The organism is Paenibacillus xerothermodurans (genome assembly GCF_002220865.2).
In the GTDB taxonomy this organism is placed as follows: domain Bacteria; phylum Bacillota; class Bacilli; order Paenibacillales; family NBRC-103111; genus Paenibacillus_S; species Paenibacillus_S xerothermodurans.
In genome coordinates this window covers 1-56731 of sequence record NZ_NHRJ02000008.1, presented here as the reverse complement: position 1 = coordinate 56731, position 56731 = coordinate 1, and the positions used below count along the sequence as shown (strand labels likewise).

The 56731-nt window shown below is 51.4% G+C and carries 58 protein-coding genes, 1 rRNA gene, 2 pseudogenes and 1 riboswitch (1 of these 62 cut by a window edge); of the genes and pseudogenes, 18 read left to right on the top strand and 43 right to left on the bottom strand.

All coding sequences use genetic code 11. The features are described from left to right. The 4 genes from CBW46_RS14010 to ku all read right to left on the bottom strand — a co-directional run. Positions 1-1079 carry the 5' portion of an MFS transporter gene (locus tag CBW46_RS14010; protein ID WP_243633321.1) on the bottom strand. The gene continues 154 nt to the left of window position 1, outside the view, so the window shows 1079 of its 1233 coding nt (coding positions 1-1079); it begins with the start codon at positions 1077-1079; its stop codon lies beyond the left edge, outside the window. Positions 1080-1399: 320 nt separating this feature from the next. Further along, positions 1400-2203, bottom strand: coding sequence for an IclR family transcriptional regulator (locus CBW46_RS14005; RefSeq protein ID WP_089200628.1), 804 nt, complete (start codon positions 2201-2203; stop codon positions 1400-1402). 165 nt (positions 2204-2368) lie between these two features. Then, on the bottom strand, positions 2369-3229 hold the full coding sequence (locus CBW46_RS14000; RefSeq protein ID WP_089200627.1) for an ATP-dependent DNA ligase: 861 nt from the start codon (positions 3227-3229) through the stop codon (positions 2369-2371). A gap of 94 nt (positions 3230-3323) precedes the next feature. Then, positions 3324-4154, bottom strand: coding sequence for a non-homologous end joining protein Ku (gene ku, locus CBW46_RS13995; protein WP_089200626.1), 831 nt, complete (start codon positions 4152-4154; stop codon positions 3324-3326). 214 nt (positions 4155-4368) lie between these two features. Between ku and CBW46_RS13990 the strand changes: the two genes are divergently transcribed. Then, the gene (locus CBW46_RS13990) at positions 4369-4626 is read left to right on the top strand and encodes a GlsB/YeaQ/YmgE family stress response membrane protein (protein WP_089200625.1); all 258 of its coding nucleotides are present in this window, start codon (positions 4369-4371) and stop codon (positions 4624-4626) included. Positions 4627-4895: 269 nt separating this feature from the next. On the opposite strand, the gene CBW46_RS13985 is transcribed toward CBW46_RS13990, so the two are convergent. The 7 genes and pseudogenes from CBW46_RS13985 to CBW46_RS13960 form a co-directional block, all read right to left on the bottom strand. Next, positions 4896-5396, bottom strand: coding sequence for a hypothetical protein (locus tag CBW46_RS13985; RefSeq protein WP_089200624.1), 501 nt, complete (start codon positions 5394-5396; stop codon positions 4896-4898). A gap of 71 nt (positions 5397-5467) precedes the next feature. Next, complete coding sequence (locus tag CBW46_RS21865; RefSeq protein WP_243633320.1) at positions 5468-5575, bottom strand: DUF2332 domain-containing protein; 108 nt, start codon at positions 5573-5575, stop codon at positions 5468-5470. Between the two features lie 31 nt (positions 5576-5606). Next, a pseudogene (locus CBW46_RS21860) lies at positions 5607-5972 on the bottom strand (DUF2332 family protein). A 640-nt stretch (positions 5973-6612) separates the two neighbouring features. Then, a pseudogene (locus CBW46_RS22330) lies at positions 6613-6873 on the bottom strand (recombinase family protein); the annotation flags it as partial. A 281-nt stretch (positions 6874-7154) separates the two neighbouring features. Beyond that, positions 7155-7619: a PIN domain-containing protein gene (locus CBW46_RS13970; RefSeq protein WP_165842313.1), complete on the bottom strand. Its 465-nt coding sequence runs from the start codon at positions 7617-7619 to the stop codon at positions 7155-7157. Continuing rightward, positions 7591-7992 carry an AbrB/MazE/SpoVT family DNA-binding domain-containing protein gene (locus tag CBW46_RS13965; protein WP_089200622.1) on the bottom strand — a complete coding sequence of 134 codons (402 nt, stop codon included), beginning with the start codon at positions 7990-7992 and terminating at the stop codon, positions 7591-7593. The genes CBW46_RS13970 and CBW46_RS13965 overlap by 29 nt, the downstream gene beginning before the upstream one ends. Positions 7993-8514: 522 nt before the next feature. After that, positions 8515-9705 carry a macrolide family glycosyltransferase gene (locus CBW46_RS13960; protein WP_089200621.1) on the bottom strand — a complete coding sequence of 397 codons (1191 nt, stop codon included), beginning with the start codon at positions 9703-9705 and terminating at the stop codon, positions 8515-8517. Positions 9706-9901: 196 nt separating this feature from the next. Here CBW46_RS13960 and CBW46_RS13955 point away from each other — a divergent pair, with 196 nt between their 5' ends. The 6 genes from CBW46_RS13955 to CBW46_RS13930 all read left to right on the top strand — a co-directional run bounded on the left by CBW46_RS13955 (position 9902) and on the right by CBW46_RS13930 (position 15565). After that, positions 9902-10309, top strand: a complete 408-nt coding sequence (locus CBW46_RS13955) for a hypothetical protein (RefSeq protein WP_089200620.1) — start codon at positions 9902-9904, stop codon at positions 10307-10309. 145 nt (positions 10310-10454) lie between these two features. Then, positions 10455-10868 carry a phosphate-starvation-inducible protein PsiE gene (gene psiE, locus CBW46_RS13950; protein ID WP_089200619.1) on the top strand — a complete coding sequence of 138 codons (414 nt, stop codon included), beginning with the start codon at positions 10455-10457 and terminating at the stop codon, positions 10866-10868. 312 nt (positions 10869-11180) lie between these two features. Next, a complete protein-coding gene (locus CBW46_RS13945) occupies positions 11181-13235 on the top strand; it encodes a peptidoglycan D,D-transpeptidase FtsI family protein (protein ID WP_089200618.1) in 2055 nt (684 codons plus the stop codon). Between the two features lie 150 nt (positions 13236-13385). Continuing rightward, complete coding sequence (locus CBW46_RS13940; protein WP_089200617.1) at positions 13386-13646, top strand: GlsB/YeaQ/YmgE family stress response membrane protein; 261 nt, start codon at positions 13386-13388, stop codon at positions 13644-13646. A gap of 34 nt (positions 13647-13680) precedes the next feature. Continuing rightward, positions 13681-14106: a YtxH domain-containing protein gene (locus CBW46_RS13935; protein WP_089200616.1), complete on the top strand. Its 426-nt coding sequence runs from the start codon at positions 13681-13683 to the stop codon at positions 14104-14106. Between the two features lie 265 nt (positions 14107-14371). Next, positions 14372-15565 carry an FtsW/RodA/SpoVE family cell cycle protein gene (locus CBW46_RS13930; RefSeq protein ID WP_089200615.1) on the top strand — a complete coding sequence of 398 codons (1194 nt, stop codon included), beginning with the start codon at positions 14372-14374 and terminating at the stop codon, positions 15563-15565. A 93-nt stretch (positions 15566-15658) separates the two neighbouring features. Here the strand turns inward: CBW46_RS13930 and CBW46_RS13925 are convergent, their stop codons facing one another. The 5 genes from CBW46_RS13925 to CBW46_RS13905 form a co-directional block, all read right to left on the bottom strand. After that, positions 15659-15979: a hypothetical protein gene (locus CBW46_RS13925; protein WP_089200614.1), complete on the bottom strand. Its 321-nt coding sequence runs from the start codon at positions 15977-15979 to the stop codon at positions 15659-15661. Between the two features lie 48 nt (positions 15980-16027). Then, complete coding sequence (locus CBW46_RS13920) at positions 16028-16822, bottom strand: sigma-70 family RNA polymerase sigma factor (RefSeq protein WP_089200613.1); 795 nt, start codon at positions 16820-16822, stop codon at positions 16028-16030. Next, complete coding sequence (gene rsbW, locus CBW46_RS13915; RefSeq protein WP_089200612.1) at positions 16819-17268, bottom strand: anti-sigma B factor RsbW; 450 nt, start codon at positions 17266-17268, stop codon at positions 16819-16821. The genes CBW46_RS13920 and rsbW overlap by 4 nt, the downstream gene beginning before the upstream one ends. A gap of 19 nt (positions 17269-17287) precedes the next feature. Then, positions 17288-17623, bottom strand: coding sequence for an STAS domain-containing protein (locus CBW46_RS13910; RefSeq protein WP_089200611.1), 336 nt, complete (start codon positions 17621-17623; stop codon positions 17288-17290). 88 nt (positions 17624-17711) lie between these two features. Further along, positions 17712-18167: a DUF948 domain-containing protein gene (locus tag CBW46_RS13905; protein WP_089200610.1), complete on the bottom strand. Its 456-nt coding sequence runs from the start codon at positions 18165-18167 to the stop codon at positions 17712-17714. A gap of 268 nt (positions 18168-18435) precedes the next feature. On the opposite strand from CBW46_RS13905, the gene CBW46_RS21345 reads away from it, so the two are divergent. Continuing rightward, a complete protein-coding gene (locus tag CBW46_RS21345) occupies positions 18436-18597 on the top strand; it encodes a hypothetical protein (RefSeq protein ID WP_165842312.1) in 162 nt (53 codons plus the stop codon). A gap of 462 nt (positions 18598-19059) precedes the next feature. Here the strand turns inward: CBW46_RS21345 and CBW46_RS13900 are convergent, their stop codons facing one another. The 6 genes from CBW46_RS13900 to CBW46_RS13880 all read right to left on the bottom strand — a co-directional run bounded on the left by CBW46_RS13900 (position 19060) and on the right by CBW46_RS13880 (position 26439). Continuing rightward, positions 19060-19917 (bottom strand): hypothetical protein, encoded by an 858-nt coding sequence (locus tag CBW46_RS13900; RefSeq protein ID WP_089200609.1) that lies wholly within the window; start codon positions 19915-19917, stop codon positions 19060-19062. A gap of 139 nt (positions 19918-20056) precedes the next feature. Continuing rightward, a complete protein-coding gene (locus CBW46_RS22325; RefSeq protein ID WP_111361074.1) occupies positions 20057-20146 on the bottom strand; it encodes a sugar phosphate nucleotidyltransferase in 90 nt (29 codons plus the stop codon). Positions 20147-20308: 162 nt separating this feature from the next. Then, positions 20309-21484, bottom strand: a complete 1176-nt coding sequence (locus tag CBW46_RS13890; protein WP_089200608.1) for an ATP-binding protein — start codon at positions 21482-21484, stop codon at positions 20309-20311. 83 nt (positions 21485-21567) lie between these two features. Continuing rightward, a complete protein-coding gene (locus CBW46_RS13885; RefSeq protein WP_243633314.1) occupies positions 21568-24105 on the bottom strand; it encodes a hybrid sensor histidine kinase/response regulator in 2538 nt (845 codons plus the stop codon). Then, positions 24039-25265 (bottom strand): HAMP domain-containing methyl-accepting chemotaxis protein, encoded by a 1227-nt coding sequence (locus tag CBW46_RS21855; RefSeq protein ID WP_243633313.1) that lies wholly within the window; start codon positions 25263-25265, stop codon positions 24039-24041. Before CBW46_RS21855 ends, CBW46_RS13885 begins: the two co-directional genes overlap by 67 nt. A 37-nt stretch (positions 25266-25302) precedes the next feature. Further along, on the bottom strand, positions 25303-26439 hold the full coding sequence (locus tag CBW46_RS13880) for a PP2C family protein-serine/threonine phosphatase (RefSeq protein WP_089200607.1): 1137 nt from the start codon (positions 26437-26439) through the stop codon (positions 25303-25305). Positions 26440-26726: 287 nt separating this feature from the next. Here CBW46_RS13880 and CBW46_RS13875 point away from each other — a divergent pair, with 287 nt between their 5' ends. The 4 genes from CBW46_RS13875 to CBW46_RS13860 all read left to right on the top strand — a co-directional run bounded on the left by CBW46_RS13875 (position 26727) and on the right by CBW46_RS13860 (position 29775). Next, a complete protein-coding gene (locus tag CBW46_RS13875; RefSeq protein WP_089200606.1) occupies positions 26727-27161 on the top strand; it encodes a YflT domain-containing protein in 435 nt (144 codons plus the stop codon). A 59-nt stretch (positions 27162-27220) separates the two neighbouring features. After that, positions 27221-27388 carry a DUF1328 domain-containing protein gene (locus CBW46_RS13870; RefSeq protein ID WP_089200605.1) on the top strand — a complete coding sequence of 56 codons (168 nt, stop codon included), beginning with the start codon at positions 27221-27223 and terminating at the stop codon, positions 27386-27388. 294 nt (positions 27389-27682) lie between these two features. Beyond that, the gene (locus CBW46_RS13865; protein WP_089200604.1) at positions 27683-28396 is read left to right on the top strand and encodes a response regulator transcription factor; all 714 of its coding nucleotides are present in this window, start codon (positions 27683-27685) and stop codon (positions 28394-28396) included. After that, positions 28393-29775 carry a sensor histidine kinase gene (locus CBW46_RS13860; protein WP_089200603.1) on the top strand — a complete coding sequence of 461 codons (1383 nt, stop codon included), beginning with the start codon at positions 28393-28395 and terminating at the stop codon, positions 29773-29775. Before CBW46_RS13865 ends, CBW46_RS13860 begins: the two co-directional genes overlap by 4 nt. A 58-nt stretch (positions 29776-29833) precedes the next feature. Here the strand turns inward: CBW46_RS13860 and CBW46_RS13855 are convergent, their stop codons facing one another. From CBW46_RS13855 to CBW46_RS13845, 3 genes are all read right to left on the bottom strand, one after another. Beyond that, positions 29834-30916, bottom strand: coding sequence for a DUF3048 domain-containing protein (locus CBW46_RS13855; RefSeq protein ID WP_165842311.1), 1083 nt, complete (start codon positions 30914-30916; stop codon positions 29834-29836). A 127-nt stretch (positions 30917-31043) separates the two neighbouring features. Continuing rightward, the gene (locus CBW46_RS13850) at positions 31044-31265 is read right to left on the bottom strand and encodes a DUF2905 domain-containing protein (protein WP_089200601.1); all 222 of its coding nucleotides are present in this window, start codon (positions 31263-31265) and stop codon (positions 31044-31046) included. A gap of 98 nt (positions 31266-31363) precedes the next feature. Beyond that, positions 31364-32755, bottom strand: coding sequence for a family 4 glycosyl hydrolase (locus CBW46_RS13845; RefSeq protein WP_089200600.1), 1392 nt, complete (start codon positions 32753-32755; stop codon positions 31364-31366). Between the two features lie 182 nt (positions 32756-32937). On the opposite strand from CBW46_RS13845, the gene CBW46_RS13840 reads away from it, so the two are divergent. Continuing rightward, a complete protein-coding gene (locus tag CBW46_RS13840; RefSeq protein WP_089200599.1) occupies positions 32938-33774 on the top strand; it encodes a helix-turn-helix transcriptional regulator in 837 nt (278 codons plus the stop codon). Between the two features lie 329 nt (positions 33775-34103). Here CBW46_RS13840 and CBW46_RS13835 read toward each other — a convergent pair whose 3' ends face one another. Further along, on the bottom strand, positions 34104-34487 hold the full coding sequence (locus CBW46_RS13835; protein ID WP_089200598.1) for a hypothetical protein: 384 nt from the start codon (positions 34485-34487) through the stop codon (positions 34104-34106). Between the two features lie 227 nt (positions 34488-34714). Continuing rightward, positions 34715-35146 (bottom strand): RrF2 family transcriptional regulator, encoded by a 432-nt coding sequence (locus CBW46_RS13830; protein ID WP_089200597.1) that lies wholly within the window; start codon positions 35144-35146, stop codon positions 34715-34717. Between the two features lie 247 nt (positions 35147-35393). Here CBW46_RS13830 and CBW46_RS22080 point away from each other — a divergent pair, with 247 nt between their 5' ends. After that, on the top strand, positions 35394-35525 hold the full coding sequence (locus CBW46_RS22080) for a hypothetical protein (protein ID WP_279386468.1): 132 nt from the start codon (positions 35394-35396) through the stop codon (positions 35523-35525). A 189-nt stretch (positions 35526-35714) separates the two neighbouring features. Here the strand turns inward: CBW46_RS22080 and purD are convergent, their stop codons facing one another. From purD to CBW46_RS13755, 15 genes are all read right to left on the bottom strand, one after another. Next, entirely contained in the window at positions 35715-36974 is a 1260-nt protein-coding gene (gene purD / locus CBW46_RS13825) for a phosphoribosylamine--glycine ligase (protein WP_089200596.1), read from the bottom strand. A 12-nt stretch (positions 36975-36986) separates the two neighbouring features. Next, positions 36987-37718: an IMP cyclohydrolase gene (locus tag CBW46_RS13820; RefSeq protein WP_089200595.1), complete on the bottom strand. Its 732-nt coding sequence runs from the start codon at positions 37716-37718 to the stop codon at positions 36987-36989. 24 nt (positions 37719-37742) lie between these two features. After that, a complete protein-coding gene (locus tag CBW46_RS13815; RefSeq protein ID WP_089200594.1) occupies positions 37743-38921 on the bottom strand; it encodes a phosphoribosylaminoimidazolecarboxamide formyltransferase in 1179 nt (392 codons plus the stop codon). Continuing rightward, a complete protein-coding gene (gene purN, locus CBW46_RS13810; protein ID WP_089200593.1) occupies positions 38918-39550 on the bottom strand; it encodes a phosphoribosylglycinamide formyltransferase in 633 nt (210 codons plus the stop codon). Before purN ends, CBW46_RS13815 begins: the two co-directional genes overlap by 4 nt. Before the next feature lie 117 nt (positions 39551-39667). Then, positions 39668-40708 carry a phosphoribosylformylglycinamidine cyclo-ligase gene (gene purM / locus CBW46_RS13805; RefSeq protein ID WP_089200592.1) on the bottom strand — a complete coding sequence of 347 codons (1041 nt, stop codon included), beginning with the start codon at positions 40706-40708 and terminating at the stop codon, positions 39668-39670. A 753-nt stretch (positions 40709-41461) separates the two neighbouring features. Then, complete coding sequence (purF, locus tag CBW46_RS13800; RefSeq protein WP_424446483.1) at positions 41462-42964, bottom strand: amidophosphoribosyltransferase; 1503 nt, start codon at positions 42962-42964, stop codon at positions 41462-41464. A 2-nt stretch (positions 42965-42966) separates the two neighbouring features. Continuing rightward, positions 42967-45210: a phosphoribosylformylglycinamidine synthase subunit PurL gene (gene purL / locus CBW46_RS13795; RefSeq protein WP_089200590.1), complete on the bottom strand. Its 2244-nt coding sequence runs from the start codon at positions 45208-45210 to the stop codon at positions 42967-42969. Next, positions 45188-45883 carry a phosphoribosylformylglycinamidine synthase subunit PurQ gene (gene purQ, locus CBW46_RS13790; protein ID WP_089200589.1) on the bottom strand — a complete coding sequence of 232 codons (696 nt, stop codon included), beginning with the start codon at positions 45881-45883 and terminating at the stop codon, positions 45188-45190. Before purQ ends, purL begins: the two co-directional genes overlap by 23 nt. Positions 45884-46062: 179 nt before the next feature. Next, the gene (purS, locus tag CBW46_RS13785; protein WP_089200588.1) at positions 46063-46305 is read right to left on the bottom strand and encodes a phosphoribosylformylglycinamidine synthase subunit PurS; all 243 of its coding nucleotides are present in this window, start codon (positions 46303-46305) and stop codon (positions 46063-46065) included. A gap of 121 nt (positions 46306-46426) precedes the next feature. Beyond that, entirely contained in the window at positions 46427-47308 is an 882-nt protein-coding gene (locus CBW46_RS13780; RefSeq protein ID WP_089200587.1) for a phosphoribosylaminoimidazolesuccinocarboxamide synthase, read from the bottom strand. 213 nt (positions 47309-47521) lie between these two features. Further along, positions 47522-48817, bottom strand: coding sequence for an adenylosuccinate lyase (gene purB / locus CBW46_RS13775; protein ID WP_089200586.1), 1296 nt, complete (start codon positions 48815-48817; stop codon positions 47522-47524). 25 nt (positions 48818-48842) lie between these two features. Further along, complete coding sequence (gene purK, locus CBW46_RS13770) at positions 48843-50033, bottom strand: 5-(carboxyamino)imidazole ribonucleotide synthase (protein WP_089200585.1); 1191 nt, start codon at positions 50031-50033, stop codon at positions 48843-48845. Positions 50034-50074: 41 nt separating this feature from the next. After that, positions 50075-50560: a 5-(carboxyamino)imidazole ribonucleotide mutase gene (gene purE, locus CBW46_RS13765; RefSeq protein WP_089200584.1), complete on the bottom strand. Its 486-nt coding sequence runs from the start codon at positions 50558-50560 to the stop codon at positions 50075-50077. A 183-nt stretch (positions 50561-50743) separates the two neighbouring features. After that, positions 50744-50845, bottom strand: a riboswitch (purine riboswitch). 137 nt (positions 50846-50982) lie between these two features. After that, entirely contained in the window at positions 50983-51654 is a 672-nt protein-coding gene (locus CBW46_RS13760; protein WP_089200583.1) for a DUF6483 family protein, read from the bottom strand. An 85-nt stretch (positions 51655-51739) separates the two neighbouring features. Next, a complete protein-coding gene (locus tag CBW46_RS13755; protein WP_089200582.1) occupies positions 51740-51928 on the bottom strand; it encodes a hypothetical protein in 189 nt (62 codons plus the stop codon). A 495-nt stretch (positions 51929-52423) separates the two neighbouring features. Here CBW46_RS13755 and CBW46_RS13750 point away from each other — a divergent pair, with 495 nt between their 5' ends. From CBW46_RS13750 to CBW46_RS13735, 4 genes are all read left to right on the top strand, one after another. Then, on the top strand, positions 52424-53269 hold the full coding sequence (locus CBW46_RS13750) for a MurR/RpiR family transcriptional regulator (RefSeq protein WP_089200581.1): 846 nt from the start codon (positions 52424-52426) through the stop codon (positions 53267-53269). A gap of 27 nt (positions 53270-53296) precedes the next feature. Next, on the top strand, positions 53297-54025 hold the full coding sequence (gene nagB / locus CBW46_RS13745) for a glucosamine-6-phosphate deaminase (RefSeq protein ID WP_089200580.1): 729 nt from the start codon (positions 53297-53299) through the stop codon (positions 54023-54025). Positions 54026-54591: 566 nt separating this feature from the next. Continuing rightward, complete coding sequence (nagA, locus tag CBW46_RS13740; RefSeq protein ID WP_089200579.1) at positions 54592-55668, top strand: N-acetylglucosamine-6-phosphate deacetylase; 1077 nt, start codon at positions 54592-54594, stop codon at positions 55666-55668. Positions 55669-55874: 206 nt separating this feature from the next. Then, the gene (locus CBW46_RS13735) at positions 55875-56111 is read left to right on the top strand and encodes a hypothetical protein (protein WP_089200578.1); all 237 of its coding nucleotides are present in this window, start codon (positions 55875-55877) and stop codon (positions 56109-56111) included. 471 nt (positions 56112-56582) lie between these two features. On the opposite strand, the gene rrf is transcribed toward CBW46_RS13735, so the two are convergent. Further along, a 5S ribosomal RNA gene (gene rrf / locus CBW46_RS13730) occupies positions 56583-56699 on the bottom strand. Between the last annotated feature and the right edge of the window lie 32 nt (positions 56700-56731).

Sequence of the window (56731 nt, the reverse complement as noted above, 5' to 3'; positions counted from 1 at the left end):
GCAGCGCCCAACTGGTTGCCGACGGATATGCCTGTGTAACGTATATTCGTGCTGAAAACCTCCGAGAACATCGTACCCATCACGGCCTCCAGAGGAGCCCAGATAATGCCTATAGCAATCACAGTGGCCACGGTCAGCCAAAATGCAGATTGCAGGGACAACAGATAGAAATATGGAAAAGCGAACAGGATCATCGCTACTGTGCCGCCTATGTATAAAGGCTTGCGGCCTACTTTATCGGACAGCTTGCCCATGCAGGGGATCATGATGATCGTCACCAGATTCGCGATTGCCACGGCATTCAGTACAGTAGATGTCTCATAGCCCAGGTAACCCGTCGCGTAGGCGATTACAAAAGTGGCGAAAATATAATAAGGTCCGGTTTCTGCAAACTTGGCGCCCGCCGTGATCAAAACAGCCTTCCAGTGGTAGCGCAGAGTCTGGAACAACGGGACTCTCGCTATATTGCCGCTCTTTTTGGCTTCTTGAAACGCCGGTGTTTCATCTATGCCTTTGCGAATCCATAGCCCGATGAAGATCAGCACCGCACTTAACAGAAACGGTATCCGCCATCCCCAGGACAGAAACTGATCGTCCGGCATGCCGCTTAACAGGGAAATGCACACGGTGCCGAGCAGCATACCTACGGGGACCCCTAGCTGAGGAATACTTCCGAAGAACCCCCGATTGCTTTTATTGGCATATTCAACTGCCAGTAGTACCGAGCCGCCCCATTCCCCGCCGATGCCAAGACCTTGGCACAGGCGCAGCATGATCAGAAGTATAGGCGCCCACACGCCGATAGCGTGGTAATCCGGCAATACACCGATCAAAAACGTAGCACCGCCCATTAACAGCAGTGTTAATATCAACGTTTTCTTTCTGCCTATCTTGTCGCCGATATGGCTGAAAATAATTCCGCCCAACGGACGAATGAAAAACGACAGCCCGAACGACAAGTAAGAAAGCAGTAAACTCACCACGGGATCATTGCTCAGAAAAAACAATTTGTTAAACACCAGCGCCGCCAACGAGCCATACAAAAAGAAATCAAACCATTCAATCGAGCTGCCGATCATGCTTGCCAATAATGCTCTGTTTGTTTTTTTCTTGGAAAGCTCGTGCGCCAGTGTGTGCGAAGCTTCGTGCGGTACTGGATTCCCTGCCACTTGAGACATAGTACCCCTCCTTCTACTGCGGGTAGTCGACGGCGTGGTTAAGCGCTTACAATAATGAGACGACGCTGCTCAGTTACTGCATTTTCTCAATGAAGGCTAGTGTATTTCTCGTGGGTTGTGGTTGTGGTAAACTAACTACGGAGGATGCATCTTTTCTAATGGGAGTTTGGTCGCTTGCCATTGTTACGAAAGGGTGCCCTCTTTTTTGTCCATTCCGCAGTTCAATGAATCGCCTTTTGACCCTTCCACTGGCGATCATATCCTAGCTTTTCCGATACTTCGGCAGTGGCTGCGAGCAGATATTTCAACAGCTCCTGCTCTTTCGACACCACCCGGATAGTAGGTGCGCAAATGCTGATGGCCGCTGCAATGGCTCCGTTTTTGCCAAAAACGGGCGCCGATATACAGGAGATTCCGCTTTCAAAAGTTTCATAAGATAAATAGTATCCCTTGTTCCGAATTTGCGCCAACTCCAGCCGAAATATGTCCGGATCGACGGTCGTGTGCGACGTGTACGGTTCAAGTGTGGTCGTGGCAAGATATTGCTCCACTTTAGCTTCATTCGTGAAGGCCAATAGCACTTTGCCGAGCGCTGTGGAATACGGAGGTGAAGTCAACGATAAATGAAATTGCAAACGCAAGATTGAATCGTTCGCCACCACGCGGTCCAGCAGCACTACGACGTTTCCGTCCAATACGCCAAAATGTACAAGTTCATTCGTCAGCTTGGACAACTCCACCAATGACGGGTGGGCCACTTTCCGAATATCCAGCTGCTGTTCGAACGCATTGCCTAGTTCAAGACACGACAGGCCCAATTGGTAATTGCCTGTCTCCGCATGCTGAGTGATAAATCGCTTTTCTTTCAAGCCGTCGAGGAGTTTGAGCAGGTAGCTTTTGCTAATACCTAAAAACTCGGATAATTCCAACAAACTGAATTCACCTTTGTGTTTAAAAGCCAGCAAAATGTCTAAAGCGTGAGCAACGTTGCCATACGAACTTTGGGTACTATTCTTTGCTGCCAATTTGGTTGTTCACCCCCTTTATTTGGTGAATCCGGTTTACTAAGCCTATTATATTGGGAAAAGTATGAAACTTCAACCTGTTCAATGAGATACACCAACACCCATGCCGCCAAAGTAAAAAACCCGGCCGCCGGGCCGGGTTCTTAGTGATCAAAACAGGTGGCACTAAACAATGAATTTAACAAAACGCGGTTCGCTTAAGTGACCTTTTCTGGTGTAACTGTCAAATTCGACGCGGGCTTTCACAGCCGGCCGCAATGATACGATGTTGTCATGTTCTGTCACAGCCAGCTGTTTGGCTACCGCGAGCAAGGTCATCCTGTCGATTAGCGTCAGCCCGGCCGTCACCGTGCCCAGCGACCGCAGGCCTTCGCCCTGCTCCACCGCTGCCACGTTAATACCGAAGTTATCCGTGCGATAACCGGTGATATAAAAGTCGCCGTGCTGCCGGTGCCGGATGTTTAACCATTCGTCGCAGCGTTCTCCGACATAAAGACTGTCTTTTCGCTTGGCTATCATTCCGCATATGCTGCGCCGCCGAATTTCCTCGAACAGCCGGCTGCCTTTATCTGCGATGTAGGGCATGAATCCCATATTCGGGTTGCCGAAAACCAGCTGCCGGAGAATCTCCCTGCGTTTACTGAGCGGCAGACCGCGCAGGTCCCTACCCTTGTAATGCAATATGTCAAACACGATATACTGGCATGGATTATGTACGCTGTCGGTGTTAATGTCAGATCGTTTGCGCATGCCGAGTCGCCGTGTGATGCCGGCTGAATCAATCAGCCCGGTGCTTCTGTTTACATTCGCCGCCACACCGTCCAGGACGATATCATCGTCGACGCCTATGTGATACAGCTCAGGAAACAACCGCGTGACATTATGCTGAAACCTGTCGTATAGAGCAGTAATTTTATTTGTTTGTGAAAAGAGCAAGCGACAGCCGTCTAATTTCGGCTCAAAAATGTACTCGTCGTCATCGAAAGGCTCATCATAGCTTTCCGATAACATTGGCTTAAAAAACATATGCGAACAACACCTCTATGTGCCATTGTAACAATGAACCGGCATGCAATAGAAGTGTTAAGTGATGGTTGTGAAGTCAGTTCCAGCCAGAATTTTAACCGGAGGCTGTTTCAGTCCGCTTTTTACCCTTACCTGTTTTCTTTTTCGGAGCGGGCTTATCCGTAACTTGATCGAGGCTCGCTTGTAATGCAGCCATAAGATCAATGACGTTCGTCGTCGGTGCATCCGGCTGTACCGTAATCTCTTCTCCAGCCACTTTCGCGTCAATCGCATCTTTTACTCTCTGCCGGTAGACGTCTTCGTATTTTTTCGGTTCAAAGTCGGTGGACAGCTGTCCGATCAGCATTTCAGCCATATTCAGCTCTTTGTCGCTAACCTCCGCGTTCTCCACGAGATTGGGCACCGCACTTGCGGGCCGAATTTCGTCCGGGAAAAAGATCGTTTCCATAGCGATACAATTGTCCACCAGCCGAATGGCCGCAAGACTGCTCTTATTGCGCAGTGTTATGTTCGCGATGCCGATTTTTCCTGTGTTTTTCAGCGCATGATACAGCAAGTTGTATGCATTCGCACCAGTGTCACCAGGGCCGAGATAGTAGGTTTTTTGAAAGTAAACCGGATCAATTTCACTCAAATCGACAAAGTCTTGAATCTCGATCGCCCTGGACCGCTCACCACCTAGCCGGTCGAGCTCCTCCTTCTCGAATGTCACGTATCTGCCGGGCTGAAATTCGTAACCGCGGACGATCGCATCATTTTGCACAGGTACCTCGCAGTTTTTGCATGTGCGCGCATAAGTGATGGGGCCACCGCACACATTGTGCACCATGCGCATTGATATGCCCTTGTCCTCCGTGGCCGCGTACATTCTGACCGGTATGTTGACCAAACCGAAACTGATCGCGCCCTTCCATATCGTATGCATTATTATTTCCTCCATCTCATTCGAAAACTTACACATATCATTCCCCACGCGCTGTAATATCATGAGATAATTCACGCCGACTCAGACGGCCGTCCCGCCCCGGGTTCCGTGGTGTTGGTCTGGCTAGGAGAAGCTGCCCTGCCCGGAGCGGAGTTTCATTCCCACACTGAACGGTTAAAAATAATCACTTCGAATCAAAGGAGGGAAAACAAAAATGAGTTTCCTGTGGTCGCTAATTATCGGCGGTATTATCGGTTGGTTGGCAGGCATGATTCTCGGTAAGGATATCCCTGGAGGCGTAATTGGCAACATCATCGCAGGTTTCATCGGCGCATGGCTTGGCGGTCTGCTGCTAGGCGACTGGGGGCCGGAAGTCGGAGATTTCTTTATCATACCGGCATTAATCGGTGCGGTCGTCTTGATCGCCATCGCAAGCTTGGTTCTGCGTTCTGTCGGACGTAACCGGAGCTAATTTAATTGATCATCGCACAAGCAAAAGACCTCCTACGTATGCTTTTATTAAAAATGGAGGAAGAAATTCAACCAATAAAACCAAGTCCTTGAGTACAAATATTGAGACATTTTATTGGTGGAAAAAGAATGGATAGAGGTTGCAGATAAGCTCTGAACTCTATCCATTTCTTTTCGTTATGTACAACAACATTTTTCTACAGTAAACCAAATGTCGATAGTTGAACTACCGTTACCCTCTAGCTCAGCGCCAATTCCATAATGATTTTGTCACTCAAGCGGCTTACTAGGTAAGTTGATTCTTATTTCATTGCTGACTTGATTTTCAGTCCAACTCACACTCACCGATGCCTGTTTAATGAATGATTCAAGGGCTTTTTCGTTAGCAAAGGTATAAGTGAAGTAATATTCAAATATTTCATCTTTATCCAATGAACCGTCAGTAACCCCGCTAAAACTGCTCGAATTTTTTTGTAACATTGGCATAGGCTCGTTGAGTTTCATCCCAATTGATTCGGCACTTTGGTTACCTTTATTTATTGTTTCAACAAAAACCCGAATGATAATCGGCGTTTCCAATTGTCGGGACGCTTTGTCAATCTCATTTATCAGTTGTGTATCTCTTACAATATCGTAATTGACCGAAGTCCACAAATTCGCACCTTCATTAGTCTTAGCCTTAAAGTCAGTAATAAAGTTATTTTTGTTTCCACTATTGCATCCAACTAAGCAAAATAAAACGATAAAAATTATTAAACCCTTCTTCAGCATTAGAACACCTCTTTAATGTTTAATGACTGAGCTGGAAATTCAAATCTGCCCCTTAGTTGAATGATGACGAATCATAATTTCCACTTAAACCAACGGCCGTGTCCGTCTGTTTCTGCGAGCGTTTTACTGTAGGCATTGCCGCTAACGAAGTAATCAAGATGAAGGTCTAGGTCCCACATATTGTTATAGAGATGAAACACTTCCCGTTCTCTACCCCAAGAGTTGGAGGCCTGCGCTTGTTCCTATTTCTATAAGAGTTAACGGTTTCTTTATTATTTTAAAAATCAGACAGAAGCTGGGGTACAAATATGCATATCGTCGGACTTCATTAGTTTGGACAAGTTTGTTTTCTAACAGCTGAAGACGATCCCATATTCGTTCTGCTTACAAAAAATCCTTGAAACAATGTATAGCTTCTGAAGATTCCTTCGGTTCGTCTACAATGCTGGGGTAGTACGAGGCCAACTCATGTTCTCTCCCACTTAAAAGCAAGTAGTGAACCGCCCCAAGTAAGAGGTTAGGTACAGGTGTGTCCTGGTTTCGAATGTGCAGCCATTTTAAGCAAGTCCTGGTCATTTGCAATGTTTCCTGCAAGATGTTCATAAAGACTGCTTGAGTTTTTGCATTCCCTTTCCGCAAAAATCCTAAATCGTCCCGATAGCACATCTATGTCCAATCTAGCCACCCACTTTTCCAGATAGTGGTATGTTATTCTCCTAAAAGTGTTTTATATCATACACACTTGGAGTGGGATGGTTGTCACGTTACTTGCAATGATAATAAAAATGAACTTTTCTCACTGAAAAGGTTCAACGTAATGTTGTGTTTAGATGAAACAGTACCAGCTCAATATTAGATTTGGATTGATTCCGCGTACACGAGCATTACCATGTACCGTAGGTTATCTTTACTACCAGGTAGAATTGCAGATTTTGAAAAAGAGAACGCTTGAACAGCGAAAAAGAAGCACCGGAAACGCTTCAGACCCTTGTTCAGGGTAGAGCCATAGACCAATTCTCAAGATACCATTGTTTTCATAAAGTGACTACTCCAACTTAGACATTATTTTTACCTAACAAAAAGCTTACCTTGTGGCGAGAATACAAAAATGTCTAAAACATGAAACAAACAAAAACTTATCGAAGAAAAAAGTGAAGCTAACAAGCAACTATCGGAAATTGGAGGTATATACGGAACTTCCGGCTGGCAAACAGCGTTCCAGCACAACGATATCAGCTTGCAGCTCCCGCATAATATATTTCCACTCCGCAATGATGCCATCATAATCGCGGCCCAGCCGGTCCAGCGCATCCAGATAACAAGATCACCTTCGCGAAGCATCAGCCGCATAGCTTGATACCTCGGCCGGTTACCCGCTTTGCTTATCAATAAAGATGTACTGCTCGTCAATCCCCAACTCCCGAAACTTCACAAACTGCCGTTCCGGCTTTTGGTCTTTGGCCAATACTCGCGGCATAAGCCAGCTCCATGATGCACGCCCCCCAAAAGCTTTGTTTCAAAAAGCAAGAGCGGCAGCTTATTAGTGCCGGATACGATAGTGTCATCGATCACATTGTTTATTTTCTCGCGGTCTAATGTCCTTCGAATATGGGTCATAATCTTTTTGCACTTCCCAACAACTGGTTTCGATTTAAGCCTATATTATCATATATCATCGACCAGCGCAGGCATGAGTGAGGCAACAATTGCTGAAAATGGACAGCCGGATGGCTGCCCATTTATAAAGGAGAGAGTAAGTTATGCTTCTCCGTCATTTTCTTTGTTACTCGCATTAGTCCGAAATTGTTCGGGCGTTTCCACAGTGACCCCAAGAGCTAGGAAGTCTTTTACATTGTAAGTAATTACATGAGCTGGCGTTACTGCCCGCGCATGAGCTGCAAGGTAGGCATCTCCAAAATCGATGCCCTTACCGGTGAAGTTTATTAATGCTTCTTCCACAACCGTTTTCTCTTCACAATCAATGCCTTTCAGATTAATCAAGGAAATCAGTGCATCTTTGATCTCTGTCTTGTTCACTCCAAACTGTCGCCCCTGTAAGACAAACACACATTCATGTATCATAATGGGCGAGACCCGCAGGGTAAAATCGCCCGCCGCTGCATCCTTCACCAGCTGACGGGCCTGTACCGAAAACTGTGCATTGGTGCGCAATGTGTAAATAATAATATTAGTGTCAATCCAAATCTCTGTCTTCTTCTCCAAATTCAATCTCCTCCGTAGTAGTGGCTCCATATTTACTCAAAATCTCCTCGGTGCGACCTTTACGAGCAGCATCGAGATCCAGGACAAAGTTGCCTTCATCCTCTGGTCGGTCAAATATACCGAATAATTCATCAGCCGTCATTAGCCGGATCGGTACAACAGAAAGACCATCTTCGGTCAAAATAAAACGCAGTTGATCACCTTCTTTGAGTCCCAATTCTTTCATGAGTCTAGCTGGGAACGTAATTTGTCCTTTACTTGTGATTTTAGTTGTCGCTTCAACCCGTTCAATGGTTGCGTTCATAGGTTTTTGTTCCTTTCCTTTTTGGGTTAGGTTATGTTGTCTGGAAGAGGAATCATGTTCATGTTTCATTTCCTTACCTCCTAATTTTACCCTAGAATTTTCAATATGTAAAGGAATAACGATTTCTCCTTACATTGATTATATTCCTTATATTTTATTATGTTCCCTGTCTGTTTAAAAATGAATTTCAAATTTTATCGGCTCTGTGAGGATTATGATTCACTTAACTTTTTTTATACGTGGCTGAGAGTCCAAGACAAGAATTCCTTCTCGCTTATTAGCGAGGCATGCAATGGATTTACAAGCTCTGAATGCAAAAAAGCTGCCGTAGGTGCTGCTCCTCGATCCTGACGATATTATGTTCGTCTGTTGGCCTAACGTTGAAGAAATTCTCACTCTCAATAAACTCTTTCGCCTCACTTGTTCATAAAACAAAAGAGGATGAGCACCACACACAGGGGGATAACCCTTAGCATGACTCATCCTTTAATATAATGTCTAACATTGTATTCAATTGCTTATTACTATTGGTTATAGTGGGCTTCCTCCGCCTTTAATGTTACGGAGTAAAGGGGCTCTCTTGCTCACTGTTCAGCGCATTCGCTTTTTTTCCAAAAATTCATTGATTTCTTCCACGGCGCGCCGCGGACCGATGCATTCCTGGAAGCTGTGGTTAATTTGTTCAATGCCTTTGCGATAGGTCTGATCCGAAAGAACCTTGTCTACCGCGGTTCGCAGCGCTTGCGCGTTAACGCTGCTTTTGTCCAGTCGATAGGCTGCGTTCAACTCAACTAGCCGTTGCGCGACCATCGGCTGATCTTTATCGTGCGGAATCACCACCAACGGGACATTGAAATGAATCGCCTCATTTACACTGTTCATCCCGCCGTGTGTGATGAATACATCTGTCTTATCGAGCACTTCCAACTGCGGCACGTAGTGGGAAATAATGAAGTTGCTCGGGGCCGTCTTGATTTTAGTAAAATCCGCACGGTCGCCGGCGGCGATAACGACTTTGCCATCGAAATGGGCGAAGGCGTCCACGCACGTATTGAAAAAATCTTCGACATCCCCCAGAACGGTTCCCATGGAGATGTAAATCACTTTTTGATTATGAAGCTCTGCCAATGGGAAACCTTGCGCATCTTTGCGATCCGGGAAGCTTGGCCCGATGAAAAGATGGCTGTCATCGAACTTTTCGCTTTGCGGTTGAAAATAGCGGCTTGTGTACACCACGGTCAACTCACCGGTGTTATGCATAAACTGTGCGATATTTTTCGGCGTGACACCGAACTGCTCTTTCGTCTGCCGCAATCCCGCGCTTGCCTGCTCGTTCAATGCAATTTCAACGCCGGAATCAGGGTGCAGGGGCAGCATTGTTAACATGTCTGGCGGTATCAGGAATGACGCCGATGACACGATCCCAGGCACCTCCAGGTAATCGCGCACTAATTCCCCCGCACCAAACGTATCATAGAAAACAAAATCAAACTTATAGCTCTCAGCTAACTTTTGCACCACAGACAACGTGTCTATTGATGTTTGAATAAAAATGTTTAAAAGCGCGCTCAGGCCTTCCGGAGCATCCGGCTTGATCGCTGCTGAGCTCAACAAATCCGGCTGCAGATGCACCGTGGCTCCCACGCCTTCGATCCGCTCCTTAAACTTGTCAGTCGTAATATAGTGGACTTGATCCCCACGCTCGGTGAATGCCTTCACCATACCAAGTGTCGGGTTGACATGTCCTGCTGCGGGAAAATTTACGATCAACACATTCGCCATTGCAGTCCATCACACTCCTACTTGTAAAAGCCAAGATTTTAAGACTTCCTGTATTTTAGCGTACAGCAATCACATTCGGCATGCAAATTCTGCGCGTTCATCTGTCACTGCCATCCACGCCGGGTCGCTGCAACTGGCCACCACGTGGGAATGTGCGGCCTCACGTTCGGGCACACTGTAGTTGGGAGGTTTTTCTATGCATTTTGTTAAGTGTTCTAATGTGCGTTTGACCGTACGTCTTGCCATATGGGCTCAGTTCTTGGTGTCGGTATTTGCCACATTAGCCGTGGGGACAACTACGGCTGCAGCGCCTGCAATAGACGAAATCAGGCAGGAAGCACGGCTGAAATGGGAGCGGTCCATGTCCGCCGACCACGGCGAGGAGTACATCCGCTTCGAGCTGTACGATCCTGAACAAAAAGCCGTCGTCTTCAATGGGCAGATCATCATGCCGGACCAATACGTTACGATAGGAACGTTCAGATACCGTAACACCCTGTTCAATACCCCGATCCGGATCAGCGCGGGCGCACAGGGCGACTACACTGCGATAACTCTGTCGAAGCTCAGCGGATATGCTGACCCAATGCCGGAGAGTTTGTGACAGTTTGGCAAACGGCGGCTCACCACTCGAGATACGAAAGGCGTGCAGCGCAGGTAAGCACCGCTGAGCAGACCTCAGCACGAACGGGCCGCGCTGAAACGCCGCATTGGCGGATGTATCCATCAGTTGGAACGGAGGACTATCGGTGGCACAACAAAACAGAAGGCTCAACATTGCGGCGATCCTACAGACCGCTTTAAATACAGCGTTGATTTTGCTCGCTCTCACTCTCTGCATTTTACTCGCCAAGGAGCTCGTCTATTTCATGGCCTCCGCTCTTTTGTATCAGGGTATCGATCACCACTACGAGCTGCTTGAGAGAATCCTGATTTTCTTTCTGTATTTTGAGTTCATCGTAATGATTGTCAAATACTTTCAAGAAGGCTACCATTTCCCGCTTCGCTATTTTCTATACATAGGAATGACCGCCATGCTGCGCTTGATTATAGTGGACCACGATAGCCCTGTGGATACACTGCTGTACGCGTGCGCAATTTTGGTGCTGATTGTCAGCTTCTTTGTAATTAATTCCGTGACGGCTAGGCGGCATAAACTATAATCATGCCCTGGCAATTTCCCCTGTCGATTTTCCCACCCCTCAATGGAATTAACAAAACGCTCAGCGAAAATAATTTCCAATGGTATGAACCCATGGTAAACTGAGAGATACAGTATTGGATAAATTTGATAAAATTGGTTGTAATGGTCCGGTCGTTTGCGGCAGGATTCCGGGAGGAAACGTATGCGCAAGCGCAGGGATTGGCGTCGGATTACGGTAAGTGTACTGCTAGGGCTGCTCGCAGGTGTCGTGCTGTGGGTCGTTATACTGTGGGCGGTACTGAAAGCCAGTTAATGTCGGGGGAGATCACGGGTGAAAAACAGCATTTTTCGGTATACGGAAGAACGGGACGAAGAAATTCAGGCAAGAAAACGCAAGCACTTTTCCATTCGGCTCAATGTATTCTTTTTTGCAACCTTCACACTTTTCACCATACTAGTCGTGCGTTTAGCTATACTGCAGTTTGTGCAAGGTCCTCAGCTGACAATGGAGTCGATGGATATCGACAACAGCAAGAGTCCGATTGCCCCGATCAGGGGGAGCATCTACGACCAGACAGGCCATGCGATCGCCCAATCGCGGTCTATGCATTCGTTGTACTACCGTGTGGAAGGCGGTAAGCTCGATAAAGATCTGATCATTGGCTTGGCGCACAGGCTGGCACAAAATTTTAAAGAGTATGGCCGTCCGGATGCGGAGCAGCTGACTGCAGAGGAAATCGTAAAACGGATGGACGTCGGTTTCGACGTCAACCAGCAGGACACGAAGGAGCCGAGCTACTACTACATCCCCCGCAGAATCAAGACCGACCTGACGAAAGAAGAAATCGCTTACTTTCTCGAACACCGTGATGAGCTGAAGGGCGTCGAGGTGTTTGAAGACAGCATCCGGGTGTACGATCAGCAAACGATTGCATCCCAACTGGTGGGTTATATGAAGAAGTTCAGTGCGGCACGCAATGCCGACACAGGGCTTGAGTTCTACCGGGCGAAAAAAGATGAGTATCTCGACATCGAAGACGTTGGCTTTGACGGTTTGGAACGGCTGTACCAGGAGGAACTCCGCGGGAAAACCGGCTATAAGTCGTATCCCGTCAACGCCGCCCAGAAGATCATCGGGCCTGCCACCATCACCCCGCCGGAAAAAGGCCACAATCTGCATTTGACTTTACACAAAGACGTGCAGCTTGAGACGGAGCAAGCCATCATGGACCACCTGGCGTTTCTGCGCAACCGCAGTGCCGCCGGCCCTGTCGCATACGCTCCGAACGCAAGGTCCGGTTACGCGGTAGCTATGGAGGTCCAGACAGGCAAGGTTGTGGCAATGGCGAGCATGCCGGATTATGACACTAACCGGTGGAACGGCGGATTTAGCACCACATCGGAATATAATCAGGTTGCTCCGTATGTCCCCAACGGAACTATCACAACGGCGTATCCGCCTTATCCTATGGATGAAATAAAGCGCCATCCCTCCTCGATCGTATACATGGGATCTACAATAAAGCCCTTATCCGTGTTAATCGGACTATCAGAGGGTGTACTTTCGCCGAACTCTACTTACAACGACACTGGTTCTTTCACTTTTGGCCGGGGCGCAGGCGCGACGATTAGCAACTCCGACAAAGCTGTGTACGGGGTACTGAATCCAACGACAGCGATACAAAAGTCGTCCAACACGTTTATGTCCGCCATGATCGGCATACCGCTGTGGAGCAAGTATGGCGGGGAGAAATCCAAGGTACTCGACGTATGGGCAGAGCATCTCGCGCAATTCGGGCTGGGCGTGAAGACCGGCAGCGATCTGCCGGGAGAATCGGCAGGCTCGAACGAGTTTTTCGCGAACGCGAAAACGAGCAGCTGGCAGTCGGCCATGGTGTATGCGTCATGGGGACAGAACGAACGGGCGACCACGCTGCAGATCGCACAATTCGCCGCCACATTGGCCAGCCGTGGCAAACGGATGAAGCCGCAATTCGTAGACAAGGTAACCACCGCTAACGGCGAGCTGGTTCGCGGATTCGAGCCGCAAGTGCTTAACGAAGTGAACTATCCGAAGCATCACTGGGATGTGGTGATACGCGGTATGAAGAGCGGTGCCAGAGGCATCGACGAGCTGCCGTTTCCCGTTGCCCGCAAAACCGGCACATCCACGCAATGGGTGGCCGGGGGTTCTGTCGACAACGCAGTGTTCATCGCGTTTGCGCCGGTGGACAATCCGGTGCTAGCCGTTTCTGTTGTCGTACCGGAAGGGAAATTCGGTGCACAGGGAGCGGCCCCAATTGCAGCCAAGATCTTTCAGTCCTATGACCAGCATATTGGCGGGTTAAGCCGACCCGCAGCCGGCGGCAGTGCTGCGACACCATAGCGTAACCGCCGTCTAATCACAAAAAAACGAACCGCCCGCCGGTCTCGTTTTTTTTGTGCCCGGCATGCCATGGTGATTTGTTTCGCGGCATTTTCAACAGGGTAATAAGGAGCATGAAAGGCATCGCCAAACGAAGGGAGCGTGAGATGGATGATCAGCTTACTCATAACTATTATTATGGCAATCGTGATCGGAGCTATCGGTTCGGCGATAGCGCCGGGAGGAATGCCCGGCGGCATTATCGGTTCGATGATAGCAGGTTTTGTGGGAGCATGGTTAGGATCGTTGCTTCTAGGTGCCTGGGGCCCTGTTATCGGAGGGTTTGCTGTCTTGCCGGCGATTTTAGGAGCTGCGTTATTCGTACTGCTTCTAACCTTACTCTCCAAAACATTAAATCGTGGAACATCTTAACACCATACAAATTTTATAAAAGGAGTGATTGACCATGGCAACCGCAGAAAAAAGCAGCAACAACTTGTTGATGGGAACAATCGTAGGCGGCGCAGCGGGAGCGCTAATCGCCCTTCTGCTTGCACCTAAAACGGGTCGCGAATTAAGAGAAGACCTGAAAGGCACGCTGCAGACGATCCAAACCAAAAGTCAGGAATGGGTCGAGCTGGCCAAGACAAAAACAGCCGATACAGTCAACACGGTGAGCGAGCAAAGCTCTCAGATGATGAACAAAGCTCATCAAGTGACAGACACCGCAGTAGAGGCCACGCGCACAGCAGCGAGTTCCATCGCGGAAGCGGCCCACCAGGCGACAGATCAGGCTGAAGCGGGCGTTCAGCGGACTGCGAGCCGTGCAGGTGAGGCTACCCATGAGGCGATCGACGGGGCGAAGCAAGTGCGTCCTTTTGAAAAGGTGTAACACTTCTTCACACTAACTGAAGTTGATGAAGGCTTACTCGGGCATTCATCCAAGGCGGGGCTTGTGCTTTTAGCAAGTTCCGCTTTTTTTTGTCTGCGGGCAGTTATCTGTAAACGCTGCCTTTCTCAGCCCAATCTTTGCCCAACACGGATGTTTGACAAAAATTATCATGGTGGTATAATATATAACTTTTTGATTGACTGGAAATTGTCTGTCATGGTAAATATAGGCTATGTAAAATCCTGGGGTATTTTTGGAGGCGCTGATGGGAGTCCTTATAAAAAGAATACTGAATAGGCTCGACGGAATGATTTTGTTTCTGCTGCTCATCTTTATGGTGATAAGTATTTTCTGCATCTACAGCGCGACATGGAAGGACCCTGAGTTTGTCGGATCGCATAACAAGATGATGTATTTCTATGGGTTGGGGTTCGCCGTTATATTCGCCATGATGTTTATTAATTATAAACTGCTGCTGCGGTTCGCGCCTTTATATTATTTGATTGGTGTGGCACTGCTGGTCTTTCTCTATTTCAAGGGCACCACGCTTAACAATGCTCAGGGCTGGTTCACCCTGCCAGGCGGGCTGAGCTTTCAGCCTGCAGAGCTGTGCAAGCTTTTATTGATCCTTTTTCTTGCCTACTTTTTAACTAAAAGAGATGTCGAAACGCTCAGTTTGTTGAAGGAAGTTCTCCCGATGGGCGTAATAACCCTGGTCCCGTTCGTGCTGGTCCTGATGCAGCCGGATCTCGGAAACGCTATCGGATATGTCGCCATTTTCCTCGCAGTTTGCTGGATAGGACATATCCGCTACAGCCATGCCTTGGCCGGTCTGTTGGTAATTGTCTTAGTGGGCGGAACGTCGCTGTACGGCTACATTACCTATCACGAGGAAGTAAAGCAGTACATGGCATCCAAAAACAAGGAGTACTGGCTCGACCGGATAGATGCCGTGCTTCTGCCGGATCAGGCTTCTGCAAAAGCGACCTATCACATGAGTCAATCGGTAATAGCCATAGGTTCGGGCTCGTTGAAAGGAGACGGCTACCTGCAAGGTACATCCGTGCAAAGGGGCCATGTGCCTTACACTTATTCTGACTCGATTTTTGTCGTTGTCGGGGAAGAGTTTGGATTCCTCGGTGCATCCGTGCTGCTCATGCTGTATTTCCTCTTGATCTACCGGATGATGGTGATTGCACTCAACCTCACCACCAAGTCCGGAATATATATCATACTCGGTACAGCTGCCATGTTCCTGTATCAAATTTTTGAAAACGTCGGGATGCTCATCGGTATTATGCCGATCACCGGTATCACCCTCCCTTTTATCAGCTACGGCGGCACTTCACTAATGATCAACATGATTGCCATAGGCTTGGTGCTCAACATCAAGATTTATGACGATGTACCGGTGGAGGAAAAGCTTACCCTGGGCGGCACGCCCCTGCATGGTGGGTAGCACGAATGAAAAAGAGAATGATAAAAGCAGTTTTTGGAGACCGCCTTACCATTCTCTTCTGTATGATTTATGAAAATGCAATAGAGTGCGTGATTATGGCGCTGTGAGTAGTTGTTCCAACTCTTCGGCTGATTTCCCTTCGGCCAGCAGTTGGCCTACATGATGTCCGGGCTTATCCGGTCTTACAAAATGATCTTGCTCCAGATGATACCCATTGGCCTTGGCTATGGCATGCAGCTGGCAGAAACGTTCCGCAGATGCGACTGCTTCGTCCATATTGGAAAACGTTTGCAGCGCGTTGCCTTGTCCCAGCGGATTATTATGTGCCCGGATGCTGACTTGATACACGCCCGTGTCTGTTTCGTGGACCAGCACTTCACTTCCGTCACATTGTATCGTGTGCTTGATTTTCATAAAACCCACCGCCTTAGGTTTAAATGCTATGTTACCATGCACGATTTATTACCCCTTAGGACCGGAGCGTGAATCATCCTCCTCCTTGGCTTCCGCGAAGTACTTTCTCAGCTTGTCCAACGCCCGTTTTTGGATACGGGAGACGCTCATCTGGGATACGTTCAACGCCTGTGCAATCATACGCTGTGATTGTCCCTCGACATAAGCGAGATGGAGCACCTGCTGTTCTTCTTTCTTCAAGTGAGCCATGGCCTGCTGCAGATCCAGACGCCGTTCCAGCTGCTGATAGTCGTCCTGCTCTGTGCCAAGCAGATCTCCGATGGTGGCACCACTTTCTTCAGACGAGAGTGGGGTGTCGAGTGACACATAGTGATAATATTCACGCCCAGCCAGAATTTCGATAGTTTCTTCCACGGTGAGGCCGACATCGGCTGCTATCTCTTCGACATTAGGGGAGCGCTCCAGCTGTACCGTGAGCCGGTCGATGGCCTCCTGGATGCGCCCCCCCTTCTCTTTCACGCGCCGTGGCACTTGCACATACCATGACTTATCACGTAAATAGTTTTTCATATGTCCGATGACACTCTTCATCATGTACGGCTCGAATTGAACGCCTTGGGCTGCGTCAAATTGCTTGAACAGGCGCAGCATTGACATCTGGCCTACTTGGTACAAATCTTCATAGAGGTCCGGACGATTACGCGACATTTTTCCTGCAGCCATCTTTACCATAGGCTCAAACTGCAGCAGCAATGTGGTAGCCACTTCGTTACAACCCGTTTCCTGATACTCAAGAATTAGCTCATGGATATTGATTGCCGGTCTCTCTGAATTCAATTTCATACCATTTCCTCGCTTTTGCTAAGCCATTTGGTCAGTTTGACCTCAGTGCCGCGTCCGCTCACCACTTCTACATCATCCATTAAAGCTTGCATCAGGTAAATGCCCAAGCCTCCGATTTGTGCCTCTTCCAACGACTTATCATGCAGTGATTCCGCTTGTTGTGCCTTTTCCGCATAGTTGAAGCTGCTTCCCTCATCTCTGACACAAATACGCAGTCCATTCTCGAGCATTTCAAAACGCACTTCCATCGTTCCGCCGTGGCCCGGCTCATAAGCGTGAACGACCACGTTATTGCACGCCTCTGCTACAGCCACCTTCATATCCTCGATTTCTTCATACGAGAATCCCGCTTTGGTACATATACCGTACAAAGTAAGACGGACAACATCGATGAATTCAGCTTCGGCCGGCAGGGTCATGCTAACAGCACGATTGATATGATCCATAACGTCTATTCTTTCCTTTCTAATTAGCATAGTTCGAAGTTTGCTGAATGAATGACGTCAGTCCGGTCATATCAAACAGTCTTTGGATTTTAGTGGGAATTTCTTCTACCAGGATCGGCGCCTTTAACACGTGGCGGGCTTTCAGCAGTGACAAAATGACTCCAATTCCGGTACTGTCAATATATTGCAAGTCCTTCAAGTTGAGCACCAGCGTACGCCCGGTTTCGGCAACGTACGGGTCAGCCGCCGCTCGCAGATCGGCAGCCTTGGACAGATCAAGCTCTCCCTTTAAATACAGCACGTGGCTGTCAGGGGAAACTTGGCGCTCTATTTCAAATTGATGATTTCTGTTCATACAATCGATATCCTCCTTATAAATCAGCGATAGGGTATAAACATAGTTTATCATTACCCTATCCAGCAGCAAATGAAACAGGGCGAAATTATTTCGCCCCGGCTTGCACTTGTCTGCTCTTGAACTGCTGCCATAAATCTATAATGATGGGAATGCTCTTGATCGCTGTCGCCAGGTTGCTCTTCGGCGGCACATCGGCATTCACTTTTTCCTGGATCGTGCGGGCGACCGTCACCGACGCGTGCTTCACAGACGATGTAATCTCTTCTACAGCTTCGCCCACCTGTTTTACCGAATCAAACGTAGGCTCGAGGGCGTGCAGTTTGTTCAACACATCCGCTGTCACCGCGTTAGTATGGTGCAGCACTTCGGAAGCTTCTTTGGAAATGCCTTTTATCTCATACCGCAAATCCTGGATTGTCGTATTGCTTTGGCTTAACAACGCCATCATGGTACGCAGCGTAAATATCAGAAAAACAACCAGCACCACAAAGGCCACCGCTATGACTGCTACGCTAATCTCGATGATCAAATTTCCGTCCATACTTATCGTCCCCTTCGGCGTGAATTTGAATGATTTACCTTTTATATACCCTGCCATGCGCGATGCGAAACTTCGATTGGGAACTGTTTGCATGGCTCGTATTCCCCATGACGAAACCTGTATTCTGCCCATTCATTGGGCGAAACTGTCTGGAGCAAGTGCGCATGCCCTGGCTCGCGCGATGGGAGCTTTGATTCAGTCTGAAACGGCGGGGGTAATAAGCGGTACGGGCGCAAGCCAATCCAACCATGGAATGGGGCGATGAACAATGGAACCGAATAGCAACATGGATATCGAGAAAAAAAGCGTGGAACACAAGTACGACAAGGGTATGGTAACTTCCACTTTTATAAAGTACGCCACATATGTGATTATTTTCTTCGGACTCATGTACTTTATCGTGCAGTACGTAATCCCCGCGTTCGATTGACCTTTGCATCACATAGCTTCAGCTTTCGTCCTCATGAACAACGGGCGAGGCTGAAGTTTTTTTGTGCGCCCATATACAACAAGTATGCACCAGCGGCGACGACGGACATAGTTCGGGTTTGTCGCTATTAGCAAGCTGCTCCCCGCCTCATCAACTACCCAGCAGCCCAGCGTCAGCCCGGTAAAGGCTGTTGCGCGCACCCGGCAGGCGTGCCCGCTGGGTTCTCGACACGACGCACGAAAAAGCCATGACAAGCGCCTGCTGAGGCGTGCCCGCTGGGTTCTCTGCACGACGCACGAAAAAGCCATGACGAGCGCCTGCTGAGGCGTGCCCGCTGGGTTCTCTACACGACGCACGAAAAAGCCATGACCAGCGCCTGCTAATCATGGCTTCGTTGCGTGCTCGTTGAGCCAGCCGGGTTGCAGTGAGTGGGTGTCTATTGTGGCAGGCAGCGAGCCTATTTTACTCATGCATCGCTGGGAAGAAATGAATGGATGTGAGCTTACCGGAGTCCGGATCAATATACAGCTTCAAAGCGTTCTGCCTCACCTTATACACGATGCCATCCTCCGCTTCAAAGAACGGCTCGCCCAAGCGGCTCTTTAACACATTGAGATCCATCGGGAGTCTGTGCCCGTCGAGTTCAATCTTGCCGGCCGCCGCGGGCACGCTGACATATTGAATTTCACCATCGGATATTTCGATGTCACAATCATTAAACTTGTATAACTTAGTTGAGCTGAATAATTCATCCGGCTTAATTGAGTTAGGCTTACCTTTTGTTTTCAAAATGGTTTCCAGATCATCATCTAAGGACACCCCGTTCACAGCCACTAAAGGATAGGAAAAGGCTCTCACCGTGGGATCGGCGTTCGAACTGAGAGATGTGCTGCCGGATGGTGACGGAGCATCATTAGGCCTTGGCGTGTACTCGGCTCCCGAAGCGGGTGGGCTGTACTGAGCTGCGATAGTCCCTTCTGAAGCCGCAGCAGCGTGTGTGAGATCCGCTGTGGCTGTATCTGAGACACGCACAAGATCTGCTGTTTCTTCCGCCTGCGTAGTATCTGCACCGAACGCAGCCCCAGGCCTATCCACAACCTCTGCAAGGCCCACAATATTCGCCCTGTCTGCGCCGTCGGCACTATCTCCGCCCGCATCCGCCACTGCAGCGTCTGCTGCTGCGGCGCCAGGCGCTTGGCCTGTGGCGGAGGACAGCCGCTCAACAGCGGAAGATTCCTGCTGCGCTGCTGCAGACAGCCACACCGCCGCCCCCAATACAACCCCGCTTAGCATCGTAGTCCATGGCATTCTCTTCATCATCTTTTCCCTCCTATGGGCCGGAGGCTGCAGTGAACCTATGCTCAGCCCGTCTGCTCTATCAATTGATGTACAGGAATATACATTTTGGGCAGTTTTCGCTTTTGGCAAACACAATTTCGTCTCACATACAAAGCGCGGCTTACGCCCCAGCAGGATCCATATGCGCGTCCCACAAGCTCTGTATCGTGCCGACATCCTTCCAGCATCCCTTGCACACAAACGAATTCATTCTGGCGCGTACTATTGATTACACGAGGGCTTGGTAGTTGAAACAAACGCAAAACACCTCCCTGAATCGTATAAAGATTCTGCGGAGGTGATGCATAAGTTGATTTTCAGTTTGGGCGATGGGCGGACTTTTGCTGTTTTACGTATCGCTGCGCAGAGGAACTTAATCCATAGTTCCGATGCGAGCACGGATAGAAAAGACAAACATTGCTCCTTGCTCGTATTCAGTCTCCAGACGGATCGTGCCGCCCAGCAGCTCAACCAGGTTCCGGCATATAGCCAAACCCAGCCCCGTTCCTCCATATCTGCGGGTCGTGGACGAATCAAGCTGGGAGAATGGACGGAACAAGATACTGCGCTTTTCTTCCGGAATGCCGACCCCGGTATCTTTAATCACAAACTGCAGCTCCAGCTCATCCTCGTGCTCGGCCAGCTTGCTCACAGTCAGCCAAACTCCGCCCTTCTCCGTAAACTTCACCGCGTTGCCGATCAGATTCATCAGAATTTGCTTTAACCTAGCTTCATCGCCAACCAGATATTCGGGCAGCGCCGGATCGATTTCGACGCTTAGATCCAATGATTTTCTCCGGGCCTCAAGCTGAAACAAATCCTGGGTTTCCTGCACAAAGGACCGCAGGTGAAACAATTCTTCAGACACACGCATTTTTCCGGATTCGATTTTGGATAAGTCCAATATATCATTGAGTATAGCGAGCAGCGACGTGCCGCTCTTACGAATGGTTTCGGTCAATTCCTGCTGCTCCGGATTCAGCTCGGTTTCCAGCAGCAGATCAGCCATTGCCAGCACACCATTGAGCGGTGTACGTATTTCGTGACTCATCACGGCGAGAAACTCCGACTTAGCGCGCGTAGCTTGCTCAGCGGCTTCTTTCGCCTGCTCCAGCTCATGCTTCTGCTCATTAAGCAGCTGGGTTTGCTGCTGCAGTTTTTGCTGTGTCAAATATATATGCACAAAGCCCTCGATCTTCGATTTCAACACATGCGGCACGATCGGCTTGACGATGTAATCGATCGCCCCTACAGAGTAGGCGGTAAACGATTGGTCCTGTTCCTCATAAGCCGCAGTGACGAAAATAATCGGCACGGCCTTTGTCTTTTCTCGCGATTTAATCCATTGAGCCGTTTCAAAGCCATCCATCCCCGGCATTTGCACATCAAGCACAATCACAGCGAAATCGTAGGTTAGCAAACAGCGCAGCGCGGCTTCACCTGAGTTTGCTTTGACCAGGTGATACTGCTGATCACCCAGTACCGCCTCCAAAGCCAGCAAATTCTCCGGCTGGTCGTCAACCAGAAGAATACGAATAGGATCATCCATTTTGTATCTCCATTTCTGCTTTTGTTACCATAAATTAATTCATATGCAGACTCTGTAAATTTGTTGATGAAATACTTGTCCTGTCACTGGCACAGCCAAACTCGTATCAAAGATAAGAGCTGCTCGGTGTGGATCGGCTTGGTTATATAGTCGGATGCTCCGGCTTCGAGACATTTTTCACGGTCATCCCGCATCGCTTTGGCGGTCAGCGCAATGATCGGAAGGTGCTCGAACTCCGGCTGGCTGCGGATCCGGCGCATCGCCTCATATCCGTCCATTTCCGGCATCATAATATCCATCAGCACGAGATCGAAGTCGGGCTCGTCCCTTAGCCGCATCAATGCCTGACTGCCTGTCTCCGCGAATGAGATTTGCATGTCGTAGCCCTCCAGCAAGTTCGAAAGTGCGAACACATTCCGGATGTCGTCATCAACCAACAGCACCTTTTTGCCGTAAAACACCTCTTGTTTGTTATGCAGCCGATGCAGTATGTTACGTTTATCTTCCGGCAGGTCGGCCTCTGCTGTGTGTAAAAACAGGGTGGTTTCCTCCAGAAGTCTCTCAGGTGTTCTCACATCTTTAACTATAATCGACTCTGTGTACTTTTTCAGCTTGACTTGTTCCTCGCGATACCATTTGCGCGGAGCATATACAATAATTGGCAGCCGGAGGAAGCTGTTATCCGCTCTGATCAGATCCAACAAACCGAATTCCGTTAAATTCCGGGTACCCAGTTGAATGACCACGCAGTCAAAAGGCTGCCGCTGCAGCTCCCGCCAAGCGTCCAACTCTTCAGCGGCGCACACGATGTTCACATCGCGATGCCCGATCCATTCAACCAAATCGTACCTCTGTTCCTCATCAGAGCCGACAATGAGCAGTTGTCCCGGCCCCTTGTTGAGGAATGCCTCAATCTGATTGAACACCTCTTCGAGCCGGTCACTTCCGCATGGTTTCTGCACAGCGGCGATAGCCCCCATTGAGAGTGCCTGCTGGGCATCATCCGACGCGGTCATGACATGTACCGGAATGTGCCTGGTGCTCGCCGCGTTCTTTAGTTGCACAAGAATGGACCAGCCATCCACCACGGGCATCTCTGTGTCCAACAGGATAGCATCCGGTTTATACTGCTCGGCCAGCAGTAAGCCGGTATCGCCTTGAAGCGCTGCCAGTACTTTGAATCCACGGCGTCGCGCGGCGCTCGCCAGAGCACGTGCAAAATCGGCGTCATGCTCGATGATCAGCAACGAGCGGGCACCTGTATCGAGATTCTCGCGATCATCTTCAATGGTGACCGGCTGCTCTCGAGGCTTCGGCAGCGGTTGCAGCAATGAAACTGGACGCTGCGCGCGATGCGACACAACCGGCAACTCCCGAGACGCGGCAACTTCGGACGCGGCGATTTCCGCCAGCTCCGATTCCCCAGGGGGTGCATCCCCGTGCGCGCCATGTTCACCGCAGTCCGCAGCAGGGGCCTCGTGCGGCACCACCAGTGTGAATTTGCTTCCCCTACCCGGCTCACTTTCAATCATAATGCTGCCGCCTAACAGACCGGCCAACTGCCTGCTGATCGATAAACCCAATCCGGTCCCGCCGTACTGCCGGCTCGTCGTACCGTCCGCCTGCTGGAACGCTTCAAATATCATCTGCTGTTTATGGGTGGGAATACCTATACCGGTGTCGATTACCGCAAACGAGAGCTGTGATGAATCACTGCGCAGCGGTGCAATGCTCAGGCAGACGCTTCCTTCTTTCGTGAACTTAAAAGCGTTGGACAGCAGATTTTTTAAGATCTGCAGCAGACGCAGACTGTCGGTGTAAATCATCTCCGGTGTTTTACCGTGCACCACGACGTTGAATTCCAGCGTTTTCTTTTCGGCTACCGGCCCAAACGATTTGTTCAATGAGTCCGCAATATCCTTTACCCGCACCAACTGCCGGTGGAGCTCCATGTGGCCGGATTCCACCTTAGCCAGATCAAGGATGTCGTCGATCAACTGCAATAAGTCGGTTCCGGAGGAAAGAATCGTCTCCGCGTACTCTACTTGCTTGCTGTTGAGATTTCCTTCTTTGTTCTCTTTCAGCAACTGTGACAAAATCAGCATACTATTGAGCGGTGTGCGCAGCTCATGCGACATCTTGGCCATAAATTCCGACTTGTATTTCGAAGCGAAATTCAGTTCCAAAGCCTGCTTTTCCAACACGTCCTTGGCAAGCTCGATCTGCCTGTTGATTTCCTCGGTTTCCCTGATTTGCTCTTCCAGCTGCCTGGTTTTGCGCAACAGCTCCTCATTGCTCCGCTCCAGCTCGGCCTGCTGCCGCTGCAGCAGTTCTTCCGATGATTGCAGGGCACGGGTCTGCTCCTCCAGCTTCTCGTTCGACGCGCGAAGCTCGTCCTGCTGCAATAACAGCTCTTCGGATTGCGTCTGCAGCTCGTCGGTAAGCAGCTGTGAAATGCGCAGCAGCTCCTCAACTCGCAGCTGAGATTTGATCCGGTGAATGGTGACCGCGGCAATGTCGCACAAGTCATGCACCAGCTTCAGCTCCAACTCAGTCAGCGGCTTGATGGCGGACACTTCGAACACGGCAATGACTTCGTCCAGATAGGTAACCGCTCGCACAGCCAGCGATACCGAAGCGATCTCGCCAAATGCAGAGCGAATGCCCATATAATCAGACCGACATTAGTCAATGTGATCGGTTTGCCGTCCGACGCACACTGTCCGATTAATCCGTCCCCCGGAACTACTTCCTGCATCGCCTCGGATGCATTGCGGGCATATGTTCCCTGCAGCGTGAGGCTGGTTGCCAACCCTTCCTGCTTGGCAATGTACATCGCGCCGTTTTGCGCCCCAATAATCCGGCACAGCTCGCTGATAAACGTCTCCGCCATGGCATCCAACCGCTGAATGCTCTGCAGCTGTGTGGAGACATGCGCGATATTCGTCTGCAGCCACGCCTGATCGGCATTGAGTTGACCAAGCTGGCGCTCGTTTGCGCTGATCTCCTCCAGCTCCTCGGCGATTTCGTTGAATGTACTGGCAATACCGCCAAATTCATCTGTTGTCTGAATCGGCACCCTATACAAGCCGGTCCCCTGTCTGTTGCCAAAATGGTGCATCACCATGGACAACAAGCCGAGTCCGCGCGTAATGCTGACCACCAGCCAAAACATGATGGCGACACCACAAAGCAAGCTCGTGATCGTCATCAGCACGGTATATCTGTATGTTGTACTGTTCTCGTTCTCCGCCTGTCTCAGGGCTTGCGTCATTGCATCTTCCTGATACAGTGTCATAGCGGTGATACTGTCTAGAAACTCCTCTTGTGCCTCCACGCCGACACCGGTCCTCAGTGCGTTAGCTTCCGCCTTTTTGCCGGCGACATACAGTGAAATAAGATCATTGTTATAGTCGAGATATCTTTTTCCCCGTGTGATTATGTCCGATGCGAGCGGCTGTTCCACACCGCCCTTGTTCTCGGCTTCGAACCGAGCGAGATACTGAGACACTTTGCCTAGTTCCGTTCGGATCTCTTCCAGATTTCTGGCTGAAGCGGCGGTATCATCGATCAAAAGCAGATTGGCGACATGCCTCGCTTGTTTCGATGTGTGCTCACGCAGCGCGGATGTCATCTGAACCTTTTTATACCGGTTGCTGTAAATTTCCTTCATGCTTTCATCGATGGTGGACAAACGGTTGATGCCGATTCCGGCGAGTGTGAACATCAAAAACATCAGCGTCCCGAAACCGACAAACAGTTTGGTCTTCACATTCATCATCCAACGCTACCTCCTCTGGAAAACGAGACACTGAAGGCTAGTCCGCCCGCAAGATCACCATACAAATATCATCTTCCTGATCCGCGCGAATATCTGGCGGCAGCAGCGTATCCACGATGAAGTCGACTTCCTTTCGGCCGCAGGCCTGAAGCTGGTCGGTCAGCTTTGCGACTTCATCCGTGCCTTCTTCGTCTATCGCTTCCAAGAGTCCGTCGGTGTACAGAAACAACTGCATGTCCGGTCCGTAGGACAGCACTCCCTTCTGGATATCCATCTGCTCAAAAAAACCAACCGCACAGCTGCCGCTATCCAGTAAAATAGGAGGTTTATGGGGCTCGGTCAGTATACCCGGCGGATGGCCGGCATTGACATATTCAATCCTTTTGTTCAACGTGTCGATGACCAGATAAATGGCGGTAAAATAGTAACTGACCGAGGCGTTACGATTGAGTTGGTTCATGTATCGGTTCAACTCCGCTATCACGGTCTCCGGAGAGACAAAGCGGGTTATGGTGTCCTGCATAACGGAGGATATAAACATACAAACCAGTGAAGAAGAAATACCGTGGCCCATCATATCAAGCAGCATAATGCCATACCGGTTCTCGTCGATTCGATACCATGAATACAAATCGCCCGCCAGTTCGAACGAAGGGTGATACGAAGCGCTGATGCTCAAGCCGTCCTTGTGAATAGGCTGGCTCAGTACGCTGCTCTGAACCTGCTTAGCCAGCTCCAGCTCACTGCGGATACGTGTCTCATTCTCTTTGTGCCAATCCTTCTCGTATTTCAACCGCAGCGCCACGCGAATACGGGCTATCAATTCGACTTTATTAATGGGTTTCATGACATAATCGATAGCTCCGGCCTCCAACACATCCGCGACCAGATTAGAGTCACCGACAGCCGTCACGATAATGATCGGAATATCCCGCAAGTTTTCCTGCTCCTGTATGCGCCGGCATGCTTCGAGTCCGTCCATCTCAGGCATCATCATATCCAGCAAAATCAAATCTACCGGCACTTTCGGCGCCTCGCCAGTGCCCGCGCTCAGCAAATCGAGAAGCTCAATGGCCGAGGGCAGCTTTATAAAATGCTCATAACCGGCACTTTTGACGATTTTCTCTATCACCATCAAGTTTACCGGGTTGTCGTCAACGATTACTATGTTCATTACGCGTCCCCTAACTTCTGTTGTGAACTTTCAGATTTTCTTTCTTATTATAACTTTACTTCTACCAATATGTAACCTTTCCCGCTCCCGTTGAATCAATCCCGGCTGTTTCAAGCCCACACTGTGAGGTTAATAGAGGGCAAGCCGGTCCAATAATTGAAAAATTTTTCAATGAAAGGGTCAGCCGCGCGTGGCGCCTCTGGCAGACTTTTTCGGGGCCGTCTCATCAAACGCTCAGCACCGTGGCTTAAGCGCCATAGCTGAAGCACAGTCTGGGAGGTATAACGATGGACAGCAGAGCCAAGCTGGTTGCCAACGAAGAGCAAGCCATTCAGGAAATTCGCGCCTTTCAAAGAGAGGGATACTCTCTCTCGGAAATCTACGTACTGGCACACAACGAAAGAACAACGACGGGATTATCGGAACTGATGCGCACCAACACGGTGGGCTTGTACGAAGAAGGCATCGCCGACAGCTTCGCCAATTTATTCCGGTCCAAAGGCGATCAACTGCGTTCCAAAATGCATGCACTCGGCTTGTCGAAAACGGAGGCCGATCATTATGAGAGAGAGTTGGACAAAGACAAAATACTCGTCTTGGTGTGGTTCGATGATTCCAATGACGATGAGCTCCAAGTCGAGCGCTTAGCTCAGCGTCGTCATCAACAGTCGGCGGGCACAATGTATGCAGGCGGTCGGCCTGGTCCTGGAGGCACGTGGTAAATAGATCGCGTTTCGCTGCAGCATATAAATGAAGGCAACAGACAAAGGAGGGATGTCACATGTTAAAATGGGCACTTATCTTTCTGGTAGTTGCGATTGTGGCAGGTATTTTGGGCTTTTTCGGTCTTGCCAGCGCAGCAGCAGGCGTTGCTAAATTGTTATTCGTGGTCTTCTTGATCTTGTTCGTCGTATCGCTGTTTATGGGACGAAATAAAACATCTGCCTAGCTGACGCCGCTCAATCGGCGTAATTAACGGGAGCGAACGCGAATACGGCTCTAACACCATACTTGAGTTAACAATATGGCCATCTGCTCCGGGAGCAGGTGGTTTTTCGTGTGCAGTCTGCCGATCTGGCAGCAGGCGTTCGCGGCACGGCAGAATCACACACCATCAAAAGTATAAAAAATCCAAGCGGGAATCAACCTACTAAGAGCTAATGACGGCTGTGCGTGATGTAAGCCGGACGCCTGCCGGCTGCCTCTGCTCAGCGATCCCATGCCACCGGAGAAGGACACACCAATGACACAACATATATTGATCGTGGAAGATGAGGATAAAATCGCCCGGGTGCTGCAGCTTGAATTGGAGCATGAAGGCTACACCTCAGAGCGGGCCGCCGATGGACGCCAGGGTTTGGCAATGGCAGCGTCCGGCGAGTGGGATTTGATCCTGCTGGACATTATGCTGCCGGAGCTGAACGGGCTTGAGGTGCTTCGGCGACTGCGGCAGCAGGGCAGCCAAATTCCCGTCGTTTTGCTCACTGCACGCGATGCAGTACCGGATCTCGTCAGCGGACTCGATCAGGGAGCTAATGACTATGTAACTAAGCCGTTTGCGATTGAGGAATTGCTGGCACGGATCCGAAATCTGCTGCGCATGGCCAGCCAGCAGCAGGAAGCGGCACAAGCGGCTTTGATTGATGAGGAAATCCAGGTGGACGGGCTGGTCATGAACATCCGCACCCGGCAGGTGGCGCGGGACGGCCAACCTGTCGAGCTGACGCCGAAGGAATTCGATCTGTTGTACTTCCTGGCCTACCGGCAGGGTGAGGTGCTGTCCCGCGAGCAGATATTGTCTGAGGTTTGGGGCTACGATTTCGTCGGGGATACGAATGTTGTGGATGTGTATATCCGGTATCTGCGCCAGAAGGTGGACCAAGGCTTTCCGTGCAAGCTGATCCATACGCTTCGCGGCGTCGGTTATCTTGTGAAGGACTGTGATGCGGGAACATGAGACTCCGTCTGAAAATCACCTTGCTGATCGCTTCCTCCCTGCTGCTTGTTCTGCTGCTGTTCAATACCATCACTTATTACACTGTTGTGCGTATCACAACCAACAGCCAGATGGAGCTGCTGTGGAACGGTGCGAAGCCGCTGCTGTCGCAGGCAGCGATCTATGATCCCGACCGTTGGCAGAATACCGAGTGGCTTCGGCCGTTTCTAATGCCGCAAGGCATGGTTCGCATCATAGACCCACGCTCCGTCGTTAGAGCCCAGCTGGCAGCCACAGAACCGCTCATGCAGCTGCCGGCTGAACACAGCAGTCGCAGCTTCTCACACACTATGAGGACGAATGAGGCGCTTATCGTCTATATCCAAACACCGATCATCGATGCAAACGGCCGGACGCTCGGCTCCCTGCAGCTCGCCCGCCAATTAGAGGCGTTGGGCGGCTATTTGAGTGTGTTGGTGAGTGTACTCACGTTCACTACTGCCGGAGCCGTACTTTTCGCGCTGGTTAGCGGCTTATATTTTGCTCGTGTCATACTGCGTCCCATCGATCGGCTGGCTTTTATTATGGAATCGAATCAACGGCATGGCATCTTCAAGCAGATGGAGGTGGAGCCCGGCGCCAGACAGGACGAGATCGGTCAGCTAATTCATACCTTCAATTCAATGATTGAACAATTGGAACACAACTTCAACCGGCAAAAACAGTTTCTCGCCGATGCATCCCATGAATTGAAAACGCCCCTAACCATTATCGAGAGCTACGCCGATCTGCTCAAACGCTGGGGCGGCAGCGATCCTTCCCTGCGGGCCGAGGCAATCGACGCCATTCAATCGGAAGCGGTGCGGCTTCGCAATCTTACCCAATCACTGCTCTCCGTGGCGGACACGGAAACCGAAGCCCACCGGCAGTGGGAGCGGTTCGACCTGTCGCAGTTGATTGAAACAACAGCCGCAAAACTACAGCAGGCATTTCAACGTGAGGTCCGGTACGAGACGGAGTTCAAAGCACGAGCTCCGATGATGAACGGGAACCCCGGGCAAATTAAGCAGCTGCTCATCATTTTGCTAGATAACGCGATTAAGTACAGCCGCGAGGCTGTGCACGTCACCCTGCACCGTGACCCTCATGATGCACAAAATGTGCTGCTTGTGGTAGCCGACCGCGGAATTGGCATCGAAGCCGGGGAAATCCCGCGGCTGTTTGACCGGTTCTACCGGGTCGATCAGGCCCGCAGCCGAGCGACGGGAGGCAGCGGGCTGGGCTTGTCGATCGCGCAGAACATTGTGTGGCTGCACAAGGGCACAATCTCGATCGGGAGTACGCCCGGAGTCGGCACCAAAGTGATCGTGACGCTCCCGCTCAACGCCGCAAGAAACTAGTCATTGCATCTATCCATTGCAATGACACACCGCTTTTTGTACGCGTATTTCACTCGCGTTAAGGCGCTGCCGTTGCTTCCCGGGCAACCTCAACGTGAGCATCAAGAGACGGCGCGTCCGGCACAATCAAATAATGGGTCTTGCCTGGATACAACCCTACCTCCACACCGTCCCTTGTCAGATGAAACCGGTCGGAGGCATCTTTTCGCTTCCAGCTTACTGTATCGTGCTTTCCCCTTTGCAATACAATGCCCTGCCCGCTGCCGATCAGCCTGATATCCCGGCGGCCTTCATTGTCCAGCACAATATGGCGAGCAGCAAGTATCACCACATTTGTCGCCGCAAGCTGTTCATGATTGCTCAAATCCTCGTGCGGCTCATCATTGACAAACCGGTCGTATACTTTACGCTGCGCATCATACTTATAAGCTACTTTGTAGCTGTCGAGCAAAAAGGTCACGGTGACTCCCGACGACGGATCTCCCGGCTTGTCCAATTCATCGTGCAGAAACGCCGGAACAGCTTGCGGTGCGGCATAATCCTCACGATGGCCCAATTTGTCGGCTCCCGTCCGTATGCGGGTCAAATCGGTGTACAGGTTGTGTGGCGCTTTGCGAAAGCTTTCCCGCCAAAAGGAGCCGCCGGCGTTGGTGATTTCATCCAGGTAGGGAGGCTTTTGCCGTGCCAATCGCTGATAGGCGTCCGGGCTGCCGCCCGCATGTATGATCAACGCATCATAGATTTTACTTAGATCGATATAATAAGGCCGAATGCTGCGAACGGGCCCTATCGGCCCACCGTAGTCCGTACTCTGATATACCGCGGCTATTCGCGTGATTTCTCCTTCGGCCAAGCTCTCATAAAGCACGTCGGCATAGCTTATACCCGATTGCGGACGTGCCGACGGATGATTGTTCAGCATGACCATAGCGGGCCGCTGCTCCGCCTTTTCATGCAATGGCATGCCCGTAAAAGGCGCCGCGTGTTGCGGAACGGCTTGCTCTCGGATCTCCGCTGGCGGATCTGGTAAAACCGGTGTCACACTCGGGGTTGATTGGCCAGTCGAACCCTGACCGTTACAAGCGGTGAGCAGGGCGGCGGCGAAACTTGCGATAACCAAGCCGGAAATTATTTTTTTCATGGTATGGTCGACATTCCTTTTCTTCATAGTATCGGTTCGCGCGCCTCTTCCGCGTTTATCGTTCTGGCTGCCGCACAGGCCGCGCTATTCCAAGTGTACTGCCGGCTTGCGCCGGATGGATGAATCCTCACTTAGTGAACCACCTGATCACGTACATAATAAGCGACAGCGCTACACTAAGCACTATGCAAGTCACAATCGGGAAATAGAACTTCACATTGCCCTTCTCCACAGCGATGTCTCCCGGCAGCCTCCCCAAATTCAAATACTTGCCGCCCACCGCCCAAATCAAACCGATAACAATCATCACTATGCCGCCGACAATCAGCAGCTTAGCTATGGGGTTCATCTGCAACACGCTCCTTGTTTATTGCGCTGATTCTAATTATAGTGCAATGACCATTTTTTGCAAAAAAAAAGACCACCCGGCAAGGCGGCCTATGCCCTCTATTCGTACCAATATGAAGGTAGCACCGCTCTTTCTTGCTCCAGCAATTCTCTGATGATGGCATCGGCATCACCGATAGAATTGATGAGCGGATCGGTCAGCATCGCCCGTCTGAGTTTGGCAAAGCTGCGTTCCACCACTGCTTCCGCGGTCAGCTCGTGAGTGTCGAGGATCAGCTCCTGCATACCTCTTATCCCCCGAGGCATCTCGCCGACCGGTCTCGGCTGCACCCCCTCCAGCGTAATGTCGCAGCACAGCTCCAGGAACGCATCATTCGCCATGTTGGTCACAGCCCCCCGGTTCCACGTGTTTATGTAAAACGGCTTGTTTAACCCGCCCACCATATTTTCGATGATATCCGTAGCATGGTCCGGGCCGTAAGCACTAGTGTATTCGGATATCGGTCTGCGTTCTGAGATGAATTCGTTTACATCATGCCACATGTAATCATGCCTTTTGTACCTTTCCTCGGTTTCCCAGATCGACAGAGGCGGGATGTCTTCTTTTGTTTTGCCGAGTCCCTGCCAATAACGAACGTACTCCTTGGTATGAGCCACGCACGTCGGCACATACCCGAAAATCCGATACAGCTCATAGCCGATCGCATCGTTGTGTACCGCTTTGGCGCCTTGATCACCGCCGTCTGTAGACCTCTCCGCCGCTTGCCTGAGCGACTCCGCGATATGGGGTGCTATATCTTCGCCGTCGAACTCCGCCTTTAACAGCCAGGTAAAGTGGTTGACTCCGGCGATGCGAAAATCGAATTGCTCCGCGATACTGGCCGTATATTCTTCATCACTGCCTATGATGCCCGCCCGCAGCGCGTATCTTCTTTTCACATGCGGCATATGCAGCCCGTCGCAAAGCGCAATGCTTTTCAGATTGGGCGCATATCGTGCCATAGCAATTCCGTTGACCGCAGAAGGATTAATATAATTAATAACCCAAGCGTTCGGGCAGATAGCTTCAATATCCCGTGCGCATTCCATGATCACCGGCAGCTCCCGCATCGCCCGGAAAATTCCTCCCGGTCCGATCGTGTCCCCCGAGCACATCCGCACGCCATACTTTTCCGAAACATCGCAATCGATCCCTCTGTATTTCACCGTATCCACCGCAAAGCTGAGCACGATAAAATCCGCATCCTTCAACACCTGTTTTCGGTCCGTCGAGCCCTCTACGCGCAGAGCGACCCCATTGGCCTCAGCTACCATCTTTGCGAGCCGGATCAGTTTGTCCAGCCGTTCTGCATTCGTATCCACCAGCGCCAGCGTTCCGTTATTCAGATAAGGGGATTGAACCATTTGCCAAATCGATTGACGCCCAAAAAACAAGCTCCCTGCTCCCAGCACCACAACTTTCGGTTGAAGTGCCGCCGCTTTTTCACTCATTTGGTTTCCTCCAATGAACAACATTTTTTCAGTGCCTAAGCAACATTATAGGTGTTATTTATCTGTTGGAAATATGATATAGTTTTAAAATGATGTCAAAAAGTACGAATCAAATCGATAGCTATTTATGTGATGCAGATTGCCCGTATGAAGCATATGTCTAAAAGTAAGGGAGGGAAAAGATGAATACCACCGACATATTTAACGATCTGTCCGAGCACGTCAGCCTGCGCATCCACTCCTGCCAGTGCTCCGAACATGACCGGCTTTGGGTTGAAAACAAAACCCATCATGATTATGATCTGTGGTTTGTCACGGCAGGGCGGGTCCACATCGACGCAGCGCAGCAAAGCAGCACCGCGGCGGCCGGGGACGTTATATTGTTTTATCCCAACGAGCCCTACATGGCCCGGACAGGCGAGGAAGGCTGTCGGTTTGTTTATGTTCATTTTGACTTTGCGATTGGCGAACAATTTCGCATCTTGGACGATTTCGAGCTGTCGGGCATCGTGCCTGGCGCACAGGTGCATGCAGAATCGCTGCAATTTTTGAACGCCTTCACACCCTACCAATCGAATGAGAGCATCTCCTCCCTCCAGCTCAAAGGCACTCTTTATGTGTTTATCGCCAAACTGCTTGCATTGTACGCCGCAGGCTTATATACCGGCAGCTTCCGCTCCAGGCCGTCTACAAATGATCATATACGCAACATGGCGCTACTCCAGCCGGTGCTTCGTTTTATACAATCCCAACTCCATAAACCGATCTCGGTGAGAGAGCTTGCGTCATTGGCAGGAATGTCGGACAAATATTTCATCACTTACTTTAAAAAAACCGTCGGGCTCACCCCTGGCCAATACATATATCAACTGAAAATGAACAAGGCAAGAGATTATCTGTACCAAAAGACACACGCCGTCAAGGACATCGCCCACCTGCTTGGGTACCCCGATCCCTACACCTTCTCCAAAGCTTTCAAAAAATACTACCATGTCCCTCCGTCCCGGTTTGTGCGTTAGGATGATACTTTACCGCCGAAGCCGTGGCGCCGGCCACCGTACACACTTACCTGTCGTGTGCCTTGTCTCGCTTTCCCAGCCCGGCAGCCAGCGGCACAAAAAAAGAGGCAAGGCGTTTTCCATGGTGGAAAATAACCTTGCCTCCTGACACTCTCGGCATGCAACCAACATTTGTCCATGTCTTATCATGCGCGGCACCCATTCGCCGGCACTCCAGCCTATCTTGCGACAAATGCGGCTGCACCCAAGCTATCGTTTCCTGCAGCGCTTGAAGCCGTGGTGGACACTTCTTGTCCGTTTTTGAACAGCTGTAGCATTTCTGCACTGAATTAATCTATTTTGACACGTCCGTTGCCTGACCCAAAATTGTTGTCCGGACGGTTATAGCCTTTATGAGAAGCGAATTGCGCGATATGCAGCTCCGAGATCAAATCATTGAACCAAGCCTGATCCCGTGTCATTAGCGCTACATCCATCAGGCTGCGGAGGGGGGTTTCCTCATTCGGAACATACTCGGCCAGCTTCTCGAGTCTATGCAGCGAGCTTTCCACCGTCTCACCGACGGCTTCTTCATGGTCGCACTGGGTTACCACCACTCTGACTACTCCCTGTGCATCGATAGATTGCACAAAGCCGATAAACTTTTCGTCCTGCACCGAAGTGCCGCTCACCCAGTCACTGATGTGTACCGCCTGCTTTGCTGCCTCTGACATCTTGCCACTCTCCCTTCGCTTTGTTGTATGGTCGGTCCTGTATAAAAACTGTTTTTTCAAAAATAACAGTTATATGAAATTATTACCCTTGTGCTAAAGCCGCATAACATGGCTCAGAGTGCCAATGCACCCGACCATTGCAGCGTTCGCCATTACACGGGACCGGCAATTGATCAGCCGGCAATTAACTGTAACAAAAAAGATAGCAGTTTCTGCAAAAAGCGATGCTACGCCTTTTGCCGCTGCTGCATGCGAACTTGCTCCAACACATCGCGAACCGTCAATTGATTAAAAGACTCTATCAAACGCTGCTCTGCGCCGGCAAAAATATGATCCATAACCGTCGCCATATTGCAGGCGATAATGCAGTCCTGCTCTACATCTCCCGAGCACCAATTCGGCTTAACGGAGCCCATCGACGTCAAACAGTAAATCTCGGCCAGCGTAACCTCTGCCGGATCGCGATTCAACAAAAAGCCGCCGCCGATCCCTTCCTTCGCGGTCACATATCCCTGCTTGCGAAGAAGGGCCAACACCTTGCGCACCCTTGCCGGATGAGTACAAACATTGTGGGCAATCATGTCGCTGGTTGCCATATGATCGGGCCGGTAAGCGAGTAGTACGAGGCTATGAACTGCTATGGTAAACTCGCTATTCATGCTGACTCCTCCCGACTTCTTTCGCTCTTTTTGCTAAATCGAATACTGTCATTATATTTGTTACAGTTAAAAATGTCAAGCGTATATCCATTTCCCTGCGTTACCAGCTGTTACACCTAGGGGCATGCCGTTGATATGCGCCGCTGCCGCTAGCCGTCGCTCAGCATGGCAGAACTGAACCATCTGTATGGGATGAAAGCGCTAAAATCGGGTAAAAATACATAAGCCCTTTAAGGAGGCGTTACGAATGTATTCATTCGCGTACTATTTCCAGCATTACTGGCTGCCTGTGGTGCTTATTGTCGGAGTCATAGCGGCGGGGATGCTGGTGTATAAAAATTGGAACCGCATAGTTATGAAGGGAAGAGAAAAAAAGTAGATTAACGCTCTGCGGCCTGCTCCCGCAGCCATAACGTGCAGCCGGGAAAACTGTTGAAACGATGCAGAGCGAGATACCTTGCGAATTTAAAGTAGATGAACATACCAGCCGTCTGCCCGCGTTCGAACAAGAAGAAAGCCTGAGAGACCCGTCCTCTCAGGCTGCAGCTGCTGTACTACTACTAACTCACTACACTAATGCCTTCTTAGCAATATCCGTCCGGTTATGCTTGCCCTGGAACTTGATGCGGTCGGCGGCGGCATAGGCCTTTCCACGGGCCTCGGCAATGTCTTTGCCAAGTGCGGTTACGCCGATGACGCGCCCTCCGTTAGTCACGATCCGGCCCTCCTCCACTGATGTACCGGCATGAAACACAAGGGCATCCTCCACATCGTCCAAGCCCGTGATCGGCTGTCCCTTCGGATATGCGGCAGGGTATCCTTCGGATGCCAAAATGACGCATACCGCGGCCTCGTCGCTCCATTGTATATCCATATGCTCGAGATGCCCATGCACGGCCGCGAGGAAGATATCCAGCAGGTCGGTCTTCAGGCGAGGCAGCACTGCTTGTGTTTCCGGGTCTCCAAACCGGGCGTTGAACTCGATGGTTTTCGGCCCTTCCGCGGTGATCATCAACCCCGCAAACAGCACGCCGCGGAAAGGCCGGCCTTCGCTCACCATCGCTGCAGCAGTCGGCTTGATGATGGTTTCAATCGCCTGATCGATCACCGATTGCGGAATATGTGGGAGCGGCGAATAGGTGCCCATGCCGCCCGTGTTTGGACCTGCATCGTTGTCAAATACCGCTTTGTGATCTTGCGCCGGCACCATCGGACGCACTACCTTCCCGTCCACGAACGAAAGTATCGACATTTCCTGCCCGGACAAAAACTCCTCTATGACAACCCGATCACCCGAATTGCCGAAAATCTTGGCCACCATAATATCATGCAGCGCCTTTTCAGCTTCGTTTAATGATTGGGCGACCACCACACCTTTGCCCGCAGCTAGGCCGTCCGCTTTGATTACGATTGGAATTTGCTGCGTATGCAGATAACGCAGCGCCTCATCATAGCTGTCGAACGACTCGTATGCTGCGGTAGGGATATTGTACTTTTTAAACAATTCCTTGGAAAATACTTTGCTCGACTCGAGGATAGCCGCATTTTGCCGCGGCCCGAACACAGCTATATTTTTCGCTTCCAAGAAATCCACAATGCCCTCGGATAGAGGATCGTCCGGCCCGATGACGACTAAATCAATCGCATGATCCAAAGCGAATTCGCCGATCTCCTCAAATTGATTAACCTGAATAGGCACGCATTGGGCCACCTGTGCTATTCCTCCATTGCCCGGGGCACAGTACAATGCCTGAACTTTCGGGCTTTTTTGCAGCGCCCAACATATCGCGTGTTCCCGGCCTCCGCCGCCCACGACTAATACCTTCATACCCGTGCCCTCCTAGTTCTTGTTGATGACCCTCATTTCCGTTGCGCCGGTCTCGACATGTACCGTTTTAACCAACAGCGAGATTTTGTTCTCTGCGTTCAGCCGGCTCCAGTACGCGTGCACCGTTTTCTCGACATCGTTATATAAAGGCATCAATTTGGGTTCACCGTCGAAGGAAGGCAGTGGATTGCCGTCTGCCGAATAAGTGTGGATACAATGGCCGTAACCCGGTACTGCCTGCTCATAGTGAAAAAATTGCCGCAGCGTTTGCGCGGGATTGCCGGAGTTGGTTTTCAAAATCGACAGTTTGTACCGACACTGCTGATTGCCAAGTTCAATAATCCCTGAAATACGCGGCGTGTAATTCGGCGCATCAGGCTCAAACGTCCGTGTAGTCAACGCTTGCTCGAATGTGCCGCCTGTTTGCAGCTCGTCATAAATTGTGTCCGTCTGATCCCCGTTCGTCACAATGTGGGCATCGCCCGTGTGTCTAATCGGGTAATAGATGATAAGCGATGGATCCGTTAACTTTGCCGGATCTCTGGCTTCTGTGCGCACAAAACCGTTTTCCTCCTGTACGAAAATACGGTTACGGCTGTTTTCACTCCGTCCCATGATCCAATATACTTGCACAAGGCGTGTGCCGTCGGGCGTCTGCCCGATGACAATGCCGCGGCCGGGATACGAATTTTGATTCAGCCCGTCCAAATTTTTTTCAGCTGTCGCTCTCCACTCTGTGGTCACGCTGCTCTCCTCCTTCTATCCTGTTTAATGGTGGAACAAACGTACGCCAGAGTACACCATGACCATGTCATAATCATTCGCCGCTTGCACGACCTCTTCATCGCGCATCGAGCTGCCCGCTTGCACCACGTACTTCACGCCACTGCGGCTCGCACGATCCAGATTATCGCGGAAAGGCAAGAACGCGTCGGAGCCGTAGGACACACCCTTCAGCTTGCTCAGCCAGTCACGCTTCTCTTCGCGGGTGAGACGTGGCGGTACTTCAGTAAAGCTTTGCTCCCAGCTCGCATTCTCCACAGGGGTCACTTCTTCTTCCAACCAAAGGTCAATCGCATTGTTTTGCTCCGCACGGGATAAGCCCGGACGGAATGGCAGTGACAGCGCACGCGGGTGCTGACGCAGGAACCAACGGTCCGCTTTGTCTCCGGCAAGTCTTGTGCAATGAATTCTCGATTGCTGACCGGCCCCGATGCCGATCGTCTGCCCGTCCAGTGCGTAGCAGACCGAGTTGGACTGGGTATATTTCAACGTAATCAGCGAAATCAGCAAATCGCGTTTCGCCTCTTCCGGAAGATCTTTGTTCTGTGTCACGATATTCGTCACAGCAGACGCATCGATCGCCGCATAATTGCGCTGCTGTTCCAGGGTCAAGCCGAATACGTTGCGTTTTTCTACAGGTTCTGCCACATAATCCGGATCAATTTCAAGGATCAGATACTTGCCGTTTTTCTTGGAACGAAGTATTTCCAAGGCCTCATCCGTGTAACCCGGCGCCACGACCAGATCGGACACCTCCCGCTTCAGCAGTGTGGCGGTAGACGCATCGACAATGTCACTCAGCGCTGCGCAGTCGCCGAACGATGACATACGATCCGCTCCTCTTGCACGCGCATAAGCAGTCGCCAGAGGCGAGAGCTCCAGACCCTCCACGAAGTACGCTTTCGCTAGTTCGGGGCTTAAAGGCGCGTACACTGCTGCTCCTGCCGGGCTCACATGCTTAAAGGATGCGGCCGCAGGCAATCCGGTTGCCAAACGCAGTTCGCGCGCCAACTGATAGCTGTTTAAAGCGTCCAGCAAATTGATAAAGCCGGGATCGCCGTTGACCACGCGAAGCGGCATGCTGCCGTTTGTGCTGTATATTTTCGCCTCTTTTTGATGAGGATTCATGCCGTACCGTAGGTGCAGCTCACTTGGGTTGCTCATGGTTTTATCCCTTCCTTACTCTGTATTATGGTCCTGTTCCCTTGCAGATGAACTGAGCCTGCGGCAATCTGTCCGATCACCCGAGTCAAAAGTGTATGCTCAATCGTATGAATTCGCTCAGCCAAAGCCGCTACCGTATCATTAGGTGCAATCGCCAACGCCTGCTGAGCAATAATTGGCCCAGTGTCCATGCCGCCATCGACGTAATGCACCGTCACTCCCGTGACCTTCACGCCGTGGTCCAGTGCTTGCTGCACCGCGTTCAAGCCCGGAAAAGCCGGAAGCAGCGACGGGTGGACATTAATCAAACGACCGTAAAGTGGCTCGACCAAAACGTTACTGATTAACCGCATATACCCCGCCATCACGGCCAAGTCAATATCCAGCGCCTGCAAGCGAGCCAAGATCTCTCGCTCATACGATTCTCTGTTCGGATAATCCTTGGGGCTAAAAACAAATGCCGGCACCCCAAGCTGCCGCGCACGTTCCACCACTTGAGCCTTCGGCCTGTCACAAACAAGAAGCCCGATGCGAACATCGAGCCTGCCTGCATTCACCGCGTCAGCGACTGCTTGAAAATTCGTCCCGCTGCCGGAGGCGAACACGGCAATGTTGTACTGTTTCGTCATACTTCCACTCCTTGGCGAACTGTGCAGCTTTCGGCGCTGATGCATAACGTCGTCACACCTGCACTCCTTGCGCTGTTGCACAACTTGTGATCCTTACCTTGGCGCTGCTGCACAACTTCATACTTCCGCTCCTCTGAACGTGACTGCGCGATCGCCTGCGGCCACCCGCCCGAGTGCGTACACTTTTTCTCCATGCTGTTTGAAAATAGCCGCCGCTTCAGCTGCCTGCTCCTCGGCCACTACGATCACCATACCGATGCCCATATTAAACGTGCGGAACATATCATTGTTGCTGATCCCGCCTTCCTGTTGCATCAGCTGGAAAATCGGCAAAAGCGGCCAAGAGCCATAGTCGATTTCCACATTGACATTATCCGGAAGCATACGTGGGATGTTCTCGATGAAGCCTCCGCCCGTGATGTGCGCCAGGCCTTTCAGGTTTACCCTTTCCAGAGCCGCAAGTATCGGCTTCACATAAATTTTCGTCGGTTCCAGGATGATATGGCCAAGCGTGCCGCCCAGCTCCTCAACTTCGTCATGCAGGCTGTAGCCCTTTTCCTCGAGAAGCAGCTTACGCACCAGCGAAAAGCCGTTACTGTGCACGCCACTGGACGCCAATCCCAGCACCGTGTCACCCGGACGGATGCTAGAGCCATCTATGATTTTTTTCCTATCTACAACACCTACAGTGAACCCAGCAATGTCGTATTCGCCTTCGGCGTACATACCCGGCATTTCAGCCGTCTCACCACCGATCAGAGCGCAGCCAGACTGCACGCAGCCGTCGCTGATCCCTTTTATGATAGACTCGATCTTCTCAGGGATAACTTTATCACATGCGAGGTAATCAAGGAAAAAAAGCGGCTCCGCACCCTGTACCACAATATCGTTAACGCACATGGCCACCGCGTCGATTCCTATCGTATCATGCTTATCCATAGCAACAGCAATCTTTAATTTCGTACCTACGCCATCCGTCCCGGACACCAGCACCGGCTCCTCATACTTCTCTTTGTTTAAGCCGAAAAGTCCGCCGAAGCCGCCCAAATCCGTCATGACTTCGGGGCGCAAGGTCGTTTTTACGTGCTTTTTCATCCGTTCCACTGCTTCGTTGCCCGCGGCGATGTCGACTCCAGCCTTTTTATATGCATCGGACACTGGATTCACTCCTCTTAGATTGATGGTGCTGCTTGCTGGCTTTCACCTAGCTCGAAGGACAGCCCTCGCGCCTGCACGGCTGTGGTGTGTCTGCCGCCTCCGGCCGCTCGGTGACAGTTAGAGCGATCCACGCGAGACGCCTTGGTCAGGCTCCCTTCGATACGTGAAACGCGATGCGCCTGCACCTGCTCCTGGCTGCTCGCGTCGGTGATTCCTGGCTGTTCGCGCGGCTACCAGCCCAAATTCGCGCATTTGCGTGGTGGTCGTGCATCTGTATCTTCAGCGGTGGATCCGCACGCCTGCCGATCTTGTCGTTAGCGCTGCAATCCGCTTACGCATGTACCGTTCGGTGGAGACGCACCGTCTCCGCCTGGTTTCTACTCTCACAAACAACGTGTGAGAGGGCTGCCTTCCAGCTAATGCATCAGCGATGAAGGGAAAGAGAATGGGATGGAAAGTTTACGGCCTCCTTTGAAGTGCAAGTTGTCACCTATTAACTCTCAGATAAATACAACTTGTACTTCAACAGCGGTGGAATGCCATCTCTTTTCCCGCAATCGCATTGAAGATGCATCCACTATCTGTCCTTCACACAAATTCATCCCAACAGCGGTGGAATGCCATCCTTTTCCCGCAATCGCCTAAAGATGCATCTACTCTGTGTGCACTCTCCGTCCTCTCTCCGCATCTCCCACAATCGCACGGAAGCTGCATCCACTCACCTCATCGCACATCACTACTATCACGCATCCCTCACTCGCATCCGCATCCAATCTCAGTCTCCTCCGTGATCACGGTTGGATACCGATTATCGAAGCAGGCGGTGCAATGGCCACGGTTCGTTTCGCCTTCCGGCCGGCCGATCGCGCTCAGTAAACCTTCCTTGCTTAAGAAATGCAGCGAATCTGCGTTGATCGCCTGCCGAATTTCTTCAACGGACTTCTGTGCGGCGATAAGCTGTTTGCGGTCCGGTGTATCGATGCCATAGTAGCACGGATTCATGAACGGCGGCGAGCTGATACGCACGTGTACTTCGGTGGCACCCGCTTCACGCAGCAGATTGACGATACGCAGCGACGTCGTTCCGCGCACGATGGAATCATCAATCATGACGACGCGTTTGCCCGCCACGATGCTTCGCACAGCGCTCAGCTTCATTTTCACACCCTGTTCGCGCAGCTCCTGGCTCGGCTGAATGAATGTCCGGCCCGTGTAACGGTTCTTGATCAGCCCCAGCTCATACGGGATGCCCGTCTGTTCTGCGTAGCCGATGGCAGCTGAAATGCTTGAATCCGGCACACCGGTGACTACATCGGCATCCACGAACGATTCTATCGCCAGCTGGCGGCCCATCCGTTTTCTGGCGGAGTGAACATTAATCTCATCCATGTCACTGTCCGGTCGTGCGAAGTAAATATACTCCATAGCACAGATCGCACGCTGCTTAATCGGAGCAAAGCGATCCTCCTTCATACCTGCGCTGTTGATGTCCAACACGAGCAGCTCACCGGGAGAAACATCGCGGTAGTACGTGCCGCCCACAGCGTCGAACGCACAGGTTTCGGAGGCGAACAGATACGCGTTTCCCAGACGTCCGATAACAAATGGACGCAGTCCATGTGGATCCAAAGCGGCAATCAATTTATCCTTCGTTTGGATCAAAAAGGCGTAAGCGCCGTCTACTTTCAGCAGCGCCTCCTTCACAGCCAGCACAATGTCATCATGCTGCGACCGTGCGATTAAGTGTGCGACCACTTCGGTATCACTTGTTGTTTGAAAAATCGATCCCTGCCGCTCGAGTTCCTCTTTGATCCTGGCAGCGTTGGTTAAATTACCGTTGGTTGCAATCGCCAAATCGCCCCCCCGGTATTTAAAAATAAGCGGTTGTGCGTTTGCCAGCCTGCTCTCTCCCGCGGTCGAATACCGCACATGTGCAATCGCTGAGGAGCCGGCCAATGCAGCGAGCTTGTCGTTATCGAACACCTCTTTGACCAGGCCCATGCCGCGGTGGTAATGGAAACCGCTCCCATCCGTGGTGCAGACGCCTGAGCTTTCTTGCCCTCGGTGCTGCAAAGCATGTAAACCGTAGTAGCAAAGAGAAGCGGCGTCGGGATGACCGAACACCCCGAACACTCCACACTCCTCGCCCAACTTGTCCAATAGACCATCATGGCTGCTCACGCCATCGTTATAAAAACGCCCTGTCCACATATGGTTTGATAACTTGTTGCCGTCAGATCTCATTCCGTCGGACATTCTTATATCATCAGACATGGAATCGCATCCTTCCAAACCTTCTCTAGTTGAGTAACAGGTGCTTGGATGACTGGTTTAGTGTTGAACTGGATTTGTAATTCTTGTCCTTCAACGGTGCCTAATTCTTGATACGGAACCCCTTGCTCGGCGATCCACTGCTTCAATTCCGTTGCCTGATCAGGAGCAGCGCTGAGGAGAATGCGGGATTGGCTCTCGCTGAAAAGTGCGATATCATTGCGCAGCTCCGTGCTGAAATTAACCTTTGCCCCGATACCGCCGCTCATGCAGCTCTCCGCCAACGCCACAGCCAGACCGCCGTCGGACAAGTCATGAGCGGACGCTACAAGGCCTTTTTGAATTGCACCGAGTACCGTATCTAATAGTGTCTTCTCTACATCAAGATCGATTTGCGGCGGGCGTCCTTCCGTTACACCGTGCATCACATACTGAAACTCGCTGCCGCCGAGCTCAGCTTTCGTTTCGCCGAGCAGAAGAATGATGTCGCCTTCTTGCTTAAAGGCCTGTGTGGTAATATGATCCGTGTCATGCACCAATCCGACCATTCCGATAACCGGTGTAGGATAAATCGCGCCTTTGGCGTTCTCGTTGTATAAGCTGACGTTACCGCCGATAACCGGAGTGTTCAACTTGCGGCACGCTTCCGACATGCCGTCCGACGCTTTTTCCAGCTGCCAGAAAATTTCCGGCTTCTCCGGGCTGCCGAAATTAAGATTATCTGTAATGGCCAACGGCTCACCGCCGGAGCATACATTATTACGCGCAGCTTCCGCAACAGCGATCATGCCGCCCACTTCCGGATCCAAATATACGAACCGGCCGTTACAGTCCGTAGACATGGACAGTGCTTTCCTGGTACCGGGAACGGTGACTACCGCAGCATCCGATCCGGGACGTACCGCTGTGCTCGTACGAACCATATAGTCATATTGATTGTATACCCATTCCTTGCTTGCCACAGTTGGCGAGGACAGCACCTTTTTCAGAGCTGCATTCAAGTCCGTCACTTCGGCATAGCCGTTCGTGTCGACCGATGCGTTGGCAGCGTAGTACGCAGGCACCTGCGCAGGCTTGCTGTACACCGGGCACTCATCAACCAGTGCCGTCACAGGCATGTCGCCCACCAGCTCGCCGCGATGGAATAGCTTCAGCCGTCCGTCGTTTGCAACTTTGCCGACCTTCGCGCACTCTAGGCCCCACCGTTCAAAAATAGCCTTAGCCTGCGCTTCATGCTTAGGCTCCACTACGAACAGCATCCGCTCTTGTGATTCAGACAGCATCATTTCATACGGAGTCATACCTTCTTCCCGCTGCGGTACCTCATCCAGATACAACTCCATACCGTTACCGGCCTTGCTGGCCATTTCCGCACTTGAGCAAGTGAGTCCGGCTGCGCCCATATCCTGAATCCCGAGCACGATGCCGGAATTGATTAAATCCAAGCATGCTTCCAGCACCAGCTTTTCCATAAACGGATCGCCGACTTGCACAGCTGGGCGTTTTGCTTCGGATTCCGCGGTTAGCTCCTCGGATGCGAATGTCGCCCCGTGGATGCCGTCACGACCAGTCGGAGGGCCAACGTAAAACACCGGATTGCCGACCCCTTTTGCCACACCCTTCTGGATCTTGTCATGGTTAATCAAACCGACGCACATCGCATTGACCAGCGGGTTGCCTTCATAGCTCTCGTCAAACATGACTTCCCCGCCTACCGTTGGAATGCCGATACAGTTGCCGTAACCCGCAATGCCAGAGACTACATGCTCAAACAAATATTTGACACGCTCATTTTCCAGACGTCCGAAACGCAAGCTGTTAAGCAACGCCACGGGACGCGCGCCCATCGAAAAAATATCCCGAATGATGCCGCCGACACCTGTCGCGGCTCCTTGATACGGCTCGATCGCCGATGGGTGGTTGTGGCTCTCGATTTTAAATACGACCGCTTGGTTGTCACCGATATCCACGATACCTGCACCTTCGCCGGGTCCCATCAGCACGCGTGGACCGCTCACCGGGAATTTACGCAGCACAGGTTTGGAATTTTTATACGAGCAGTGCTCTGACCACATGACACTGAACACGCCGATTTCTACGTAGTTCGGCTGCCGGCCTAGAAAGCCGCAGATCTTATCATACTCCGCATCGGTGACACCCATTTGCTTGTATATTTTCTGTTCTGCGATTTGTGCGGCGGTAGGTTCCTTAGCTGTTAACTGCTGCGCCATGTTTTTCCCTCCATGTGCTCAATATCGAAGTGAACATTCTTTTGCCGTCCGCCGAACCGAGCAGCTCGTGGACAGCACGTTCGGGATGCGGCATCATGCCAAGCACATTGCCAGCTTTATTACAAATACCCGCGATATCTTCAACGGAACCGTTCGGATTGCTGCCCGCCTCATAACGGAACACAATCTGATTGTTGGCCTTAAGTTCAGCCAGCGTCGCATCATCGCAGTAATAGTTGCCTTCTCCATGAGCGATGGGAATATTGATGAGTTCGCCTTGCTGATAATCCGCCGTAAATGGCGTGCTGTTATTTTCCACCTGTAACATCGCTGCATGGCAGCGGAATTTGAGCGATTCGTTGCGCAGCATTGCTCCTGGCAGGAGCCCGGATTCGAGCAAAATTTGGAAACCATTGCAAATGCCTAGAACAAATTTTCCCTGCTCCGCTGCTTGTATCAAAGCGTTCATCACCGGTGCAAATCGCGCAATCGCGCCGGTGCGTAAATAGTCTCCGTACGAAAATCCTCCTGGAACAATAATGCAATCATATTTGGATAAGTCCGTCTCAGTATGCCACACGTATTCTACAGGCTGTCCGATCGTGTCCTCCACCGCCATGAAGCAGTCGATATCACAATTGGAGCCGGGAAACACCAGTACAGCGAAATTCATCACTTGGTCCTCCTTCGCTTTTCAGCGTTCATCAATCGCAGTTAAGACCCATCGGGCTTGCAAAGCACTGACCTCACCGACCGCCGCCTAGCCTGCTGTTCGTCACAATCCTCCTGTTGCGCAGCTAACTCACACGCACAGCTTTTGCACAAGCCGCTCACACTTGCGCTTCCTAATTTCTACGCCAGTTCGTAGCGGTAATCTTCAATCACGGTATTAGCCAAAAGCTTCTCGCACATCGCCTTCACGCGCTTTTCCGCTTCCGACCGGTCGCTCGTACCGAGCTCCAACTCCAAATATTTTCCGACCCGCACTTTTCCCACTTCATCGAAACCCATCGAATGCAGAGCGCCTTGTACCGCAACTCCCTGCGGATCTAGCACGCTTTGTTTGATAGTGACATAAACGGTTGCTTTTAACATTGGGATAAAACCCTCCTCTTGGGGATGACGGATAATTCATTTGCTTAAATATGATGACAGCTAGTTCATCCGCTGAAATATAAAGGCAGTTAATTATCTAAACCATTTACAAAATAATCCGCTACCTCACCAATCGATCCAGGATGCTGCGATAGCGCCGGGAGGTTTCGTCCACGACTGCCGCTGGCAGCGGATCCGGTTCGCTGTTTTTGTCCCAATCCGTGCCGGCCAAATATGTCCTAACCGGCTCCTTGTCCATGCTGTCTATCTCTACGTCGTAAGCGAAATTTTCCTTCGCCCAGAAGCGTGAGGAATCTGGTGTGAATATCTCGTCGATAAGGATAATTTCCCCATCGATCAAACCGAACTCAAACTTGGTATCCGCCAAAATGATTCCCCGTTCCTCGCAAAAGCGATGAGCGAACTGATACAGCATGATACTTTTTGCCTGCAGCTCAGAGGTTAACTCCAATCCGACCAGTTGCTGCATCCGCTCAATCGAAATATCTTCATCGTGGCCAACATCATTTTTCGCTGCAGGAGTGAAGATCGGCTGCGCGAGGCGCTCATTTTTTCTCAGGCCGTCAGGCAGCTTATGCCCGTTGATTTGACCGGTCTTTTCATATTGGCGCCAGCCGCCTCCGGTAATGTATCCCCGCACCACGCATTCAATATCGATACGCTCGGCTTTTTTCGTAACCATGAAGCGATCCTTCATGACCTCACGGTCCGTGACAACGCCGCCGAGCCGGTCAACATCTCCGTGCACCATGTGATTCGGCTGGATATGAGCCGTCTGCTCGAACCAGAATTTGCTCAAACTGTTCAGTACGTTACCTTTGTCAGGGACAGCCGGTGACAGCACCCAATCAAACGCGGAGATGCGGTCGGTGACGGCGATCAAGTAATGCTCGCCCAAATCATACAATTCTCGTACCTTTCCTTTATACAACAACGGTGCCTTGATGTATGGTTCAGCGCTGGAGATTGCCTTTGATACCATGGTTGTGCGGTCCTCCCGTCGAATGATGTGCTTGCATGAACCTGTAACACGTGCCTGGATCAACTACCGCGATAAAAACCACTAAACACAAGCTAGCTTGGCACGCCCGGCCTTGGTACAAGCAGCCTTGATACCAGCGCCTTGATACCAGCGGCTTTGATACCAACGGGCTTCACACCAGCCGCCTTGCCACACGCACCTTCACACGCGCAGCTAAATCAAACCAAGTCGCTTGAAAATCGTATCAACATGCTTCAAATGCCAGCTTGGGTCAAAACAGTCCGCAATTTCTTCCGCACTCAGGTGCTCAGTGATGGCCGGTGTGTTCTCTATAATATCGCGGAACGATCTTTGCTCCTCCCACGCTTGCATAGCACGGGGTTGTACCGTATCGTACGCCTGCTCACGGCTGAAGCCTTTATCGATCAACTTTGTCATCACACGTCCGGAAAAAGGCACACCATAAGTGCTCTGCATGTTCCGCTTCATGTTTTCAGGGAATACAGTCAGATTTTTCACTATGCTGCCAAAACGGTTGAGCATGTAGTTCAACAGAATGGTCGCATCCGGCAGAATGATCCGTTCTACGGAAGAATGCGAAATATCGCGTTCATGCCAGAGCGTCACATTCTCATACGCAGATACCATATGCCCCCGGATCACACGGGATAGACCGGAAATGCTTTCGCTGCCGATCGGATTGCGTTTATGCGGCATGGCCGACGAGCCTTTTTGGCCCTTCGCGAACGACTCCTCCACTTCGCGGAATTCGCTTTTTTGTAGAGCACGTACCTCCGTAGCGAATTTGTCTAAAGACGTCGCAACCAGGGCCAGCGTTGCCATGTATTCGGCATGTCGATCACGCTGCAGTGTCTGCGTGGAGATCGGAGCCGGTTTGGTGCCCAGCTTTTCGCACACATAAGTTTCGACGAATGGATCAATGTTGGCGTATGTCCCCACGGCCCCAGAGATTTTGCCATACTGCACGCCGTCTGCAGCGAAACGGAAGCGCTCTAGATTGCGTTTCATTTCCTCTGACCACAGCGCCATTTTCAAACCGAACGTCGTAGGCTCGGCGTGCACGCCGTGGGTGCGTCCCATCATCGCCGTATCTTTATACTGCACGGCCTTCTCTTTCAAAATCTGGATAAAGTTCAGCAGGTCCTTTTCCAAAATTTCATTAGCCTGGCGCAGCAAATATCCAAGTGCCGTATCCACCACGTCCGTGGAAGTGAGACCGTAATGCACCCATTTTCGCTCGGGGCCAAGCTTCTCGGACACCGCACGGGTAAAGGCAATCACGTCGTGCCGTGTTTCCTGCTCAATCTCATAAATTCGATCTATATCGAACGCAGCGTTTTTGCGCAGCGCCGCCACGTCTTCCGTCGGTATCACACCGAGCTCAGCCCATGCCTCACAGGAGAGAAGTTCCACCTCCAGCCACGCATTAAATTTGTTTTCCTCCGTCCAAATCCGTGCCATCTCAGGCCGGCTGTACCGCTCTATCATTAATAAAACCTCCGCCTCTGTGCCGTTATTTGTCCACGTTCCAAATATTTGAAGCTTCTATCCATTCCAACGCTGCTTCTACCGAGCCTGCCAACACGTTGACGTGTCCCATCTTACGGTTATGCTTGGCTTCGTGCTTGCCGTACAGATGTACCTTGGCCGTCACTCCCTGGCCGACCTGTTCGGACTCCGGCTGCACGATCCAATCGAGCAGGGGCTCCACATGCTGCCCTAGCACATTCGCCATCACGACCGGTGTCAGCAATTCAGTCGAGCCCAGAGGCAAGTTGCATATCGCGCGCACATGCTGCTCAAACTGTGACGTTTTGCATGCCTCCATCGTGTAGTGACCGGAGTTGTGCGGCCGCGGAGCAAGCTCGTTAACGAACAGCTGGCCATCGCTCGTAAGAAACATCTCCACGGCGATCAAGCCAATCACATCCAGCTCCTCCGCGATACGGATCGCGAGCTGTTCTGCTTGCCGCTGCACGTCCATCGTGGTTCGGGCAGGTACAATAGATAAATGCAAAATGTTGTTTACATGTATATTTTCAGCCGCCGGGAAGGCTTTAACCTCCCCGCGCGGGCTTCTTGCGGCAATCACGGATATTTCCTTTTCAAAGCGGATAAACTGCTCGAGGACCAGCTCCGTTGTGGCCAGACTCAGCGTCTCGTACGCTGCCTCCACCTCATCCAGCGAACGAATGACCCACTGGCCTTTACCGTCATATCCGCCGGTCGCTGTTTTCAGCACACAAGGCGTACCAAAGCGCTCGGCTGCAGCCATAAGCTCCTCCGCGCTGCTGATCTCGGCGTATGGTGCGACTTTCACGCCCGCGGCTTCTATCGCCCGCTTTTCGCGAAGCCGGTGCTGCGTGGTGTGCAACAGCCTGCTGCCCTGTGGCACATTTGCTTCGGCCATCAGCAACTCCGTGACGGCTGCGTCGACATTTTCGAACTCATAGGTGATCACGTCCGAATCCTGTGCCAGTTGACGCGCCGCCTCCGCATCGCGGTAGTCCGCAATGATCTGCCGATCGGCCACCTGGCCGCACGGTGCGTCCGGCGTTGGATCCAGCGTCACAAAACGATAACCCATCGCCCGCCCGGCGAGGGCAAGCATCCGGCCCAACTGTCCGCCGCCCAGCACGCCGATGGTGCTCCCCGGCGGAGTCACTTTCTGCTGACTCATACCGCTGCCATCTTGTTTGGTCATCCCAGCTCGCCGCCTTCGGTCACCGTTTCGCTCCTGTTTGCTCATTCCAACACACTACTTTCTATCACCGTCTGGCGAGTGCGTTCACGGCGTTCCCGTACTTTGCTCTGCACTTCCGGTGCAAACGCGCCAATGATCTGTGCCGCTAGCAACCCGGCATTCGTCGCACCAGCGTGACCGATGGCGACGGTAGCAACCGGTATGCCCCCCGGCATCTGAACGATAGACAGCAGCGAGTCCAGTCCGTTAAGCGTAGACGTCTTAACAGGAACACCAATGACCGGCAGCTCTGTCTTCGCGGCGACCATGCCGGGCAAATGAGCGGCTCCGCCGGCTCCGGCTATGATCACCTTCAAACCGCGTCCAGCAGCAGACGCCGCATAATCAAACATCAGGTCCGGTGTGCGGTGGGCCGATACGACCTTTTTCTCATAAGCGACGCCCAACTCATCCAACATATCGCATGCGTGCTTCATTGTCTCCCAATCAGACGTGCTTCCCATAATAACGCCTACTAGAACAGACATTTTTTTAACCTCCGTAATTATGAGCCTTTTAAAAAAACAAAACGCCCGGATGATAGAATCGCTCAACAGAGATTGCCGACAAGTCAAACGACACTTGAAATCGACAAAAACTATAAAAGTCTATCAACTGGACGACAAGAATAATTCAAGCGCAAGCTAAAGCCGGACAATATTGTGCCGACCTTTCTATCCACGCTCACTCGTAGTCCAAAAATTCAAGGTTTTTGGGTAGAGACTTTCGGGCCATATCCCCGACATTATACGAGACGCATCGACAGTTTTTGCTCAAAACATAATATTAATCTTTACATTTCTCAGTTTACAGCCATACAAGGGTCATGTCAACCCAAAAAGACGAACATTATACAAAATTGGCTCATATAAAGTTCGCATTTTAACGCACAATGACATTTTTCATACGGTCAAACCGCGTTTTGCTTCATTTTCAACAGTTCTGCTATGCTGTCTGTAATCTCTTCCCTGGTCAGGCCGCCGCCCGCCAGCTCATCCGCCTCCAGCTTCAACCATCGCCCGAGCATCTCCAGGCCCTGAACCACCGCACCCATATTATCAGGCTGTTCATCCAACACAAAAAACAAAGCATCCTCCGCTTTTGATAGCTGGCCAGTGTCTGCGTAATAGAACATCAACAGCTCCATAGCCGGAACCGGCACATGCTGAGGCCACAAGCTAACAAGCAGCTTCTCCAACCGTTCCGCCACATCAGCTTTGAAATCATGCGTCTCGTGAAGCTTGTACATTTCAACCAGCAACTCCATCGACTTTACGTAATGTGCAATGGCTTCCGTGTCATCACCCGACTCAGCGAGAACGTCGCCTTCCTCCCTAAGCATATCGCTGAGGAGCAGCCCTTTGCCTACGTCCACATGCCCTTGCGTCGACAGCAAGCCTAGCAAGTCCTTGGCCGACAGTGCTTGCACCAGCTTCGAGTTCAACCCAAGCAGTTGTTTCATAGCTTGCGCGAGCAGCTGCAGTGCCTCATGGAAACGTTGATTACGGCGGTGAAAAATCACTTTCCCGAGTGACAGGCTGAACTGCTCCATCATTCTCACTAGATGGTCTCTGTGGTACATTCGTTTCCCCCAATCACGGATCACACTTCATGTTCCGTCGTTATTGCTCTTATTGTATCAAAAAAAAGAACCCTAGTCCGAAGCCCTAGGATTCCTTATTCGTATCTGCTGTTTGCAAATCGTAACGGTCCTCGCGCATGTCATGTGGACCCATCGTCGGATCCAACTGAGGCTGAATTTGCACCACATGATCAGTAGTTCGTGTTTCATGCATGTTCGTGCCACCCATCACATGGGTTTTCAGATCACGCAGCTCTTCATTTTCCGGTGGCATCACAAGTTCCTCCAACAGTTTTTGCTTACAAGCGGTGTGTTTAGTCTGTTAAAACGAAGCAAAAACTATGCACTTTGACATTAACCGTTTTCCGTGCACAAAATTTTTGGGCCGCCCCCGTGCATTTTAAGGTGGCGACCGCCCTAAGCACACTGCCACCTGACACTGTCCCCGCAGAGGATGACGGTGCCGGGTCAGAACTCCCGATACGATTGGGGTATATCCCTTGCGAGCGAAGAAGCGGCCATGTGTTGGCTCAACACTGCGTTGGCTGGCTGTCTGCGGCAGCTCAGTAACTTTTTCGGGGTCGAAGCCCTAGAATCTGAGTGGGCGCTCGCCTGTTGAACTTCTGGGTGGCACCGTTATCTGTGACGGTATTGCAGAGCGCGTAACCGTTGCCTATTCCCAATTTTCTCCGTATACTGGGAGTGACGTAAATTTTTTTCTCAAAACCAAGCGTATTATGTAAATAATTTTCTTATAAGGAGGGATGTTATGCCCGGAATATTGTCCGCTCTGCGAGAGCAGTACGACACCATGCACCGTAAAGAAAAAGAGATTGCGGGATTCATACTAGGACATGCTGCGCGAGTTGTAGGGATGGGCATTTCTGAATTGGCGCAAGAGTCGGGCAGCAGCACGGCCACCATTTCCCGCTTTTGCAAACAGTTTCACTTCAGCGGTTTTACGGATTTCAAGGTGAAGCTCGCGGCGGAACTTGCACAGCCCTTTGCGCAGCAGTCTTACCAAGATATTCTGGCGGGCAACCCACTCACCAGCATCGTGGCGGCTATGGAGTCGAATCATATACGTTCTATCAAGGATACTACCCGCTTACTCGATATAAAACAGCTGCAAAAAGCTATTGATGCGCTGAAGAATGCGCGGCAGGTCGATCTATACGGCGTGGCGACTTCCGGGCTGGTTGCAGAGGACTTTTATCAGAAGCTGATACGCGTAGGGACACGTTCCTCAGCCTTTTCAGACCCTCACATGCAAATCACTTCTGCGTCTAACTTATCAGCGGCCGATGTCGCGATCGGCATCTCCTATTCCGGTCAAACCTCGGAAACCATCGCTGCGTTGAAGTGTGCGTCGGAAAAAGGCGCCACCACAATATCTTTGACCAAATACGGCAACAATGCGCTCGCAGCGCTCGCCGACATTTCGCTATTCACATCCACATTGGAAGAAGGTATGCGACGAGGAGACATGGCCTCCCGTATCGCCCAGCTGCATGTCATAGATATTTTGTTCGTCGGCCTGGTCAGCGGCCAGTTCAATGATATGGTGCCGCGATTGGAGCAGTCCTTCAACATGGTTAAAAAATATCGAAGTTAAAAAGACAAATAGAAGGAGCATACCGCTATGAATCTGTTAACCTTCGACAGCCAGCAGAAACTCCATGAATCCGCAGCGGGCATTATCACCGGATTGGTTCAAACGCGGCCCCGTGCGGTGCTCGGGCTGGCTACGGGCGGCACGCCGGTGGGAATCTATCACGCAATGGTGAAGAGCTACCAACGCGGTTTAGTCAGCTTTCGCTCCGCCACCACATTCAATCTGGACGAATACGTGGGACTGCCTGAGAGTCACCCTGAAAGCTATCATAGTTATATGCGCAACCAACTTTTTCGGCACATTGATCTGCCGCCGGCACAAGCACACATTCCCGATGGTAATGCTGCTGATATTGTGGCGGAATGCAAACGCTATGACAGGCTGCTCGAGGACGCAGGTCAAATTGATTTACAGCTGCTGGGCCTCGGACATAACGGACATATCGGGTTTAATGAACCGGCTCATACGTTAATCAGTGGGACCCATCTGGTCAATCTCCAGGAGGACACACGCAAAGCGAATGCCCGCTTCTTTCATTCAATTGATAAGGTGCCCTCGCGAGCGCTCACAATGGGGATCGGAACCATTTTGAAAGCCAAAACGATTCTTCTTGTAGTGAAAGGCGCCGACAAAGCGGAGATTGTGCATACCGCATTAACAGGACCCATCACAACCCAATGTCCGGCGTCTCTGCTGCAGACTCATCCGCGGCTGGTGGTGTTGCTGGATGCTGAAGCCGCGAGGCTATTTCAATAAAAGAATGGGGAGGCCGTTCAATGGAAGCACGTCAAGTAATCATTCACAACGTCAATGTCGTCACGCCACAAGGCACACTGAGCCCAGGGTGGGTCCACCTCGCAGGGGGCCGCATTCAGGCGATAGGTAGCGGCAGCGAAGTACCGTATCCTCTAAAGCTAGGCAGCGGCCCTGCCGCTGCACGTCCGCGGTCACAGGGCTGTGAATCTTCCGTTCCACATCCTCTGGCCAGAGGCAATCAGTCTGCCTCTGCACAGCCTCTATCGCTGGACAGTGAGTCTGCCTCTGCACAACCTCTATTGCTTGACAGTGACTCCGTCTCTGCACGTTCGCGGTCGCAGGGCTGTGAATGTGCCTCGACACATCCGCGTTCGCTGCACTGTGAATCTGCCTCGACACGTCCGCGTCCGCTGCACTGTGAATCTGCCTCGACACGTCCGCGCTCGCAGGGCTGTGAATCTGCCTCTACGCGTCCGCCAACATTGGGCAGCAAAGCTGCAGCTCCACATCCTCCACTACTCGACAGTGACTCAGTAGCTCCGTCCCCTCGATTGCCGGCTTCAGTGATGCAGAGGAATCAGTCAGTTGCTGCCGGCAGTGCTGAAAACGATGATGTTGAGCTTATTAACGGACGGCGCGGCTGGGTTGTGCCCGGGTTTATTGATGTGCATGTGCACGGCGGACACGGATACGATTTTATGGTAGCGGATGTGGTGGGACTGGATGCAATTACTTGCTTTCACGCGCGGCATGGCACTACCGGCATGCTGGCCACTACGGTCACCGCTTCGAAGACTGACCTTGACCGGGTGCTGGAAAACGTTATGCACTATATCGCAGGCAGCATGCCATATGCTCAGCTGCTGGGAGTGCATCTTGAGGGGCCGTTTATCAGCCCGGACTGGCCGGGAGCCCAAAATCCGCAGTATATCATGCCGCCTCAGCTCGCATGGTTGGAGGAATGGTCCCGCCTCTTTCCGGGGTTGATCCGTATGCAGACGTTAGCGCCTGAAGTGGATGGCGCTTTGACTTACATCGAAGCATTAACCAACAAAGGCATCGTAGCGGCGCTTGGTCACACCAACGCCACTTACGAACAAGTGCTTACAGCGGTGCAGCATGGGCTGAGCCACGCCGTGCACACCTTCAATGCGATGCGCGCACTGCATCATCGCGAACCGGGCGCCGTCGGCGCGGTGCTGACTAGTCCTACGATTATGGCAGAGGTAATTGCCGACGGCCACCACGTGCACCCGGCTTGCATCAGCCTGCTCGCACAACAAAAAGGCCCCGACCACCTGGTGCTTATCACCGATGCCATCGCCGCCGCCGGCCTGGGACCTGGCGTTTATCAGCTCGGCGGCCTGGACGTTGTCGTGCAGGACGGCGTTGCACGGCTCCGTGAAGGCGGCAATCTCGCAGGCAGCACGTTGACCATGATTGATGCGTTCCGCTTTGCAGTCCGGCAAGCCGGCATCTCTGTAGAACACGCAAGCCGAATGGCTAGCGGCAATCCCGCGCGAAAATTAGGGATCGACCATTTCACAGGTGCCATCGAGCCCGGCCGCCAAGCCGACGTCCTGCTGCTTGATCATGAGCTGGAGCTCCAACGAGTTTGGATCCATGGCCGCACAATTCAATAGCAGAAGAAAAAATGCAATGCGTGAGCCAAGAGCTCCAATCCCTCCATGGTAAGCGTGCACCGTTCTAGTTGCCGATCAGCCACATAGACCGTGCTCCCCTCCAGCGCCTATTGTTTGGAACCCGCGTTCTGAGGTTATTTTCATAGTAGACAGGAATATAGCTGGCCTGGTGCTGTACTGTAAGCAACCTGAGGAGGTGACATATCATGATAGTGCGCAAAAAAGTTCGGGAAGGCATTTTCGGAGGGGTGGAATATGTCGGCGAAGTGATTGAAAACAAAGGTGTGTTCACTGGCATGATTAAGGAAGTTACTGCCGAGGAAGACCCGGTGACCGATGAAGCCGGCTTTCAAGATACGAAGACATTCGACAACTTTAATGCCGCAAGTCATTATGTGGTATGCGAGTGGGAAGCAAAATTCGGTGCAAAAGCGCCAGAGTGAGGACACTCCATCTGTAGCCATGTAACCACAGAACCGCGTCCGCCATTGCGCCCGCGGTTTCTGGCGTGTCTGGCGGTTCCCACGCTGAGCAAGGTCACATGAGATCTCGCTTTCTACTATGTAATCGGGCGCCGTCATGAGAGCCAAGCCTCGCCCGTCGAGTGCGATACACACCGCCGCGACACGTGGCTTCGCGTTGGTCACACGTACGTCTACCATCACATGCCCGCGTACACCTTGCCAAGCTTGACTACATCTGGGCGTAGCAGATTGAACCGCATTTCGCTGAGATGCCCGTCTTGCACTGGCTGCGCAGGCCACGACCTCGTTATCCAGTAGACAACTCGCCCTAGCCCCGTGAGGAGCAACACTTTTGAGGAAGACAAAACGGAATCGCAGATCAAAACGAAACCTAAGCACAAATACAAAAAAAGCAGCTGACCTTTTGAAGGGTCAACTGCTTGTTATTTTGCTTGGCAACGTCCTACTCTCCCAAGACCCTGCGGTCTAAGTACCATCGGCGCTGGAGGGCTTAACGGTCGTGTTCGAGATGGGAACGCGTGGTTCCCCTCCGCCATCATCACCAAACGAGTCAAGGCTAGCACCTTGAAAACTGGATC

What these genes read in the sequence shown, in the direction of transcription:
- CBW46_RS14000 (WP_089200627.1), bottom strand. Translation starts at nt 3,229, where the DNA reads ATGTTTTTTAAGCCAATGTTATCGGAAAGCTATGATGAGCCTTTCGAT.
- ku (WP_089200626.1), bottom strand. Translation starts at nt 4,154, where the DNA reads ATGCATACGATATGGAAGGGCGCGATCAGTTTCGGTTTGGTCAACATA.
- CBW46_RS13990 (WP_089200625.1), top strand. Translation starts at nt 4,369, where the DNA reads ATGAGTTTCCTGTGGTCGCTAATTATCGGCGGTATTATCGGTTGGTTG.
- CBW46_RS13985 (WP_089200624.1), bottom strand. Translation starts at nt 5,396, where the DNA reads ATGCTGAAGAAGGGTTTAATAATTTTTATCGTTTTATTTTGCTTAGTT.
- CBW46_RS21865 (WP_243633320.1), bottom strand. Translation starts at nt 5,575, where the DNA reads ATGTGGGACCTAGACCTTCATCTTGATTACTTCGTTAGCGGCAATGCC.
- CBW46_RS13965 (WP_089200622.1), bottom strand. Translation starts at nt 7,992, where the DNA reads ATGAAACATGAACATGATTCCTCTTCCAGACAACATAACCTAACCCAA.
- CBW46_RS13960 (WP_089200621.1), bottom strand. Translation starts at nt 9,705, where the DNA reads ATGGCGAATGTGTTGATCGTAAATTTTCCCGCAGCAGGACATGTCAAC.
- CBW46_RS13955 (WP_089200620.1), top strand. Translation starts at nt 9,902, where the DNA reads ATGCATTTTGTTAAGTGTTCTAATGTGCGTTTGACCGTACGTCTTGCC.
- CBW46_RS13940 (WP_089200617.1), top strand. Translation starts at nt 13,386, where the DNA reads ATGATCAGCTTACTCATAACTATTATTATGGCAATCGTGATCGGAGCT.
- CBW46_RS13935 (WP_089200616.1), top strand. Translation starts at nt 13,681, where the DNA reads ATGGCAACCGCAGAAAAAAGCAGCAACAACTTGTTGATGGGAACAATC.
- CBW46_RS13930 (WP_089200615.1), top strand. Translation starts at nt 14,372, where the DNA reads ATGGGAGTCCTTATAAAAAGAATACTGAATAGGCTCGACGGAATGATT.
- CBW46_RS13925 (WP_089200614.1), bottom strand. Translation starts at nt 15,979, where the DNA reads ATGAAAATCAAGCACACGATACAATGTGACGGAAGTGAAGTGCTGGTC.
- CBW46_RS13920 (WP_089200613.1), bottom strand. Translation starts at nt 16,822, where the DNA reads ATGAAATTGAATTCAGAGAGACCGGCAATCAATATCCATGAGCTAATT.
- rsbW (WP_089200612.1), bottom strand. Translation starts at nt 17,268, where the DNA reads ATGGATCATATCAATCGTGCTGTTAGCATGACCCTGCCGGCCGAAGCT.
- CBW46_RS13910 (WP_089200611.1), bottom strand. Translation starts at nt 17,623, where the DNA reads ATGAACAGAAATCATCAATTTGAAATAGAGCGCCAAGTTTCCCCTGAC.
- CBW46_RS13905 (WP_089200610.1), bottom strand. Translation starts at nt 18,167, where the DNA reads ATGGACGGAAATTTGATCATCGAGATTAGCGTAGCAGTCATAGCGGTG.
- CBW46_RS21345 (WP_165842312.1), top strand. Translation starts at nt 18,436, where the DNA reads ATGGAACCGAATAGCAACATGGATATCGAGAAAAAAAGCGTGGAACAC.
- CBW46_RS13900 (WP_089200609.1), bottom strand. Translation starts at nt 19,917, where the DNA reads ATGATGAAGAGAATGCCATGGACTACGATGCTAAGCGGGGTTGTATTG.
- CBW46_RS22325 (WP_111361074.1), bottom strand. Translation starts at nt 20,146, where the DNA reads ATGAATTCGTTTGTGTGCAAGGGATGCTGGAAGGATGTCGGCACGATA.
- CBW46_RS13890 (WP_089200608.1), bottom strand. Translation starts at nt 21,484, where the DNA reads ATGGATGATCCTATTCGTATTCTTCTGGTTGACGACCAGCCGGAGAAT.
- CBW46_RS21855 (WP_243633313.1), bottom strand. Translation starts at nt 25,265, where the DNA reads ATGATGAATGTGAAGACCAAACTGTTTGTCGGTTTCGGGACGCTGATG.
- CBW46_RS13880 (WP_089200607.1), bottom strand. Translation starts at nt 26,439, where the DNA reads ATGAACATAGTAATCGTTGACGACAACCCGGTAAACTTGATGGTGATA.
- CBW46_RS13875 (WP_089200606.1), top strand. Translation starts at nt 26,727, where the DNA reads ATGGACAGCAGAGCCAAGCTGGTTGCCAACGAAGAGCAAGCCATTCAG.
- CBW46_RS13870 (WP_089200605.1), top strand. Translation starts at nt 27,221, where the DNA reads ATGTTAAAATGGGCACTTATCTTTCTGGTAGTTGCGATTGTGGCAGGT.
- CBW46_RS13865 (WP_089200604.1), top strand. Translation starts at nt 27,683, where the DNA reads ATGACACAACATATATTGATCGTGGAAGATGAGGATAAAATCGCCCGG.
- CBW46_RS13860 (WP_089200603.1), top strand. Translation starts at nt 28,393, where the DNA reads ATGAGACTCCGTCTGAAAATCACCTTGCTGATCGCTTCCTCCCTGCTG.
- CBW46_RS13855 (WP_165842311.1), bottom strand. Translation starts at nt 30,916, where the DNA reads ATGAAAAAAATAATTTCCGGCTTGGTTATCGCAAGTTTCGCCGCCGCC.
- CBW46_RS13850 (WP_089200601.1), bottom strand. Translation starts at nt 31,265, where the DNA reads ATGAACCCCATAGCTAAGCTGCTGATTGTCGGCGGCATAGTGATGATT.
- CBW46_RS13845 (WP_089200600.1), bottom strand. Translation starts at nt 32,755, where the DNA reads ATGAGTGAAAAAGCGGCGGCACTTCAACCGAAAGTTGTGGTGCTGGGA.
- CBW46_RS13840 (WP_089200599.1), top strand. Translation starts at nt 32,938, where the DNA reads ATGAATACCACCGACATATTTAACGATCTGTCCGAGCACGTCAGCCTG.
- CBW46_RS13835 (WP_089200598.1), bottom strand. Translation starts at nt 34,487, where the DNA reads ATGTCAGAGGCAGCAAAGCAGGCGGTACACATCAGTGACTGGGTGAGC.
- CBW46_RS13830 (WP_089200597.1), bottom strand. Translation starts at nt 35,146, where the DNA reads ATGAATAGCGAGTTTACCATAGCAGTTCATAGCCTCGTACTACTCGCT.
- CBW46_RS22080 (WP_279386468.1), top strand. Translation starts at nt 35,394, where the DNA reads ATGTATTCATTCGCGTACTATTTCCAGCATTACTGGCTGCCTGTGGTG.
- purD (WP_089200596.1), bottom strand. Translation starts at nt 36,974, where the DNA reads ATGAAGGTATTAGTCGTGGGCGGCGGAGGCCGGGAACACGCGATATGT.
- CBW46_RS13815 (WP_089200594.1), bottom strand. Translation starts at nt 38,921, where the DNA reads ATGAGCAACCCAAGTGAGCTGCACCTACGGTACGGCATGAATCCTCAT.
- purN (WP_089200593.1), bottom strand. Translation starts at nt 39,550, where the DNA reads ATGACGAAACAGTACAACATTGCCGTGTTCGCCTCCGGCAGCGGGACG.
- purF (WP_424446483.1), bottom strand. Translation starts at nt 42,964, where the DNA reads ATGTCCGACGGAATGAGATCTGACGGCAACAAGTTATCAAACCATATG.
- purL (WP_089200590.1), bottom strand. Translation starts at nt 45,210, where the DNA reads ATGGCGCAGCAGTTAACAGCTAAGGAACCTACCGCCGCACAAATCGCA.
- purQ (WP_089200589.1), bottom strand. Translation starts at nt 45,883, where the DNA reads ATGAATTTCGCTGTACTGGTGTTTCCCGGCTCCAATTGTGATATCGAC.
- purS (WP_089200588.1), bottom strand. Translation starts at nt 46,305, where the DNA reads ATGTTAAAAGCAACCGTTTATGTCACTATCAAACAAAGCGTGCTAGAT.
- CBW46_RS13780 (WP_089200587.1), bottom strand. Translation starts at nt 47,308, where the DNA reads ATGGTATCAAAGGCAATCTCCAGCGCTGAACCATACATCAAGGCACCG.
- purB (WP_089200586.1), bottom strand. Translation starts at nt 48,817, where the DNA reads ATGATAGAGCGGTACAGCCGGCCTGAGATGGCACGGATTTGGACGGAG.
- purK (WP_089200585.1), bottom strand. Translation starts at nt 50,033, where the DNA reads ATGACCAAACAAGATGGCAGCGGTATGAGTCAGCAGAAAGTGACTCCG.
- purE (WP_089200584.1), bottom strand. Translation starts at nt 50,560, where the DNA reads ATGTCTGTTCTAGTAGGCGTTATTATGGGAAGCACGTCTGATTGGGAG.
- CBW46_RS13760 (WP_089200583.1), bottom strand. Translation starts at nt 51,654, where the DNA reads ATGTACCACAGAGACCATCTAGTGAGAATGATGGAGCAGTTCAGCCTG.
- CBW46_RS13755 (WP_089200582.1), bottom strand. Translation starts at nt 51,928, where the DNA reads ATGCCACCGGAAAATGAAGAGCTGCGTGATCTGAAAACCCATGTGATG.
- CBW46_RS13750 (WP_089200581.1), top strand. Translation starts at nt 52,424, where the DNA reads ATGCCCGGAATATTGTCCGCTCTGCGAGAGCAGTACGACACCATGCAC.
- nagB (WP_089200580.1), top strand. Translation starts at nt 53,297, where the DNA reads ATGAATCTGTTAACCTTCGACAGCCAGCAGAAACTCCATGAATCCGCA.
- nagA (WP_089200579.1), top strand. Translation starts at nt 54,592, where the DNA reads ATGCAGAGGAATCAGTCAGTTGCTGCCGGCAGTGCTGAAAACGATGAT.
- CBW46_RS13735 (WP_089200578.1), top strand. Translation starts at nt 55,875, where the DNA reads ATGATAGTGCGCAAAAAAGTTCGGGAAGGCATTTTCGGAGGGGTGGAA.